The sequence below is a fragment of the Solidesulfovibrio carbinoliphilus subsp. oakridgensis genome, from assembly GCF_000177215.2.
Classification (GTDB): domain Bacteria; phylum Desulfobacterota; class Desulfovibrionia; order Desulfovibrionales; family Desulfovibrionaceae; genus Solidesulfovibrio; species Solidesulfovibrio carbinoliphilus.
In genome coordinates this window covers 3,667,828-3,724,216 of record NZ_CM001368.1, presented here as the reverse complement: position 1 = coordinate 3,724,216, position 56,389 = coordinate 3,667,828, and the positions used below count along the sequence as shown (strand labels likewise).

Below are 56,389 nucleotides of genomic sequence, written 5' to 3'. Positions count from 1 at the left end.
AGCATCACGCGACGCAGCATAATTCCTCCTGGGCAACACGGTGCAGTAGAATAGGATACGAAAAGAAGGCACCTGGAACAGATGCCTTCCTATAAGCAATGGGCCAGGAAACGGCAAGCGGCGCGCCAAGACGTGGCCGGGGCCCGAAGCCCCGGCGCGAGGCGCGTCCGGAGAACCGGAGATGCGGCAGGGGTCAGGCCGCCCGGGCTGCGGCCGGATGCCCGCCGGCCAGGGCGGCCAGCATGACGCGCAGGTTTCGGGCCCGGGCCTTTTGCGACGTGAGCGCCAGCCGCACCGTGCCGACCACCACGTGGAGGATGCGCCAGGCCGTGTCGGTCGCGGCCTCGGCCCGGACCGAACCGTCCAGGCGGCCAAGCAGCAGAAGCACCTCGAACTGCTTGGCGATGCGGGCCGCAAGCCGCCCCAGCTCGCGGTCGCTTTGGGTTTCGGCCTGGCCCGCTCCCTTTTCCCCGTGCGGCAGGATGTCGAGATAGCCCGCCGGCCGTTCCTCCAGGAAACGGCGGTAGGCCTCGGCCAGCCGCAGAATCATGGACAGGCCGGATTCGCCCGGGATGACCGGGCAACTCACCTCGATATGGGCGAAAAGCTCCTGCTGGACCTGCCCGAGGACGGCCACGAAAAGCCGGTCCCGGTCCGGGAAGTGCCGGAAGACCGTTTCGGCCGGCACCCCCAGCCGCTTGACCAGGTCGTGGGGCATGACCCCGCCGCGCCCGTCCACGGCAAACCGTTCCACCGCCGCCTCGACCAGCCTGTTCCACAAGACATCCATGTTATCGCTCCATGTACGATGGTCCCTCGCGCTTTTGGCCTTTTCCACCCATATACGGATTAGCGTGTTTCCATAGCGCCGGCAATGCGAAAAAGCCCCAGGCCGAAACTTTCCTGTAGTGGGTAAGAAAGCAACAACAAGAGGAGGTCGCCGTCGGCACACAACAATGGACGGAACTAGGATTTGGATTCGTCGGAACGGGGATGGGCCTGGTCGTAGACCTGCATGAGCCGGGCCAGGTCCAGGTGGGTGTAGCGCTGGGTGGTGGAGAGCCGGGCGTGGCCGAGGAGTTCCTGGACGCTGCGCATGTCCGCCCCGGATTCGAGCAGGTGGGTGGCGAAGCTGTGGCGCAGCATGTGGGGGTGGGCGTGCCGGGCGAGGCCGGCCCCCCGGGCCAGGGCGTCGATGATCCGGGCCGCCTGCCGCCGGTCCAGCCGGCCGCCGCGCGCGCCAAGGAAAAAGGCCGGCTCCCGGGGCGCGGGCGCGAATTCGGCCCGCCGCCGGGCGTATTCGCCAAGGCGCACCCGGGCCGCGTCGCTTAAGGGGGCCAGCCGTTCCTTGCCGCCCTTGCCCATGACCCGGACGATGCCCTGGGACAGGTCCAGGTCGTCCACGTCGAGGGTCATGGCCTCGCTGACCCGAAGGCCGGAACCGTAGAGGAGTTCGGCCAGGGCCAGGTCGCGGCAGGCCTCGCGCGAGCCGTCCGCAGCCGGGCTCTCGGGCCCGGGCGTGACCAGGGCCACGGCTTCGTCGACATTGAGGGCCTTGGGCTGGCGCTTGTCCGTCTTGGGATTTTTGAGCCCGGCCAGGGGATCGCCGGTCACGCGCTTTTTGCGGCGCAGAAAGGTGAAAAGCCCGCGCAGGGCCGACAGCTTGCGGCCCATGGACGACTTGGCCACCCGCCGGCGGTGGAGTTCGGCCAGAAATCCCCGGGCCGCCTCCAGGGTGACGGCCCCGGGCGCGGCCAGGGTCAGGCCCCGGCCGGCGAGCGACTCCTCGAACTGGGCCAGGTCCTCGGCATAGGCGGCCAGGGTGGCCGGGGAATAGCCCTTCTCCACCCGCAGGTGGTCGAGGTAGGCGGCCGCCGGTTCCGGGAGCGGCTTTCGGGCCTCAGCCTTGCCGCTGGTCGAGGACATAGCAGCTCCGGGGGTTTTCCTTGGCCTTTTTTTTCAGCGTCATGGCCGTTTGCGAGGCTTCGCCGTAGTGCTTGAGCCGTCCTTCCCGGTTGAAGATGACGGCGATGGAGATGGCCATGAGCGGGAAGGCGCGGCGGTTGCCTTCGCGGTCCGTGGACTGGATGTAGCCGCGCTCCCGGTCCTCGGCGTCGTAGAAATGGGGGACAATGGCGTCAAAGCTCGCGACCACGCCCTTGCACGCCTCCTCCACCCGGTCCGGAGCCAGGATGAAGACGAAATCGTCGCCCCCGACATGCCCGACAAAGGCCTTGGCCCCGCCGACCGCCCGCACGGTGTTGACGATGATGCGCGCCGTCATCATGAGCACCTCGTCGCCCCGGGAAAAGCCGTACCGGTCGTTGAACGACTTGAAGTAGTCGAGGTCGGCGTAGGCCAGGGCGAAGTCTTCCCGGCGGTCGATAAGCTCCTGGATGCGGCCGATGATCGAGGTGTTGCCCGGGAGTTTCGTCAGCGGGTTGGCGTCAAGCGACCGCGAGGCCCGGGCCAACGTCAGGCTGACCCGGGCCCGCAGCATGGCCGGAGACAGCGGCCGGGTGAGCAGCTCGTCCACCTCGGCCGTGCACCAGTCCACGCCGGCGGCCACGGCCGCCTCGTCCATGACCAGGGCCACCGGCAGCTGGCGGTAGACGTTTTCGCTCTTGACCATGGCCACGAGATCGAGGCCCGGGATGTCCGCCAGCTTCTGGTCCACCACCAGCAGGTCCGGGGGATCGTTAAAGAGGTGTTCGATGGCCCCGCGCCCGGCGGAAAGGCCCGTCACCTCGGCCTCCTCCGGGGGAAAGGCCTCGTCGAAAAGGAGGCGGAGCCCGGGGTCGGGGCTGAGGATCATGATCTTCTGGGGCCTGGGGAAAAGGCAGAGTGTTCGGGCGGCCATGGGATCAGGTGAAGCGCAGGTCCGCGATTTCCACGAACTGCCCGCACAGGTGGTCCAGGAGCTTCTCGAAATCCGCCGGCCGCATCTTGAGGATCTTGAGGGCCTCGGGCTGGAGATAGGGGACGCCGACGTCGCCGGAAAAGCCGTATTCGAAGACCCGGACCAGAAAGTCGCCGAGGTGGACCACGGCGGCCATCTCGGGATAGAGCCGGGCCAGCTGGGGCTTGTGGTGGTAGGACAGGCCTTCCTTGATGTTGGCCGGCAGCTTCCAGTGGTCGGCCAGCCAGGCGTTGATCCGGTCGTGGCCGAAGCCGAGCACCTCGCGCTCGGCCTCGAGGTAGGTCAGATCCCGCTCGGCCACCACCCGTTCGATCTCGACCTTGAGGTCCGGCAGCTGGACCGTGGCCACCACCTTGCCGAGATCGTGCAGGAGCCCGGCCACGGAATATTCCTCGGCGTCCTTGAAGCCGAGCATCCTCGCCGCCCCGCCGCAGGCCATGGCGCACCCCAGGCTGTGCTCCCACAGGCCCACCATGTTCTCGGTCATGACCTCGAAGACCGAGGTGGAGACGATGATCGAGCGCAGGACGTTGAAGCCGAGCAGGACCAGGGCGTGCTGGATGGAGCTTATGCGGCCGGGAAAGCCGTAGACCGGCGAATTGACCATCTTGAGGACCTTGGCCGACAGGACCTGGTCCATGCTGATGAGCCGGGCCACTTCCTCGGTGGAGGAATCGGACCGCTCGACCAGCTTCGTGACCTGTTCGAGGACCTTGGGCAGGGTCGGCAGGTCGCGCACGGCCAGAATGCGGTTCTTGCGCTCGGTGCGCAGGTCCTCGGCCATCTTCAAGCGTCCTTTCCGGCAGCGGCGGAGCCGGCCACGTCCTGGGGCTTGGCCGCCTCGGCCGTCGCCGCCGCGCGGGCGGCCTGGGCCGCCTCGGCCATGGCCGCGCTGGAGGCCGCCTTCATGCGGAAATAATGGTCCAGGAGCCGGCGGATCTGGCCCATCCACTTGTCGTCCGGGAACCGGCGGAAAAGGTACTCCAGCCGCTCCAGGCGCTTGTCAAAGGACGAGGACCCGGCCGGCCCGTCCAGGGCCACCGGTTCGCCCTCGACCACCAGATGGCTGACCCCCATGGCCTCGAACCGGGCCAGGAGGTTTTCGGAAAGTTCGGAGCCGGCCGCGGCCACGGCAATGCCGTCGGACCGGGCCACGGGCTTGGCCAGGACCATGCCGGGCCGGGCCAGGTTGAGCGGAATCTTCTGCATGGGTCGGGTTATCCTTCGACGTCCCTGGTGTAGTACATGCCGGGCCATTTCCGCACAAGACCCTTCATTTCCAAGAGGACCAGGGCCTGGCTGACCGGGCCGGACGGGGCCCCGAGGGCCGTGGCCAGGGCGTCGATGTGCCGCTTGCTCCCGTCGCCGAGGAGCCCGGCAATGGCCGCTTCCAGGTCGGACAGGCCGTCCGGGAGCGGGGCCGGGGCCGGACGCCTCCCCGGAGCGGGCGGCGCGGCCGGCCGGACTTTGGGCCCGGCCGGCCGGGCCCTCTCCCCCGTCCGGGCCACGGGGACGGCCCGGACCACGGCCTTGGCCGGCCGGACCGGCGGCGCGGGCCGGGGCGCGTCCACGCAGGCGCCCAGTTCCCGGGCCAGGGCGGCCACGATGTCGTCGGCCGTCTGCACGAGCCTCGCTCCCTGGGAGAGAAGGGCGTGGCAGCCGGCGTAGGTGGGAAGGTTGACGGGCCCCGGCAGGGCGAAGACCTCGCGGCCCTGCTCCAGGGCCAGCCGGGCGGTGATCAGGCTGCCGGACCGGGACGCGGCCTCGACCACCATAACGCCAAGGGACAGGCCGGCGATGACGCGGTTTCGGATGGGAAAATTCTGGGCCTGGGGCGGGGTGCCCGGGGCAAACTCGCTGACAATGGCCCCGTCCTCGGCCAGGGCCCGCCAGACGTCCATGTTGGCGTCCGGGTAGACCAGATCGAGCCCTGTGCCGCACACGGCCACCGACCGGCCCGGACCGGTCAGGCCGCCCAGATGGGCCTGCCGGTCGATGCCGAAGGCCAGGCCGGAAACCACGGTGATGCCCGAGGCGGCCAGGCCCGAGGCGATGTCGAAGGCGGCGGCGAACCCGTAGCGGGAGCACTGCCTGGCCCCGACCATGGCCACCGAGGGGCCGCCGAGAAGCCTGGCGTCCCCGACCACGTAGAGGACGGCCGGCGGGTCCGGCAGCTCCCGCAGGCGGGCGGGATAGGCGGCGTGGAAATAGGGGATGGGCAGGAGCCCCTTGGCGGCGGCGGCCTCCATCTCCCGCCGGGCGGCCGGGATGGACAGGCCCCGGGCCAGGGTCCCGGCCACGGCATCGTCGCAAAGCCCCTGGGCGCCGAAGGCCCGGACATCGGCCAGGGCTTCGGCGGCCGAGGGATAGCGGTCGAAAATCCGTTTCCAGGTGCGGGGCCCGAGGCCGGGGGTGTTTCGCAGGCGCAGGCAGGCTTCCAGTTCGGCCAGAAAACCGTCGTCCGCCGTCCAGGCGTCGCGGGCGGCGGGGGCCCCGAGGGACGCCGGAGGCGACGGGGCGTCCGGGCTCATTTGGGCAGGGCTTGCAGTTTCTGGCGGACGATGCCGGCCAGTTCCGCGCTGGGATAGTCTTTCAGATAACGCTCCAGGCTGGCCCGGGCCGCGGCCGCGTCGCCGGCCTTTTCCTGGGCCATGGCCATCTTGTAGAGGGCGTCGGCCGCCTTGTGGTGGCCGGGCCAGCCCTTGGCCACCTTGTCGAAATCGCTGATGGCGGTCTGGTAGTCGCCGCCGGCAAAGGCGCCCTCGCCCACCCAGTAGAGGGCGTTCGGCGTCAAGGGACTCCGGGGATGGGCGGCCAGGAACTGGTCAAAGGCGGCCTTGGCCCCGGCGGTGTTGCCGTTTATCGCCATCTGGAGGGCCCGGTTGTACTCGGCCTTCTCCGCGGGCGAGGCGTTTTCGGCGCTGCCGGCCACGGGCGGGGCCGGCTTGGCGGCCGGCTCTCCGGCGGCCGGCGCGGCCCCCGACGCGGACGGTGTCGCGGACGGTGTCGCGGGCGGTGTCGCGCCTGGCGCCCCGGGGGCGGGAGTGGGCGCCGGCGCCGGGGCGGGAGCGGCCGGCGTGGCCGGGGCGGCCGGCCCGGCCTTGGGCGGTGTGCCGGCACCCGTTGCGGCCGGCGGGGCCGGCTTTGGCCCGGCCTCGGTCCGGTCGGCGGCGATGGCCGCCTCGGGCGTGGCCGGGGGGGCCGGTTCGGCCGGTCCCACCCGGCCAAGGCCGTGCCGGCCCCGGGCTTCGGGCCCGGGAGCCGAGGCGGCGGCGGGCCCGGGCCGCTCGCCCGGGAGCGGCCCGGAGTCGGCGGCGGAAAGCTGGGGCGGCGGGCCGGCCGGGGCCTCCCCGGCTTCGCCGCCGGGAGTTCCGGACAGCGGCGGTTTGACGCCCCCCGCCCCGCCGGCGGCGGCCGGGTTGGCGAACCCGACGCCAAGCGCGCTGCCCTGGGCCGCGGCCTGGGCCGGGGTTTTGACGCCCTGGGCTTTGAGCGCCGCCAACAGCTCGCCGAGGCGTTTTTGCACCTCGGCCAGTCTGGCGTCGTTCTGGGTCTGGCGACGATCTATGGCTTTGAGATCCTCCTGGGCTTTTTCCAGGGAGGATTCCACGGCCTTCAGGCGAAAGTCGGCGCTCTTGCCGCCGACGGACAACGTATTGCCCGGCCCGCATGCGGCAAGCAGGCAGGTAAGGACAAGGGCCGTCCCCGTGGTCAGGGCCTTTCTGGCTCTCATGCGCATGATGCAGGGATGGAGGTTGTAAACCCTTTCAAGTTCCACCAGGAGTTACGTGACGGGAAGGTGAAGCGCAAGCCGATTCTTCCGCACCCGGCCCAGGGGCCGCCTTTGTTGCATCCCACGCGGATTTAGGGCAAAAGCCGTTTGCAAAGCGGGCCGCGCGCACGCGCCGCATCCGCCATCGCGCCAAAGAAGGCCCCAAGGAGAACACTCCCCATGCCCGAGGCTATCCGCGTCGCCGTATTCTGGGCGGCCATGGTCCTTATTGCCGCGCACCTGGGATTGGCCCTGGCCGCCGCCGCAATCCCGTGCATCACGTCGCTGGTGGGCCTGCGGCAGGCCAAGCGCCTGAAGATCTTCATCGACAAGTTCGGCCAGCAGGCCTCGACCTTCGCCCTGCTCGGCGGCCTGTGGGTCTTCGTGGTGCTGTGCGCCGCCCTGGTCGCACTCCACTTCCTCCTGCCGGCCACGGCTCCCTCTTTCCTCGGCCTGCCCCTGCCGCTGGCCGCCTGGGCCGGGCCGCTCCTGGCCGGCGGAGCCGCCTTCCTGGCCTACCGGGGCCTGTGGCAGCGGCTCAAGGCCAAAAAGGCCCGGCATGCCGTGGTCGGCCTGTCGGCCAGCCTTCTCCTGTGGCTGGCCTTCTACGCCGCCCTGGCCGCCGCCCGGCCGCTCCAGGTCGGCCTGCCGCCGGACACCGGCCCGGCCTTCCTGCTGCCGCCGGCGGATTCGCTTTTCTGGCGGCTTCTGGCCGAGGGCCTTCTCCTCTCCCTGGGGCTGGCCGGCGTTTTCACCGGCGCCTGGCTGGTCTGGCGCCGGGACAAGGACGATTTCGGCCGGGATTATTATAATTTCACCATGCGCCTTGCGGCCAGGATCGGCTTTGCGGCCCTGCTCGCCTCGGTGGCGGCCATGGCCTGGCTGGGCCTCGGGCTCCTGCCGGTCGTGGGCGAGCTGTCCTCCCGGCTGACGGTGGCCGTCGGCCTCTACGGCACGGGCATGCTCCTGGCCCTGGTCTGCCTCGGCGTGGTCATGCCCAAGGAGAACGCCCTGCGCCACAAGGTACTGCTGGCCGCCGCCTTCCTGGCCACGCTGGTGGCCCTGACCGGCCTTTGCGCCGGCCTGGCCGCGATCTTCGCCCCGGGTTTCCTGCCCCCGCCCCTGGCCTAGCAGGGCGTCCGAGGGTAAGATATTTAAATAATTATTTCTTAGCGAACGCCACACCAGGGCCGCGTCCATGAAAAAAGTAACTCCTTTTTAAAGGTCGCGATACTGGACGCAACGAGGCCGCTGCGGTCCCGGCCGCTCGGGCCGCGACGCGCCTGCGCAAAAAAAGACCGGGGACGGCCATGACGCCGTCCCCGGTCTTTTTCGCTTGCCCGGCCGCACGTCCGCGACGGCGCGCCGCTCCTGCTACGTCGATACCCCGGCCGACGCGCGACCGGGCTCCCCGGCCTTGGCCCGGCGGCCGCCAAACCGGCCCTTGAGCCAGTTTTGCAGGCCATCCAGGTAGATGTAGTAGACCGGGGTGAAAAAGAGCGTCAAAAGCTGGGACACCACCAACCCGCCGACCACGCACAGGCCAAGCGGCCGCCGGGCCGCGGCCCCGGCCCCAAGGCCCAGCGCGATGGGCAGCGTGCCCATGAGCGCGGCCATGGTGGTCATCATGATCGGCCGAAAACGCGTGAGCGCCCCCTCGTAGATGGCCTGACGGGCCGGGATGCCCTGGCCGCGCTGGGCCTCCAGGGCGAAGTCGATCATCATGATGGCGTTTTTCTTGACGATGCCTATCAGCATGATGATGCCGACAAAGCCGTAGATGTTGAGATCCATGCCGAAAAGCATGAGCGTGGCCAGCGCCCCCACGCCGGCCGAAGGCAGGCCGGACAGGATGGTCAGGGGATGGATGAAGCTCTCGTAGAGGATGCCGAGCACGATGTAGATGACGAGCACGGCCATGGCCAGAAGGAGCGACAGGCCGGTAAGCGAGCTCTGGAAGGCTTGCGCCTCGCCCTGGAAGCTCGTGAAGACCGAGGCCGGCAGTTCGTTTCTGGCCAGCTTTTCGATGGCCGCGACCACATTGCCAAGGGATGCCCCCGGGCGCAGGTTGAACGAGAGGGTGACCGAGGGCGACTGGCCCGAGTGGTTGATGGACAAGGGCCCGACGGCCACGGCCCGCTTGACCAGGGTGTCAAGCGGCACGAGCTGGCCCCCGGCCGAGCGGACGTAGAGCATGGACAGGGCGTCGGGGTTGGCCTGGTAGGCCGGGGCCAGCTCCATGATGACCTGGTAGGTGTCGTCCGGGGCGTAGATGGTCGAGATCTGGCGGTTGCCGTAGGACGTGGCCAGGGCGTCCTCGATCTGGAAGGCCGAGATGCCGAGGGCCGAGGCCTTGTCCCGGTCGATGTCGATGCGAAGCTCGGGATTTTTGATCTGCAGATCCGAGGACACGTCCTGGATGTCCGGAATGTCGTGCATCTTCTGTTCGAAGACGGCCGCAGACCGGAAGAGCTCCTCGGTGTTGGGGGCTTGCAAGGTGTACTGGTACTGGCCCTTGGTGGCCCGGCCGCCGATGCGGATCGGCGGCGGGTTTTGCAGGTAGGAGCGCAGGCCCGGCACCTGGGCGAACTCGGCCCGCAGCCGCTGCATGACCTGGTCGGCCGTGGCCTTGCGCTCGTCCAGGGGTTTGAGGGACAGCATGAGCCGGCCGTTGTTGTTGGTGTTGTTGGGGCCGCCGGAGCCGACCACGGACATGTATTCGGCCACGTCCGGGTCCTTGGAGACCAGCGCGTTCAGGCGCTGCTGCCGCTCGGACATCACATCGAAGGACACGCCCTCCTCGGCCTCGGTGGTGACCATGAGCTGGCCCGTGTCCTCGCTCGGCAAAAAGCCCTTGGGGATGGCCCCGAAGAGCCAGACCGTGACGCCAAGGAGGAAGAGGGAAAAGAGCATGGTGACCACGTGGTGCTTGAGAACCAGCTGCAAGGTCGCGTCGTAGAGGTCGCGCAGGCCGTCGAAGGCCCGTTCGATGGCGTTGTAGACCCCGCCGTGGCGCACGGGGACGTGGGGCCTCAGCACCAGGTTGCACAGCATCGGGGTGAGCGAAATGGAGACAACGCCCGAGATGAGGATGGAGACCATGATGGTCACCGCGAACTCGTGGAAAAGCCGCCCCACCACGCCGCCCATGAAAAAGACCGGCAAGAAGACGGCCGCCAGCGAGATGGTCATGGAGACGATGGTGAAGCTGATCTCCCGGGAACCGTCCATGGCCGCCTGCAGGGTGCTTTTCCCCATCTCCAGGTGGCGCACGATGTTTTCGAGCATGACGATGGCGTCGTCCACCACGAACCCGACCGAAAGCGTCAGCGCCATGAGCGAGATGTTGTCCAGGCTGAAGCCCAGCACGTACATGGCCGCGAACGTGCCGACCACGGACATGGGCAAGGCCAGGCTCGGAATGACCGTGGCCGGGATGTTGCGCAGAAAGAGGAAAATGACCATGACCACCAGGCACACGGTCAGGACCAGGGTGAACTTCACGTCGGCCACGGATTCGCGGATGGAGACCGATCGGTCGTAGAGGACCTGGAGCGACACCGAGGCCGGGAGCTGGGCCTGGAAGGTGGGCAGCAGCGACTTGACCGCGTCGACCACGGCCACGGTGTTGGTGCCGGGCTGGCGCTGGATGGCCAGGACCAGGCCCGGGGTGCCGGAAAACCAGTTGAAGCGGCGGGTCTCCTCCACGCTGTCGGTCACCTTGGCGATCTCGGACAGGCGCACGGGCGAGCCGTTGCGCCAAGCCACGATCAAGGGCCGGTAGCCGTCGGCCGAGAGCAGCTTGCCGCTCGAACGGACGGTGTATTCCTTGGACGGGCCGGACACCGTGCCGACCGGCAGGTTGACGTTGCCGTTTTTCACGGCCGTGGAGGCCTCGTCCACGCCGATGCCCTTGGCGGCCATGGCCTCGGGATCGAGCTGGATGCGCACCGCGTACTTTTTCGAGCCGTAGACCGTGACCTGGGCCACGCCGGCCACCATGGAGATCCGCTGGGCCATCATGTTCTCGGCGTATTCGTCGACGTCCGACAGGCGCATGACGTCGGAGGAGATGGCCAGGTAGAGGATCGGCGAATCGGCCGGGTTGACCTTGCGGAAATACGGCGGCGACGGCAGGTCGTCGGGCAGGTCCTTGCCGGCCGTGGTCAGGGCCGACTGGACGTCCAGGGCCGCGGCGTCGATGTTGCGGTCCAGGGCGAATTGCAACGTGACGCGGGTCGAGCCGATGGTGTTGACCGAGGTCATGGAGTCGAGGCCGGCGATGGTCGAGAACTGCTTTTCGAGCGGGTTGGCCACCGACGCGGCCATGGTCTCGGGGCTGGCCCCGGGCAGGGAGACCCGGACCTCGATGGTCGGAAAATCGACGTTCGGCAGGTCCGAGACCGGCAGCTTCACGTAGGCCATGATGCCGAAGATGAGGATGGCGGCCATGACGAGGGTGGTCATGACCGGCCGTTGGATGAATATGGCGGCCGGGTTCATTGCCCCGCCTCCGTGCCGTTTTTCGGCCCGGCGTCGGCCGTGGCGGCCGCGGTCTTGATCTCGGCCTTGGTCCCGGGGGCAAGCCGTACCTGGCCGTCGACCACCACCATGTCGCCGGGGACGAGCCCCTTTTCGACCACGGTCTGGGCCTCCACGATGGGCCCGGTGGCGATCTGGCGGACCTCGGCCAGGCCGCCCTTGCCGATCAGGAACACATAGGGGCCCTTCAAGCCGTCCATGACGGCCCGGGTGGGGATGACCACCGCGTCGGTCAGCGTCGCAAGGGTCAGGTCCACCCGCACGAACTGGCCGGGCCAGAGACGGTGGTCGGTGTTTTCGTAGATGGCTTTGAGCCGGATGGCCCCGGTCTTGGCGTCCACGGTGTTGTCCACCGAGGCGAGCTTGGCCGTCAGCGGCTGCCGGCCCTGTTCCCCGTCCGGGGCGGAGGTGACCGTCAAGCCTCCTTCCTTCTGGCGGGCCATGATGGCCGGCAGGTAGCGCTCGGGCACGGAGAAGGAAATGAATATGGGACTTATCTGGTTGATGACGCACATGGTGCGGTCGTCGTTGGCCTTGAGCACATTGCCGGCGGTCAGCTGGACCGTGCCGATGCGGCCGGAGATGGGGGCCCGGATGTCGGCGTACTCCAGGTCGAGGCGGGCCCGTTCCAGGGTGGCCTGGTCGAGGCGGATGGTGCCTTCGAGGGTCTTGGCCTGGGAATAGGTCTGGTCGTACTGCTCCTGGGCCACCACGTCCTTGGATTTGAGGGTGACGTACCGTTTGAGGTCTTCCTCGGCCTTGACGAGGAGGGCCTTGTCGCGGTCGAGCTTGGCCTGGGCCTCGCGGACGGCCAGCTCGAAGGGCCTGGGATCGATGCGGAAAAGGAGATCGCCCTTGGCCACGTCGGCCCCGTCGCGGACCAGCTGGGCGGTGATGGCCCCGCCGACCTGCGGCTTGACCGCCACCGTGGCCATGGGCTCCACGTTGCCGACGGCCTTGACCATGAGCGGCAGGGTGGCGGCCTTGGCCGGGACGGCCTCGACCGGCACGGGCCTCACTTCGCGGGCGGCGCTTTTCTCGCCGTTGCCGCCGCAGGAACACAAAAAAAGGACGGAAAACGCCAAGACCACGGCGCGCGAAAAAAACTTGCGGCTCACGAGGCGTCTCCAGGAATGGGTTCCAGCATTGGGGGAGTGAATTCCCAGGCGCCCGGACCGCCAAGGGCGGCCAGGGAAAAACGCGTGACGTGCAGGGCCACGGCCTCGACGCCCCCCTGGCCCGGATCGCAGTCCGGGTAGAGGCGGGTGAGCACCGGCCGGTCCAGGGAAAAGTGGCGGCACTGGCCGACGATGCTCTGGGCGCACCGGGCCACGATCAGGGGCTCGGCGGCCGGGCCGAGCAGTTCGGCCACGATGCCGCGCAGCACGGCGTTGGCCGGGGCCAGGCACCGCTCGACCACGGCGGCCAGGCTTGGCGAAGGCTCGGCCATCTCCCGGGCCATGAGGCGAAAGAGCCAGGCATGCCGGCCCTTGTCGGCCAGACGCAGGAGCAGGGCCCGGACGTAGGCGTAGAGCCGGACCTCTGCCGGGGCCCCGTCGGCGAGTCCCATGTCCGGGGGATACTTGCGGTTGGCCGCGGCGTGGGCGTGTTCGAGGACGGCCAGGTAGAGGCGGTCCTTGCTGCCGAAATGGTAGTGGATGGCGGCCAGATTGGCCTGGGCCAGCTTGGTTATCTCACGGACGGTGGCGGCCTGAAATCCCTTGCAGGAGAAAATTTCGCCCGCGGCCTCGATCAGCCGCATCCGGGTCTCGTCCTCGCGACCGTTGGTGGTCATCCGTCCGCCTTAAAAAAACCTTTGTTCGCCCTGGATTTAAGGCGGAAGCCGGGACCGGTCAATACTTTCGCGGCAAGACGTGGGGAGGTTACGGCTTTGACATGGGCCGCCCCACGGTTTTTCCGGGAGGCGGGCCGGGCGGGGCCCCCGGGGCGGGACGCCGGCCGTTGACCTCAGGGGGAAAAGGGCCTAGCCCTTGAAACCATTGGACCAAATCCGAAGGAGGACCAGTCTATGGCCGAAGGCACCATCAACGTCGTGGCCAAGTTCGTGGCCAAACCCGGCAACGAGGCGGCGCTCAAGACCGCCCTTACCGCCCTTGTCGCCCCGACCCAAAAAGACCCCGGCTACATCGCCTACGACCTGTACGAATCCACCGCCCGTCCCGGGGAATTCGTCCTGGTCGAGGCCTGGGCCAGCCGGCAGCTCCTGGCCGAACACCTGGACACCCCGCACTTAAACGGCTTCAAGGCCAAGGCTCCGGAGCTTTTGGCCGAACCCATGTCCGTGAAACTTTTCTCGGAACTGCCCGGTTTCTAACCCAAGCTCCGGCCCAGGCAGCGGCGGCCCGGCCCGGCGGCAGACGGGGGCCGGGCCGCCCCCCTTTTTCAGATGCCGCAGGGCAGGCGCACGAAAAACGTCGTGCCCGCGTCCGCGTCGCTCGAGAACCCGACCTCCCCGCCCAGATAGTTTTCCGCGAAAAGCTTCATGCCGTAGGTGCCAAGCCCCCGGCCGGCCCCCTTGGTGGAAAAGGCCCGGCGAAAGATCTGGGGCCTGGCCTCCTCGGGCACCACGCCGGGGTTGCGGACCCAGAAGCGGACAAAGCCGTCTTCCAGGTGGCAGCCGGCGGTGACTTCGCCGCCGGGCGGCGTGGCCTCCAGGGCGTTTTTCTGCATATTGACCAGGATGCGGGTGACCAGCTTGCGGTCGGAGGCGAAAAAGGCGTCCGCGCTGTCCGGGACCACGGCCAGGGTCTTGCCCCGGGCGGCCGGGTCGCGGCGCATGAGCGCCGTGATGTCGGTCAGAAGCGACAGCGTGCCCATCTTGTTGGTGGCGACTTCGTAGTCGCCGCGTTCGGCCAGGCTGAAGTCGCGCTGGGACAGGATGATGTCCGTGATCCGCTCGGCGGCGAAGAGGAGGAGATCGAGTTCCGCGTTCCTGGCCCCCTCCTCCTCCTCGCGCATCAGTTCGCAGATGCCCTGCATGCCGGACACCATGTTGAGGATGTCGTGGTAGAAGATGCGCTCCATGAGGGCCAGGCGTTTTTCGGGCCGGGCATCGGTCAGGATGGTGGCGTGAAAAATCTCGCCATCATGGGGCAGGCCCCAGATCCAGATGTTGAAATCCAGTGTCTCCAACCGCTTGCCCGCCTGCCGGGCCAGGGAGCACTCGCCGCCCACAACCGCCCGCCCGCGGAGGGATTCCCCCATCGACCGGGCCAGGCCGCACGAATGGCACAGTTCGCTCGTGCCGCAGCCCCCGATCTCCAGGTCCGCGCCGAGGCAGGCCAGGGCCTCGCCCAGGCGCTGGCCGACGAGCGTCTCGGTCGGGCAGTCCCGGCCGGCCAGATCCCGGAATTTGACATTGGAATAGACGATCTGACGGGTGCCGTTGAAAACGGCCACGCCCATGGGCAGGCGGTCGAGCACCCCGGCGGCGGGACTTTCCGCGAAAAGCCGGGCCTGCCGAAGCACCGTTTCCCTGGGAGACCGCTCGGCCGAAAACAACGGAACAAGCCGCGCGTTCATGCGTACTACCTCCAGGCATATCGGATGCCCGCAAGGCATACCCCAGCCGGATACGGACCGTAAAGGCCCGCCTAAACGGCCGTGGCCGTGTCCAGGAAGCCGGCCGTGGCCGCTTCCGGAAAGCCGGCCGTGGCCGCCCCCGGAAAGTCGGCCGTGGCCGCCCCCGGAAAGCCGGGCACGGCCGGCGCGCAAAGCCTGGCCCCGGACACCTCCGGCAATCCGGCCAGCTCGGCCAGCAGCCGGGCGATCCGGCCGTCGTCGGCCACGGCCACCACCAAGCGTCCCGTCCCCCGGCCGAGGGGCACACAGGAAAGCCCGAGGAGCGGATAGGCCCGCCTGGCCAGGCAGGCCGCCACATGGCGCACCGCGGCCATGGGATCGCGGGTGGCCACTTCCAGCACGGCGCGGCCGGACTCGATGCATGTCGCTTCATTTGGCGTGGGCATGGCGTTCCTCCAGAATCATTTCATGGTTGGCGGCGCCGGGCGGCACCATGGGATAGACGTGGGCGTCGGGATCGACCGGCAGGCGCACCAGGGCCGGTCCCGGCGCGGCCAGGGCGGCGGCGAGGGCCCCCCGGGCGTCGCGGCAGGCCCCGAGGTCCACGCAGGCCAGGCCGAAGGCGGCGGCGAGCCCCGGGAAGTCCGGGCGGGCGGCAAAGGTCGAGGCCGTGTACCGGCCGCCGACGAAAAAGGCCTGCTGCTGGCGGACGAGGCCGAGCACCCCGTTGTCCATGAGCAGGATCTTGACCGGCAGGCCGCACTCCACGGCCGTGGCCAGCTCCTGGACGTTCATGAGGAGCCCGCCGTCGCCGGTGACGCAGGCGACCGGCGTGCCGGGGTCGGCCAGGGCCGCGCCGATGGCCGCCGGCAGGCCGAACCCCATGGTGCCAAGCCCGCCCGACGTCAGAAACCGCCCCGGCCGCCGGCACGGCCAGACCTGGGCGGCCCGCATCTGGTTCTGGCCCACGTCCGTGGCCACGATGGCGTCCGGCCCGAGGAGCTCGGCCGCAACGGCCAGGAAGCCGTAGGGGCTTTTGGGATCGGCCGTCTCCGGCAGGACGAAGGGATGCTCCCGCTCCAGGGCCGCCCGCCGCACGCTCCAGGCCGGGCGCGGCCGGGCCGGGACCAGGGGCGAAAGCGCCTCAAGCACCCGTCCGGCGTCCCCGGCCAGGGCCACGTGGGCGGACCGGTTCTTGTGGTGTTCGGCCGGGTCGATGTCGATATGGACCACGGCCGCGTCCGGGCAGAACCGCTTGGCGTCGCCCGTGGCCCGGTCGTCGAACCGGGCGCCCACGGCCACCAGCAGATCGCAGTCCAAAAGGAGATGGTTGGCCGCCGGCCGGCCGTGCATGCCGATCATGCCGGCGTTACGCGGATGGTCCGGCGGCAGGAGGCCAAGGGCCATCAGCGTAGTCACCACCGGCGCGTCCAGGGCCTCGGCCAGGGCGGCGACCGCCGGCCCGGCCCCGCACCGGGCCGCGCCGCCACCGCAGTAGAGGACCGGCCGCTCGGCCCGGGCCAGAAGGGCGGCCGCCCGGGCCAGTTCGGCCGGATGGGGCGCGGATTGGACCTCCGGCCGGGCCGGCTCCGGCCAGCCGTCAAAAGCCGTCTCCTCGGTCTGCACGTCGCGCGGCACGTCGATGACCACCGGCCCCGGCCGGCCCGAAGCCGCGATGGCAAAGGCCTCGGCCATGACGCGCGGCAGGTCGGAGGCCCGGCGCACCAGCACGTTGTGCTTGGCGATGGGGATGGTGAGGCCGTAGACGTCCACCTCCTGGAAGGCGTCCGTGCCGATCAGCCCGCGCGGCACCTGGCCGGTGATGCAGACCAGGGGCACGGAATCGGCCTTGGCGTCGGCGATGGCGGTCAAAAGATTCATGGCCCCGGGGCCGGAGGTGGCCAGGCAGACTTGCGGCCGGCCCGACACCCGGGCCATGCCCTGGCTGATGAACCCGGCCCCCTGCTCGTGGCGGGCCAGGACGATCCGCACCGGGGTCTCGGCGATGGCGTCGAACAAGGGCAGGTTGGCCCCGCCCGGAATGCCGGTCACGGTGGCGATGCCGTGCCGGAGAAGACTGGCGGCAATGATGCGCGCTCCGGTCATCCGAATCGTTGTGCTCATCTGGGCCTCCGGAGAAGCCCCGGGCGTGCGGCGGGAACGCAAAAAGCCCCCGCCGGCGCGCCGGCGGGGGCTTGAACAGACTACAAAAAGATTCCCCGCTAAGGCGCCGCTATGGCGACGCCTACTACGACCACGCACGGCAGCAAGGAAAGGGCTAGCTGGCGATCGGTCGTGGCAGTCATGGCAGGGGTTCCTCCAAATCGATACTTGCCCTCTACCCCGCCGCCCGGCGGGCCGTCAAGAGGGTGGGAAGGAAAAGATGCCTCCGGCGGCCGGGGGGATCATCCCCCCCGGACCCCCTGGAAGGGGGGCTGGAGGTGGGGAAGCGGGAGTGCGGGTGGTCGCGGTCGGAAGTTTGATGGTATGTTGCGCAAGGGTTCCACCAGCTTCGCCGTGCCTTCCGCGCGTCCCAATCCCCCGTTGGGGAGGGTCCGGGAGGGGATCATCCCCTCCCGGCCGCCGGAGGCATCTTCCCCCTCTTCCTCTCAGATATTCGGCCGCGCGCGGACGGTGCGGATGGCTTCGCGGAGCATGAGGCGCACGGTTTCGTCGGTGACGGGTTCGTCGATGACGAGGCTGACGGCCTGGACGTAGCGGGCCGGCAGCATGTTGAGCGTCAGGGCGTAGATGTCCTCGATGTCGGTGCGCGTGAACCGGAAATCCGGGAACTCGGCCAGGACCTCGGGAATCAGGTTGATGACCCGGCTCTCGTTTCTGTTGCGGATCGAGTGAAAATCCAGGCCGAGTGCGGCGTAGTCCATGCGCCCTCCGGGATCATTTATGGTCTTGTGCCGGATATGTTAGCCGGGCGTGCGGATATTGCAAACCATTTTGCCGGGCACATGGGACTGGTGCCAGCGCCAGGCCGTTTCCACGATGGCATCGAGGTCCATGTACCGGGGTTTCCAGCCGAGTTCGCGGATAATCGCCCCGGAATCGGCGTATAGGCCCGGGGAATCGCCGGCCCGGCGGGGGCCTTCGACCACGGGCACGGGCTGGCCCGAGACCTTTTCCACGGCCCGGATGACTTCGCGCACGGAATTGCCCGTGCCGGTGCCGAGGTTGTAGGTGGCGCTCGGCCCGCCGTCCAGGAGCTTCTGGACGGCCAGGATGTGGGCCTCGGCCAGGTCGGTGACGTGGATGTAGTCGCGCACGGCCGTGCCGTCCGGGGTGGGATAGTCGGTGCCGAAGATCTCCACCTGGGGCCGGCGGCCGAGTCCGGCGGCGATGACCAGGGGGATGAGATGGGTCTCGGGGTCGTGGTCCTCGCCGATGAGGCCTTCGGGATCGGCTCCGGCGGCGTTGAAGTAGCGAAGGGCCGTGTAGCCGATGCCGTAGGCGGCCTCGAAGTCCTTGAGCATCTGCTCGATCATGAGCTTGGTCGTGCCGTAGGGGCTCATGGGCCGGGTCGGGTGGTCCTCGGTCAGGGGGACGCGCTCGGGCGCGCCGTAGGTGGCGCAGGTGCTCGAAAAGACGATGTGCTTGCAGCCGCTTTTGCGCATGGCCGAGAGAAGCGAGAGGGAGCCGGCCACGTTGTTGCGGTAGTACTTCTCCGGATCGGTGACGGACTCGCCGACGTAGGCGAAGGCCGCGAAGTGGAGCACGGCCGCGGGCTTGTATTCCGCGAAGACCTCGTCGAGGGAGCCCCGGCTCAGGATGTCGCCGCGCACGAGCGGACCCCATTTGACGGCCCAGTCGTGGCCGTAGACCATGTTGTCGTAGGTGACGGGGGTGAACCCGGCCGCCTTCAGGGCCTTACAGGTATGGGAGCCGATGTAGCCCGCGCCGCCGGTCACGAGGATGTTCGTTGCCATGTGTCGTCTTCCTTGGGGTTACGTGTCAGAGAGGACCATGGCCATGGGCAGGGCCTTTGCCCCATCGCGGCCGGTCCGGCCCTGCGGCCCCTGGCCGAGGGTCATGGTCATTTCCCGGTAGAACGTGGTCACGGAAATACCGATGCGAAGGGGCATGCCGGCGGTGAGCCGGTCCACGCCGAAAAGTTTCGCCGGCAAGGCCATCTCCACCGCGATGTGCGGCAGGGGCTTGTCCAGGACCTGGAGAACGCCCTTTTCCTCCAGACGGACAAGGCTGCCGTCGGCGGCGACTTCGTAGAGTTCGGGCGCCAGTTCGAACCGGCCCGGATACTTGGCATGGGGGCGCGGCACGAGGCAGGCGGCGAAGTGGCGGACCCCGGCCCCGGCGTCCACGTCCAGGTTGATGCGGTAGGTTTCCGAGACCGGGAAGGGGCCGTCGTGGTCGAGGAGATAGAGATCGGCGTAGTTCTGGGCCAGATTGAAGAGATTGAGGCTGTCCGGACTCCAGGAAACGTGGACGTCGCCAAAGGGCACGTGGGGGGCCGGGACCGTAAACCAGGGCAGGCGGGTCGCGGCCTTGTCCGGCCAGTCGGCCAGGGAGTCGTCGGTCGCGTTGACCGGACCGCGCGCCGGGCGGACGGGGACGACGGCCGGCAGCGGCGGCGCGGCCTTGGCGCTTGCGACGTGGATGGCCGGCACGGCGGCGTTGGCCCGCGTCAGGGCGGCGACAAGGCCTTCGTAGGGCTCGTTTCGGATGTCCACCAGCCCCATGTTGAAGTTCTCGCCGTCCCCGCGGCCGCCGGAGGGTTCGTCGTAGTACTGGAACCAGTGGGTGCCGACGACGTTGGGGAAGGCGGCGAAGTTGCGCACGGCCGCCGCCGCGCCGGCCGCCCGCTCGGCCTGGGTCTTGACGTGCATCAGGTGGCCGTTATTGATGTTGCCCGACCGGTTCTCGTCGGCGGCGAAGAAGAATTCCGAGATGAGGACCGGGGCGTCGGTCAGTTTGGCCAGGCCCTCGAAATAGTACGGGGCCACCCAGCCGTCCGGGGTGTCCACGTTGTAGTTGGTGGAAAGGACGTCCAAATGGCCGCGCGAGGCCAGGACCGCGTCCTGGTTGTAGTAGAGCGGCAGCCGGTCGCCCATGACGAGGCGGTCCGGGTCCACGGCCTTGAGGGCCTTGTGGACCAGTTCGTAGTAGCGGCCGGCGCAGGCGGCGGTGAATTTCTGGATGAGGTGGATGCCCTGGCCGCCGGGACGGAGTTTGAGGACCGCCCTGCCCTTTTTCAGGTCCTCGAAGGAATGGACGTCCGGGCCGGGCACGAAGTCGGCCAGGAGCCGGTCCCACCGGCCCCGGTAGTGGTCGAAGATCATGCGCCACAGGAATTGCTTGGAATAGACGGCCCATTCGTTGCCGAGGTACCAGCGGAAAAGCGGCGCGTTCCACCAGCCGACCTCGTTGTCCGTGAAATAGCCGATCACGGCCGGGTTGTTCCGGTGGGGTTCGGTCAGCTCCCGGGCCTTGGCCACGGTCTTTGCCAGGGCGTCCGGGGCAAAGGGATCGAACCAGTGGAGCCGGCTGTTGCGGCCAAGGTCGATCTCCGGGACCAGCGGCAGGGACATGCGGGTGGTCGGATCGGACCAGCCGCCCCGGGTGTTGAAGCCCCAGGACCGCAGCCGCGCCTCGGTATCGGCGGCCCAGGCGTCGCGGTCGGCGTAGCAGGCGGAAAACGAATAGGCGTCGGCCTGGACGGGCTCGGTGCCGCAGTTGACGGTGTCCGCGCCGATGGAGAAAAAGCGCGGCCCGCCGGGCAGGGTCAGCCAGGAGACGCCGCCGTCCCGGGCCACGCCGAAGCCGCCGGCCAGGGCGCAGGCGGCAAAGGCGAAGCACAAAAACAACAATAAAAACAGGAGGATAGTTCGTTTCATAGCCTGGATGCTGGCGGTTGGCGGCCCTAGCCCAGCGCGTCGGAAAGCAGCTTCGAAAGGACGGCGTCGCTGTCGAAATAGCGGGCGGCAAAGGCCTTGGCCGCCTGGGAATGGCGGTCCCAGTCCGCGCGCACGGCCTCGATGCCGGCCAGGGCCCCGGCCTCGTCGCTGAAGGCGAGCACACCCTCCCCCACGTCCATGAACCGGGAGTAGCCGGTGTCCTGGACCACGGCCGGCCGGCCCGAGGCCAGGTAGCAGGCCGTGCGGCAGGAGAACCAGCCGCTTTGGGTGGCCACGTAGGCGTTTTTGGCGGTGGAGAATTCGGCCAGGCTGTCCCAGATGTAGTCCCGGTAGACCCAGGGCGTCTGGGACATGGAAAAGCCGTCCCGGAGCTTCCAGCCCTTTTCCTCCAGCAGTTCCCGGGGCGGCTGGCCGCCGCCGAGGGCCAGTTCCAGGGTGGCCGCGGTCTTTTGCGGCAGGTCGAGCATCTTCTCGAATTCGAGGTTCTTGCCGCCGTACTGGACCCCGTCGACGAGCGGCCCCTTCTGGGCCGGCTGCCAGGACAGGACCGTGGTGAAGGCGTCGCGGCCGGGCCGGGCCGGAGCTCCGGCCCAGCTGTCGAGGACGATGGGCTGGCGGGTGGGAATCCAGTCCACGATGCCCTTGGGCACGGTGCAGAAGTCCTGGCCCACGTTCTCGCCAAAGGAGAAGAAGACGTCGTGGCGGCGCATGTTCTCGATATTTTTCTTTTCGTCGTCGGTGGCCGTGCCGGCCAGATAGTCGGGAAAACTCGACTGGGTGTAGAGCGGGTCCGAGTCGATCAGCACCTTGACCGGAATTTTGGCGTAGCTCTCGCGGAGCTGGCAGGTCGTCGAAATATTGAAAAAGACGTCGGCCCTTTTGACCACGGCGTCGAGCTCCTCGGCCGCCATGCCCCAGTGGCGCTCGTCCGGCCCGATGACGCAAAAGCGCTTTTCCAGGCCCGGAGCCAGTTCCTTCAGAAAATCGCCCAGATACTTCGTATGGTAGGTCAGATCGTCCACAAAGGTGACGTTGAAGGGATCGTAGGCCCAGCCGCCCGTGTCTTCCAGGTAGTAGACGTCATGGCCGAGCCGGTGGAAGCCGTGGAGGTACTGGATGTAGTCCCAGGCCACGCCGCCGAGCGGATAGGTGGCGGCCAGCCCCGAAACGATGATGGTGCGCTTTTTCATGCTTTGACTCCTCCCCGGCATTCGCTCTTCTTCAGATGCTCCGCCCACCCGGCACGACCCCATTGGGGAGGGTCCGGGAGGGGATCATCCCCTCCCGGCCGCCGGAGGCATCTTCACTTCTTCGCCTTTTCTTCCTGCAGCGGGAAAAACAACTTCTCCCGCTCCCGTATCCCGGGCGCGCCGATGAAGCGGTAGTATTCCTCGAAATCGATCATGGTGTCCGGCCCGGCGAAACCGGCGCTGGTGCCTGTGGCTTTAAGGCAGCCGGCCCAGCCGCGCAAGGCCCGGACGGCGGTGAAGACCGAGGCGCAGGGGTAGGCGACCACGGCATAGCCGAGTTCCTGGAGCTCGGCGGCCGGCAGAAAGGGCGATTGGCCGCCCTCGATCATGTTGGCCATGGTGGGGACGGGAACCTCGGCGTTGACCCGGCGCATATCGCGGGCGCAGGTGACGGCCTCGACAAAGACCATGTCCGCCCCGGCTTCGGCGTAGAGCCTGGCCCGACGGATGGCCTCGTCGATGCCGTAGACGGCGGCCGCGTCGGTGCGGGCCATGATGGTGAAATCGGGGTCTTCCCTGGCCCAGAGGGCGGCTTTGAGCTTCGGCAGGTAGTCCTCGACCGGCACGACCGATTTGCCGGCCATGTGGCCGCAGCGTTTGGGAAAGGTCTGGTCTTCGAGGAACAGGGCCGCCGCGCCGAGACGCTCCACCTGTCGCACGGTGCGGATGACGTTATTCACGTCGCCAAAGCCGGTGTCGATGTCGACCATGACCGGCAGGTCGACCCGGTCGACGATGTGGCCGTAGTGGGTGAGCATTTCGGTGGCCGTCATAAGGCCGATGTCCGGCAGGCCGAGCGTGCTGCCCGACGACCCGTAGCCGGCCACGGCCAGGGCGGAAAACCCGGCCTCGGCAATGACCAGGGCGGACAGGGCGTCGTGGGCCACGGGCAGCAGGAGGATTTCCGGGGCGTTGACGAGTTGGCGAAAGCGCGTCGTCTTACGTAGAGGGCGCATGAAAGCTCCTTGGCGGGATGGAAAAAACGCGGGGGGCGGCGTCGCCGATGCGCCCGGTCTAATGTCGCGTTCTCGAAATTCGTACATACGAATTTCGAGAATAACATATTTAAATAATTAGTTTTTTCTAAAAAATATTAACATATTTTTTAGCGAACGCCACACTAGCCGGTATGAGCCAAGGATGGCAACCAGCCGAGCCGGGCGCGAAGCAAGGAATGTTTTTCCGAAAGGGCTTCACCCGGAGCGGGTTTCCAAAGGGCCAAGCCCTTTGGCCGCCGGAGGCTTCCCCAACGTCCTCGTCTCAGGCCACCAGGGGCTTGGGAGGCAGCTTCTCAGGCCGGCCCTTGCCCATCTGGATGGCGTGGAGCCGGGCGAATTCGCCGTTTTTGGCCATGAGCTCGTCGTAGGAGCCCATTTCGTGGATGCGCTGGTTTTTGATGACCAGGATCATGTCGGCCCGGCGCATCATCGAAAGGCGGTGGGCGATGACGAAGGTGGTGCGGTTTTGCATGAGCCGGTCGAGGCCTTCCATGATGAGCGCCTCGGTCTCGGCGTCCAGGGCCGAGGTCGGCTCGTCGAGGATGAGAAGCGGCGCGTCCTTGAGGAGTGCCCGGGCGATGGCCAGCCGCTGGCGCTGGCCGCCGGACAGGTTGGCGCCTTTCTCGCCGAGGATGGTGTCGTAGCCCTTGGGCAGTTCCTTGATGAAGTCGTGGGCGTTGGCGAGCATGGCCACCCGCTCCACCTCTTCCCGGCTGGCCTGCTTCTTCCCGTAGGCGATGTTGTCGTGCACGGTCATGGGGAAAAGCTGGGTCTCCTGGAGGACGATGGCGATGTGGCGGCGCAGGCTTTTGAGCGACACGTCGCGCAGGTCCTGGCCGTCGATGACGATGGCTCCCTTGCGGGGATCGTAAAAGCGCAAAAGCAGGCTGATGAGCGAGGTCTTGCCGGCCCCGGTCTGGCCGACGATGGCCACGGTCGAGTTGCCCCGGCAGGTGAAGGTGACGTCGTTTAAGACCATCTTTTCCGGCGTGTAGCCGAAGCTCACGTCCTCGAAGCGGACCTCGCCCGCGGATATGGCCAGATCCGGGGCGCCTTCCCGCTCGGGCACGGCCTCGTCCACGGCCAGGACGTCCATGACGCGCCGGGCCCGGGCCAGCGAGGCCCGGATGCCGGCCACCGTGTCGCTGAGGCTATTTAAGGGCGTATAGAGCGAGGCCAGATAGGCGATGAAAACCAGCAGTTCGCCGGTAGAGAGCAGGCCCTCCAGCACGTGGCGCACGCCGATGTACAGGACGAGCGCCGTGCCGGCGGCGGTGATGCCGGACACCAGCCAGCCGTAGACGGTCTGCAAGGCGTAGAGCGAAAGCTTGCGGTCAAAGGAGTGCTTGGACTCGGCCACGAACTTGCGGCGCTCCTCCTCCTCGCGGCCAAAGGCCTGGACCAGGGTGATGGAGGAGAATATCCGCTCCACCGTGGTGTAGACCTGGGACTCCTTCATGTGGGTCTCGGTGGTCAGGTCGCCGATCTTCCGGGAGACGCGGGAAATGGCCAGGAACAGAAACGGGATGACGCACAGGGCGTAGAGCGTCAGCTCCACGTCCATCTGCAGGCAGACGGCCAGCATGCCGATCAAAAGGGCCGAACTGGTCAGGGTGGTGAAGACGCCGTTCATGAGCAGCGTCTGCACGGCATAGGTGTCGCCCATGATGCGGTAGATGAGGTCGCCGGTGGGCCATTTCTGGTGGAACAGGAGCGACTGGCGCTGCAGGTGGTCAAAGAGGTCGCACCGCAGGTCCTGGACCATATCCTGGCCCATGCGGATGGTCAGGTAGTTGTTGCACAGCTGCACGAACCCGACCAGGAAGTGCACGCCGACCAGCATGCCGACCACGCAGGCCAGCTTCACGCCGAGGGTCATGGCCCCGAGATCGGGCGTCCAGCCGAAGACCACAAGCGGCTTTTGGCCGATGATCTGGTCCACGGCGAGCTTGAGCGGCCAGGGTTTCAAAAGCTCCATGGCGCTGGCCAGGCCGACCAGGAAAAGGCCCAGGAAGAAGAGAAATTTGTAGGGCTTGAGATAGCCCAGCAGCGTGCGGAACATGCTCATGGCGATTGTCCTTGCAACCGGGAGGGGGGGATACACCCCTTCCCGGACTCCCCGGCGGGGACGTGGTCCCCGCACCCGCCGGAAGGCGGCATGCCCTCCGGCCCCCCGGCCGGGCGGGGGTGTTTGCGGCCCGCTCGCCGGTCGCGGCCGGCGTGGCGGGCATACGCCGGCCGCCCCCGGCCACGATAAAGACGTGGCGCGGGGGCGGCGGCTCAAAGGATGCGTTCTAGGCGGCGACGGTTTCGACGGCCGGCTCGGCGGCACCGGCTTCGGCGGCGGCGTCGGCATCCGCGTCCGCCGCCTTCTGCGGCCGGACCACCCGGGCCACCCGCTCGTCTTTCGGCTCGGTCATGGAGCAGCCGGGGCGGGTGACCATCACGTACTGGGTGATGGTGGCGACCAGGGAGGCGGCCCGGTAGAGCCCGGCCACCATCCAGCCGGCCAGGCCGAGGGCCAGGGCGCAGGCGGCCAGGGCGACGGCCGGCTGGACCAGGGCGAAACCGGCGGCCAGCCCGAGGCAGACGGCCAGGGCGGCGGTGGACAGGCCGGACGGCAGGACCGAGCCGGCCATGCGCACGAACCGCTTCTCGCCGCCGTGGTTCTCGACCGTCACCCGCAGCCGGGCGGTGGTCAGCCGGCCGCCCTTGACCGACAGGTCCCAGGGCGGGGTGGCCGAGGAGGCGGCAAAGCCGCTGTCGAGCGCATAGGAAACATCCAGGGTCCGCATGAGGCCGATGATGGACCCAAGCAGCTCGTCGCGCTCCAGGCCCTTGTTGTTCCAGAAAAACCGGTGGAAGGACAGGCGGTGGGCCAGGATGCCGCCGGTGGCGGCCAGGCGGCCGAGGATGCCGACGCGCGGCAGGTCGGCCTCGTCGCAGGCGGCGGTGTCGGCCAGGGGGAGCGGGCAGGCGTTGCGGCCGGCGGCGCTTCGAAGGCCCCACACGGTCTTGTAGCGGGTCCAGCCGCGAAGCACGGGCTGGGCGAGCGTCAGGCCGGCGATGGTCAGGCGCGAGGCCATGGTGTCGTGGCACTCGGGCAGACGGGCCTTGCTCACCCGGTAGGCCACGAAGGCCAGCGTCATGGCGGCCATGACCAGCCCGGCGCCGCCGGCCACGTAGCTCAGGGGCGCAGCCAGCATGGCGGCCACGGCCAGGACCATCCACTCCATGGACAAAGGCAGGTAGGCGGCCAGGCTGCCCTTGGGCTCGTAGAGCGTCTGGAACAGGCCCATGCCGAAGGCCCCGTGGTAGACGATGGGACGGGCGGCCAGAAGGGCGCCCGAGATGTCGCCGTAGATGCGGCCGGCCCAGCGGGAATTGCCGAGCATGTTGAAGCGGGTCTTGTGCTTGGGAAGCAAGAGCGCCTCGGCCCGGCCGTAGCCCTTTTGCTGTTTGAGGTAGGCCGAAACGGTGTTGCGGCGGTGGTGCCACACGGTCATGGCCGCGGAAAAGCCGATGATATGCCCCTGGTCCTGGAGCCGCCAGCAGACGTCCACGTCGTCGCCGGCCGCCCGGTAGGTGGCGTCGAAGCCGCCGATGCCGGCCAGGTATTCCTTGCGGTAGGCCATGTTGCAGCCCGGGATGTGCTCGGCGATCTCGTCGGTCAAAAGGACGTGGGTCGGGGCGCCCGGAGAGACGGCCACGCAGGCGGCGGTCCGGTTGTCCTCCAGCGGGGCCAGGTTCGGGCCGCCGACGGCGATGAAGCGCTCGTCGGTGAAGGCCCAGGCCATGTAGTGGAGCCAGTGCGGGTCCACGTAGCAGTCGGAGTCGGTGTAGGCCACGATCTCGCCCCGGGCCGCGTTCATGCCGACGTTTCGGGCGGCACTGAGTCCCAGGTTCGGCTGGTGGATGACGTGGATGTAGGGCGCGGCCGCGGCGTGGCGGTCGGAAATCTCGCCCGTGGCGTCGGTGGAGCCGTCGTCCACCACGATGACCTCGAAGTGCGGGTAGGCCACCTTGGCAAAGGACTTCAGGCAGCCGTCCATGGTGGATTCGGCGTTGTAGGCGCAGACCACGACGGAAATAAAGGGGGCATTGGCCGGCAGCATGGGCAGCTTCTGGCGGTAGACGTCGGCCACGGCCTTGTAGGCCGGCTTGGGCTTTCGGACGTCGGAGACGATGCCGAACTTCCAGTCCTCGATCAGGTGGCCGCCGGTGTACCACTCGTCGGTCCAGGCGAAGACCATGGTGCCGGAGACGCCGAGCTCGAAGGCGGAGGCCAGCTGCCAGGACAGCGTCTCGGCCACGTGCTCCTCGGAATTGCGCAGGGAGTCCATGCCGAATTCGGACAGGACCAGGGGCAGCTCGCCGGCCACGTTCTGCAGCCGCTTGACGTAGGACCGGAAGGCCTTGGGGTCGTGCAGGTAGACGTTTATCGACAGGAAATCGAGAAACGGCAGGCGCAGGTATTCGGTGGACGGATAGTTGGCGTAGGTGACCATGCCTTCCGGGTCTTCCTCGCGCACGATGGCCGCGAGCTTGGCCAGGAACTTCTCGACCTTGCCGGCGCCGTGCCAGCGCACGATGTGGCTCGGGATCTCGTTGCCGATCAGCCAGGCGAGGATGGCCGGATGGCCGGCCAGGGAGGCGACGGCCTCGCGCACGGTCTTTTGGATGTCTTCCTTGACTTCCCACTGGTCGAGGAAGCACAGGTGCTGGGGCCAGGGGATGCCGACCATGACGCGGATGCCATGCCTGGCGGCGATGTCCAGGAAGCGGCGCGGGGGCACGTAATACACGCGGATGGCGTTGACCCCGGCCCGGCGCATGAGCTCGAAGTCATGGTCCACGGTCGCGTCCTCGGGCAGGGGCTCGCCCCGGGAATTCTCCGGAAACGGCCCGTAGGTGACGCCCTTGATGAAGAACTTGTCCTCGCCGGCAAACAGGTAACGGCCCTTGGCCCGGACCCGCGGAAGGCTCTCGACGCCGGCAAGCCCATCTTCGATCTGGAACATAGCTCCCCTTCTCCTGGTATGGCGATCCCTCGCCTTTTTTCGGCCGCCCGCCCGGCGGTGCGGCGACGTACTTTTCACGTGGCTTGAGCCATTTGGCCAACAGACTCTTTTCATTGATGCATTTGCATTCATGCCCAAGAATCGCGGCCGGCTCGCAGGGGCCGAAAAGCAATTGCCGTGCCAGGATGAAAAAGGTAGCAATGGCGGGGGAGTTAGGTGGAAAGCTTCGTCAGGAGACGTCGGCGGTTACGAAAATTGCCCATGGGATTACGTTATCGTAACCAGCGGGCCTGAAATTGAAAGAGGTGAGTGATCCCGATGTGATAAACGAAGGAGAACGGCGGGCGCAGGCCGCGCGTCCCGGCCCGGCGCGCCGCAAAGCGCAGCCGGGAGGCGCGCGGGACCGCTTGCGCCGGCCGGCGGCCCCGCGGTCAGGAGCGCTGGCCGAGCGCGGCCGCCGTCCGGTCGAGCAGGTCGAGGACCTCTCCGGCGAGCGGCGCCGTCCGGGCCATGTCTCCGGCCCGGGCCGCCTTCTCCAGGTCGTAGGCCGCCTGGCGCAGGGGTTCGGCCAGCATGGTTCCGGCCACGCCCTTGAGCGAATGGGCCAGCCGGGTCAGCCGGGGCATGTCCCCGGTCTCCCGGGCCTGGGTGATGCCGGCCCGGCGCCCCGGCGCTTCCTCGAGAAAGACCCGGAAGATTTCGTCCAGAAGCTCCTGGTCGTCGTCGAAGCGCAGCCGCAGCCTGTCCAGGTCGATCAATACTCCGGTTCCGTCCGTAGGTTCGGGCATGGCAGGCTTCCTTTCCCGGACCGGCCTCAGGCCCGGACCCCGGGCGCATCCGGGGTCACTTCGGCCAGGGCCGGCTGCAAAAAAAGAGTCAGGGCGCAGCCGCCGGCCGGCTGGCCCACGGCCTCCACCGCGCCGCCGAAATCCTCCACCACCTTCTTGACCATGGCCAGCCCCAGGCCGTTCTCGCACTGCCCGCCCTTGTAAAAGGGGCTGAACATGTTCTCCAGATTCTCCCGGCTAAGCCCCCGGCCGCTGTCCGTCACCCGCAGCCGGACCCGCTCCCCGTCCCGGTCGGCGTCAAGGGTGACGAGCCCCCCGCCCGGCAGGGCGGCCACGGCGTTTCTGACCAGATTGACCAGACACTGCTTGAGGAGGGCCGGGTCGAAGGTCACGACCGGCAGATCCGAGGCCAGGGCCACGGCCAGGCCGACGCTTTTGCCCTCGGCCTGGGACCGGGAGGCCTCCACGGCGTCGCCGATGGCCCGGCCCACGTCGGCCACGCCCACGATCCCGCCCACGGGCCGGGCGAATTCCAGGAACTGCTTGAGGAGCGCCTCCATGCGGGTCAGCTCCTCCACCACGATGCCGGCCTTTTCCCGGGCCTTTTGCGGCAGGTCCTCCATGCGCGAAAGCTGGCGGGCGAAACCGCTGGCCGCAAAGAGCGGATTTCGGATCTCATGGGCCAGATACGAGGACAGCCGGCCCACGGTCTCGATCCGCTCGGCCTGCCGGGCGCTTATTTCCCCGACCGTCCGGTCGGTGATGTCCCGGCGAAAGACCACCACGTGCCCGACCTGCCCGGCCGCGTCCTTGATGGGGTAGGAATAGGTGCGGTAATAGCGCAGCCGGCCGTCGGCGCCGAAGACGGTGTGCAGGCGCTCGGCCTTCCTGCCCGTGGTCAGGGACAGGCGGAACGGGCAGCCCGGATCGCCGGGGTCGCAAAAGGACGGGTCGTCCGGGCCGCTGCGCAGGTCCAGGCACGACCGGCCGACCAGCTCCTCCTTGGTCTTGCCAAGGCGCCGCAGGATGTTGCGGTTGAGATCCACCACCTTGCCTGCGGCCGAAATGAGCGCGATGTCCTCCTGGACCTCGTCCACGATGGCTTCGAGCAGAAGCTTCTGGTGGTCCAGGCGCATGCGGCAGTGGGTGCCGACCGACACGGCATGGGACAGGGCGCACAGGATAAAGGAGGCCGTGTTGTCGATCAAAGACGCCCCGGCCGGCATGGCCGCGGTCAGGGCCTTGGAGCACAGGCCGCCTTGCAGGGACACCACCAGGTTGATGTCGGGATGGCGGGCGAAAAGCTCGGCATAGGAGGAATAGAGCGGCACGCCGCGAAGAAGCGGTTCCCCGGGCCTGACGTCGGCGGGGTCGAGCCCGGCCACTCCGGCCAGGCGCATGGGCGGCAGGAATTCCCGGAATTCCTCGCCGGCCACGATTTCGAGGATGGTGTCGAAGCCCGGTCCGCCGCCGACCACGCCGACGAGATATTCCCGCTCTTCGGCGTCGAGCAGGCACGAGGCTTCCCTGGGGGCTTGCGGACCTTCGACCATGCGGGTTCCTCTTTGCAATCAGTCGCTTTCCCGAACCGGCAACATGGCATAAACCTCCTTGACGGTCCATCCCGAAAGCCGGGCCGCCGCCCGCCTCGCCGCTTCCCGGGGCTTGCCCCCGGCCGCCGCCTCCTCGGCCGCCACGGCCCGGGCCGCCGCCTCCGAGGACCGCGCGGCCTGCCCGGGCCCGAGAACCACGGTCACCTCGCCAAGGAGCTCCAGGTCGCGGCCGGCGAAATCCGACAGCCGTCCGGTAATGAACTCCTCGAAGGTCTTGGTCAGCTCCCGGCAGATGACGCACTCCCGGTCGCCCAGGGCGTCAAGGGCCGCGGCCAGGGTCTGGCCGAGCCTCGTCTTGCGTTCGAAAAAAACCAGCGTGGCCCCGGTCGCGCCGAAGCGGGCGAAAAGCTCCCGGCCGTCCGCCGCCCCGCGCGGGGGAAAGCCCAGGAACGAAAACGGATAGGGGGCGATGCCGGCGGCCGAGAGCGCGGCCAGGACCGCCGAGGGTCCGGGCACGGGCGTGACGGCGTGCCCGGCCTCCCGGGCCGCCCGCACCAGCCGGTAGCCCGGATCGGCCAGAAGCGGCGTGCCGGCGTCGGACACCAGGGCCACGTCCGTGCCGGCGGCCAGCCAGCCGAGGACCTGGGGCAGCCGGGCCTCCTCGTTGTGCTCGTGAAAGCTGACCAGCCGGTTGGCCGTGATGCCGAGCGTTTTGAGCAGCGTGCCCGTGCGCCGGGTGTCCTCGGCCAGAACCGTCCCGGCCCCGGCCAGGACCGCGGCCGCGCGCGGCGACAGGTCCAGGGCGTTGCCAAGGGGCGTGGCCACGATCGAAAGCGTTGCCCTGCGGGTGTCCTCCACAAGATCCTCCTTGCCGCCCTGTCGATACAGCCACCACCCGGCCCCGGCAAGGCCTTGCCATTGACAAGGACCGGCAATGGACTACCTTGGCGACGTTTCCTCCGAAGCCTCCACCAAGGCGCGGGGATGTAAGGCATTTCCGAGACCGGAAGTATGGATCGCCGGCCGCCGGCGCCCGGCGAGCGGACAACCACACGAAACGCAAGGACAGATCATGCCACAACAGGTCGTCATCATCGGAGCCGTGGCCCTTGGCCCCAAAGCCGCCTGCCGCTTCAAACGGCTTTCCCCGGACAGCAGGGTCGTCATGCTCGACCGGGGCTCGCGCATCTCCTACGGAGGCTGCGGCATCCCCTACTACGTTTCCGGCGAGGTGAGCGAGGTTTCGGCCCTGCAGTCCACGGCCTTCCACATGGTGCGTTCGCCCGAATTCTTTCGCGACGTCAAGGACGTGGAAGCCCGGCCCGAGACCGAGGCCGTGGCCATCGACCGCGAGAAAAAGACCGTGACCACCCGGCACCTGCCGACCGGCCGCGAGGAGACCTTTCCCTACGACAAGCTGGTCATCGCCACGGGCAGCACGCCGCGCCGGCTGCCCATCCCCGGGCTCGACCTGCCGGGCGTCTATGCCGTCAACAGCCTGGAGGCGGCCGAGGCGATCAAGGCGGCCGTGGCCGGCGGTTCGGTCGGCTCGGTGGCCATTGTCGGCTCCGGGTTCATCGGCCTCGAGATGGCGGTCGCCTTTGCCGACATGTGGGGCCTTGACGTCACGGTCATCGAGCTTTTCGACCAGATCCTGCCCGGCGTGACCAGCCCGACCCTGGCCGGCATGGCCCGGAAGCACATGGAGGAAAAAGGCGTGGCCTTTCGCCTCGGCGAGCAGGTGGCCCGCATCGAGGGCGACGACAAGGCCGAGCGGGTGGTCACGGACAAGGGCGTCATCGAAGCGGATCTCGTCATCGTGTCCGTCGGCGTTGTGCCCAACTCCGAGCTGGCCAAGGCGGCCGGCCTCGCGGTCTCGCCGCGCGGCGGTATCGTGGTCGACGAAACCATGCGGACCTCCGACCCGGACATCTTCGCCGGCGGCGACTGCGTGGAAGTCAAAAACCTGGTCACAAGCCAGCCCATGTTCCTGCCGCTCGGCTCCATGGCCAACCGCCAGGGCCGGGTCATCGGCGACAACCTGGCCGGCGGCCAGTCGCGTTTTCCGGGCGTGGTCGGCTCCTGGTGCGTCAAGCTCTTCGACCTCGGCGCGGCCGGCACGGGTCTCACCCTGGCCGGAGCCAAGCGGGCCGGCTTCGACGCCGTGTCCACCCACATCACGGCCGTGGACCGGGCCCACTTCTACCCGGAGCACGGGCTCATGTCCCTGGAGCTGGTGGCCGAGCGCGGCACCGGCCGGGTCCTGGGCCTCCAGGCCCTCGGCGTCAACGGCGACGCGGTCATCGGCAAGGTCAACACCGTGGCCGCCATGCTGCCGAACATTCCGACCGTTGCCGACGTCTCCAACGTGGAAGTGGCCTATTCCCCGCCTTTTGCCGCGGCCATGGACATCCTGAACACCGTCGGCAACGTGGCCGACAACATCCTGACCGGCCAGAACAAGGGCATCGACGTCACGGAATTCGCCAGGCTGTGGAACCAGGACGACCTCGGCGACGCCTACATCATCGACTGCCGCGAGGAGACGCAAGGCGGGCCGCTGGTGGCCAAGCACCCCGGCCGCTGGCACAACATCCCCCAGGGCCAGCTCAGAAGCCGCCTTTCCGAGGTGCCCAAGGACAAGCGCATCGTCCTCATGTGCAACACCGGGGCCCGCTCCTACGAGGCGCTCACCACCCTCGCCCACATGGGTTTCGAGCAGGTGGTCAGCGTCGAGGGCGGCATGGCCGCCGTGGCCGCCGCCGGCATCGACGTCTAGTCCCTTCCCGCCTTTCCCCGGGGACCGGCCGGCCGGTCCCCGGCCCCTTTTCCTCCCTCCCCCGCTCCAGGGGTCTCCTTTTCCCCAAAATGTCCATTTCCTGCCGCCGCCGGCCCGGCGCGTTGCCGACGCTCCTTCGGCGGCAACCGGCCCCGGGAAAAGAATCGTCCGTCGCGCCCCGCCACGGCCGGTCCGGCGGCCTCTTCGCCTTTCGCCCGCCAAACGGCCAGCCCTGCCGCCTCCACAACCCTGCCTTTACTTGCCTGCCCGAATGCAGTATGGCCACCGCTTCGCAGCAACACAGACGGCAAGTGGTTGCAATAGCAACAAAAGAGACGCCAACGGCCCGCTGTCCGAGGAGACGGCCGTGTCTTTTCGCCGGCAGGCCGCCCGCCGGTCCAAAGGCCCGCATCGTCCGCGCCATGCCCGTGACGCGCGCCGGATCGGCCGCGCGACCGCACACCGCAAGCGCCGGATGCGGCCGGGGGTTCGCCTCCCCGGTCCGTCCGGCCCGGCGCCGCCGTCGTCCGTCGCGCCCCCCCGGAGCCGGCTCGTCGCCGCGGACTCCGGATGCACAGTATTGTCCATGAACCTGCAACGCGAGGAAGGAGTTATGAAACGTTTCACAGTGCCGGTCCTCTTGGCCGTGTTCCTGACGGCCGCGGCCGGCCTGGCCCGGGCGACCACGGAAGTGAAAGTCACCGGCGATTCCCGGGTCTACGGCGTCTATTTCACGGGCCACAACTTCACCGGCTGGAACGACCCGGCCTGGACGTCCAACACCCCGACCTGGAACAGCGCCGGGACCAAGACGGAAGATTCCTTTGAAATCTGGGAACGCATCCGGGTCCGCACCGACTTCGTCGCCAACGAGAACCTCAAATTCCGCCTCGCCACCAAGGTGGACAACACCTGGGGCAACGGCACCTACACCGCCGCCAACCCGGACGTGGCCATCCAGGTCTACCAGGCCTACCTGCAGTTCAAATATCCGGGCACCGAGATCGAGGTGAACGCCGGCTTGCAACCGACCGCCTTCCCCCAGAGCGCCCTTTTCAACGACAGCATCGTCTTCACCGACTGGGCCGCGGCCCTGATCGTCAAGGCCCCCCTCGTGCCCGGCACCGTGGACCTGACGGCCGGCTTCGCCCGCCTGATCGACACCAACCGGACCTACGACACCACCACCACCCAGGTCGGCGACGAACTGGACATGTATTTCCTGACCCTGCCCATCACCACCGAGGGTTTCAAGGTCACGCCGTGGGCGGTGCTCGGCATTGCCGGCAACAAGGCCGGCTACTACACCGCCTACGCCTCCTCCTTCGCCGAGGCCTCCTACGCCGAGGACCTGCTGTCCGCCGGCACCCAGGTCGGCGCCACCGGCTGGAAGAACAACCAGAATCCCTACTACTGGGTGGGCGGCGCGTTCGAAGTCTCCGTCCTCGACCCGGTCAAGTTCTACGCCGACGTCATCAATGGCGGCGGGGCCCTGGAAGACCGCAAGAAGAGCAAGCGGCAAGGCTGGTTCATCGACCTCGGCGCCGAGTACACGGGCTTCGATCTGCTCACCCCCCAGGTCTTCGGCTGGTGGTCCACCGGCGAGGACGCCTCCACGGCCAACGGCTCCGAGCGCATGCCCCACACCCGGCCCAACTGGGGCCCCGGCGGCTCGTTTCTCTTCGACGACAGCCAGGTCTTCGCCCGCAACTCCAACATGGGCATGGACCCGGTCGGGGCCATGGGATTTGGCGCCTCGCTCAACAACATCACCCTCGTCGAAAAACTGTCCCAGCGCCTGACCTTCACCTACATCCAGGGCAACAACTCGCCCCGGGCCATCCGGTCCCTCAACTATGCCCTCGGGTCCAACCCCTACTTCGTCATGGGCCGCGACCTGACCACCAACGAGCACGCCCTCGGCGTCAACTTCGACAGCCAGTACATGATCTACGAAAACCTGGCCGCCCGCATCGAAACCGGCTGGGCCCACGGCCAGTTCCAGAAGAGCGTCTGGGGCCACCGGCTGGCCGACCGGGCCGAGGCCGCCGACACCTGGAAAGTGGCCGTCGGCTTCACCTACAAGTATTAAAGATCGGGGCTCCGCCCCGAACCCCGCCAGGGCTCTGCCCTGGACCCGCCGGGGGGGATCATCCCCCCCGGACCCCCTCGACGGGGTTCGTCGTCCGGGCGGCCGATCTTTCGGGATCGGCCGCTTTTTTTGGGCCCGGCGGTCCACCCGGGGGCCCGGACGGGCCGTGGATGAACGTCTTGTCACGGTGGGGACGCGGCCACATGTTGCCTCGGGTGGGCAGTGTGGACTAGAGGGGGACGGTCCAAGGGCGGGCGGTCCGGCCGGGTGCCGGGGCGGCCCGCCCTCGGCGAAAAAAAAGCCCGCGTCCGGCGGTCCCGTTCACCCCCTACAAGGAGCCGTGTCCATGCCCGCGACCAAGCGGCGCTTCCTGTCCGATCTCTGGACCCTGACCAAACCGTATTGGCAAAGCGAGGAGCGCCTCAAATCCGGCCTGCTCCTGGCCGTCATCATCGGCATGAGCCTTGGCATCGTCTACCTGAACGTGCTCTTTAACGAGTGGAACAACCTCTTTTACAACTCGCTCCAGGAAAAAGACACCGACGCCTTCTTCCGGCTCTTCGGCCGGTTCGCCATCCTGGCCACCATGTTCATCATCGTGGCCGTCTACCAGATCTACCTGCGCCAGATGCTGCAGATCCGCTGGCGGCGCTGGCTGACCGCCCGCTACGCCAAAAGGTGGCTGGATAACCAGGCCTACTACCGCATCCGCTTCGAAGAGGGCCTGACCGACAACCCGGACCAGCGCATCAGCGAAGACATCAACGGCTTCGTCCAGCAGACCCTGTCCCTGACCCTTGGTTTTCTCGAATCCGTGGTGTCGCTGGTTTCTTTTTCCGTCATCCTCTGGAACCTCTCCGGCGACATCCACATCCTCGACATCCAGGTCCCGGGCTCCATGCTCTGGGCCGCCGTGCTCTACGCCGGCTTTGGCTCCTTTCTCACCCACTACATCGGCCACCCCCTCATTCGCCTGAACTTCTTCCAGCAGCGCTACGAGGCCGATTTCCGCTACACCCTCGTGCGCGTGCGCGAAAACGCCGAGGCCATCGCCCTTTACGGCGGCGAGGGGCAGGAAGCCCGGGGCCTGGGCTCCCGGTTCGCCAACGTGGTCACCAACTGGTGGGCCATCATGCGCCGCCAGAAACGCCTGACCTGGTTTTCGGCCGGCTACTCCCAGGCGGCGGTCATCTTTCCCTTTCTGGTCGCCGCGCCCCGCTACTTCTCCGGGGCCATCCAGCTCGGCGGCCTCATGCAGACCGTCTCGGCCTTCAGCCACGTCCAGTCGTCCCTGTCCTGGTTCATCGACGCCTACACGCGGCTGGCCGAGTGGCGGGCCACGGTCGACCGTCTGACCGGTTTTTCGAGCGCCTTAAGCGACCTGGAGGCTCACCGCCACGACGGCCTGACCCGGCGCGAGGTTCCGGCCGGCCAGGATCTGGCCCTGGCCGGCGTGCGCCTCGGCCTGCCCGACGGCCGCGTCCTGCTCACGGACGCCTCCCTCACCCTGCCGCCCGGAGCCAGGGTCATGCTGGCCGGCCCGGCCGGCAGCGGCAAATCGACCCTCTTTCGGGCCATCGGCGGCCTGTGGCCCTTTGCCGCCGGCGACCTGGCCCTGCCGGCCGGGGAACGGGTCCTCTTCCTGCCCCAGCGGCCCTACCTGCCCATCGCCACCCTGGCCGCCGCCCTGGCCTATCCCGACGCGCCCGAAGCCTACGGCGAAAAGCGGCTGGCCGAGGCCCTGGCCGACTGCGGCCTGGGGCATCTGGCGCCCCAGCTCGGCGAGGAGCGCCACTGGTCCCAGGAACTCTCCGCCGGCGAACAGCAGCGCCTCGGCTTCGCCCGGGCGATCCTGCTTGCCCCGCGCTGGCTTTTCTGCGACGAGGCCACCTCGGCCCTGGACGAGGCCTCGGAAAAGGCCCTCTATGCCCTGCTCGTCTCCCGGCTGCCGGACACGGGCATCCTGAGCATCGCCCACCGGCCGGCCCTGGCCGCCTTCCACCAGCGGGTGGTCCGCTTCGCCCCGGCCGGCCCGGACGCGGCCGCCCCCTACCGCCTGGACGAGGCCCCGGTCCCGGCCGCAGCCCCGGAGCCCCAGCCGGCATGAACGCCCTCCACAACATCGACCTTTTCGCCCAGGCCGCCCTCTCGATCGTCTTCGAGGCCCTGCCCTTCCTGCTCCTCGGGTCCCTGGCCTCGGGGCTGGTGGAGGCCTATGTGCCGCGCGAGCGGGTGGAACGGCTGGTGCCCAAGGGGCGGCTGGCGGCCACCTTCTTCGGCCTGGCCCTTGGCGCGGCCACGCCCTGCTGCGAATGCGGCGTGGTCTATCTCGCCCGCCGGCTCATGGGCAAAGGCGTGCCCCCGGGCGCGGCCCTGGCCTTCATGCTGGCCGCGCCGGTCATCAACCCGGTCTCCATCCTGGCCACCCTGGTCGCCTTCCGGGGCGACCCCACCATGGCCGTATGGCGCTGTCTCGTGGTCTCGGTGGCGGCGCTCGCCGTCGGCTGGTTCGCCGGCGGGCAAAAGGCCGAAAGCCTCCTAAAACCCCTGGCCGGCCGCGAACCGGCCTGCGGCTGCGGCCACGACCACGTCCCCGGACAGGCTCACGGCCACGCGGACGGCCATGCCCTGGCCGCGTCTCCGGCGGACGGCCCGGCGCCGCTCTTCGGCTCCCTGGCCGACGCCCTGCCGGTGGCCGCCCTGGGGCCCGATCGCCGGCAGCAGGCCGCCTCGGCCCTGACCCACGCCATGGCCGATTTTCTCGACATGGCCAAGGTGCTGGTCTTCGGCTCCATGGTGGCCGCGGCGTTTAAGGCCTATGTCCCGGCCTCGGTCATCATGGCCATGGAAAACGACCTAGCCCTGGCCATTCCGGGCATGATGGCGCTTGCCGTCGGCCTGTCGCTCTGCTCCCAGGCCGACGCCTTCGTGGCCGCCAGCTTCTCCACCTTTCCCCAGGCGGCCAAACTGGCCTTCCTGGCCCTTGGCCCCATGCTCGACCTCAAACTCGTGCTCATGTGGCGGCAGGTCTTCACGCCCCGGCTGGTGCGCGTCCTGGCCTGGGTGCCGGCCGCCATCGTCTTTGTCGTCTGCGTCGCCCTGGGCCTGGCCACCGGAGGCGCGTCATGACCCGCCGTTTCCACGCCCTTGCCGCCCGCCTCGACGGCCTGGCCATGCTGGCCCTGGCCGGCTTTCTCCTCTGGCTGGCTGCGGCCGGCAACTACTGGATGTTTTTAAACCCTAAATTCGCGCCCCTGACTCTCGGCGCCGCCACCGTCCTGGCCATCCTCGGCGCCTTTGCCGCCATCCGGCCCGTGTCCCGGCCAAGCCTCGGCCGGGCCGCCTGCTACCTCTGTCTCCTGGCCATGATCGTCCTGACCCAGGGCGGCGTCCAGGCCCTCTCCGGCACGATCGACAGCGATCCCTTTAGCGTCGCCCCGACCCTGCCCGCCCCCGAACCCGCCGGCCCCGTCCCCTCCCGCCTGGTCGCGCTTGGCCGGGAGTACATCCCCATCAATACCGGCGAACTCTACGACATCGCGGCCAAAGGCCACGCCGAGGCCTTCGACAAACCCTACGCCATGCGCGGCACCGTCCACCGCGACGCCGCCCTCGACGCCAAGGGCGAATTCGTGCTCTACCGTCTGGCCGTCTGGTGCTGCTACGCCGACGGCACGGCCGTGGGCTTTCGCGTCCGGCTGCCCCAGGGCGCCACGCCCCCGGAAGACAAGAGCTGGGTCGTGGCCTACGGCCGCCTGGCCGACGCGCCCCAGGACGAACGCAACGAATACACCCTGCCCGGCCAGGCCTTCTCCTCCATCGCCCAGGCCGCCCTCTTCGCCACCGACCACCTGGAAAGCGCCCCGGTCCCGCCCGAGCAGGTCTACATGTACCAGTGGAAGACCAGCGAACCGTACGCTTTTTGAGAAGAGGGAAGAGGCCTCCGGCGGCCGGGGGGGATCATCCCCCCCGGACCCCCCGAAAGGGGCGTATTCAAATAGGGAAAGCGGGTGGGAATGCGGTTGCGCACGGGCGTGGGTCGGTGTGGCCGACTTCGCCGTGCCTCCCATCCCCCGGTGGGGAGGGTCCGGGAGGGGGTCACCCCCTCCCGGCCGCCGGAGGCATCTTCCTCTTCCCGCAACCCTCCTCCCCACTCCCGCCTCCCGGCTCCAGGGGCACGCTCCCCGGCTCCGTCAGCTCCTTGATGATGGCGCACTGGTCCACGGGCGTGACCCCGGTGCACAGCTCCCGCAGGGCCAGCAACTGGCCTTGCAGGGCCTGAAGCCGGGCGATGCGGTCGGCGATGTGGCCGATGTGCGCCCCAAGGACCGTGACCACCTCGCCGCAGTCGTGGCCGGTGCCGTCCAGGACGGCCAGAAGCAGCCGGATCTCGTCCAGGTTCATCTCCAGAGCCCGGCAGTTGCGAATAAAAGTCAGCCGGGCCAGATGCACGGCGTCGTAGAGCCGGTAGTTGCCTTCGGTGCGGGCCGGCTCGGCGAGCAGTCCCTCCCGCTCGTAAAAACGGACGGTGTCCGGCCGGCAGCCGGTCCGCCTGGCCAATTCGCCGATGCGCATATTTTTTCCCTCCGAGAAAAAAGGGCTTGACCCTGTAGTCGCTCCAGGGTGTCTCATAGGGCCGTCCCAGGCAAGGAGGATCTGCCATGTCCGCCCACGACCATTCCCATGGCTCCGGCCATGTCCCGCTCGAACCGCTTGATGCCGGCCGTCCGGCTCCCTGCTGCTGCGGCGACGGCGCCTGCCCGACTGGGGCGGCCGCCCCCCGGGACGACGGTCCCGCGCCCGAGGCCGCCCGCAGCGACACCTTTCGCATCGAGGCCATGGACTGCCCGGTGGAGGAGCGGATGATCCGCAAGGTCCTGGCCGACATGCCGGGCGTGGCCGGGCTGCGGTTCAACCTGCTGGCCCGGGAGCTGACCGTGCACCACGACCTGCCGGACACGGCCGCCATCATCGCGGCCGTGGCGGCGCTCGGCATGGAGGCCGTGCCGGTCACGGCCAGGGGGGCGGCCGCCCGGATGGCCGCGCAACCGGCCGGCGCCTGGATCACGCCGGTCCAGGGCGCCGCCCTGACCATGGCCGTGCTGGCCGAGGTGGCCGAATGGCTCGGCTGGGGCCGGCCCTGGCTGCCGGCTGTCTGCGCCCTGGCCGCCATCCTGGCCTGCGGCCTGCCGATTTATAAAAAGGGCTTTATCGCGCTCAAAAACCGCAACCTGAACATCAACGCGCTGATGAGCATCGCGGCCACAGGGGCCCTGCTCCTCGGCCAGTTTCCCGAAGCGGCCATGGTCATGGTCCTTTTCGCCATTGCCGAAGAAATCGAGTCCTATTCCCTGGCCCGGGCCAACGGTGCGGTCACGGCCCTGCTCGCCCTGGCCCCGGAGCAGGCCACCGTGCGCCGCCCGGACGGCGGGTTTGCGACCGTGCCGGCGGCCGAGGTGCCGGTCGGAGCCTTCGTGCGGCTGCGGCCCGGCGAACGGGTGCCGCTTGACGGCGTGGTGGCCGAGGGCCGCTCCGCGCTCGACCAGTCGCCCATCACCGGCGAGAGCCTGCCGGTGGAAAAGAGTCCCGGAGACGCGCTTTACGCCGGCACCATCAACCAGGAAGGCGAGCTGCTCCTGGTCACCACCGCCCGGGCCGACGACTCGACGCTCGCCCGCATCACCCGGGCCGTGGTGGCCTCGCCGGGCAAGGAGGCCCGGACCCAGCGGTTCGTGGACAGGTTCGCCGCCGTCTACACGCCGTCGGTCTTCGGCTTCGCCCTGCTCGTGGCCGTGGTGCCGCCGCTTTTGTTCGGCGGCGCGTTTGCCGACTGGATCTACAAGGGGCTGGTCCTCCTGGTCATCGCCTGCCCCTGCGCCCTGGTCATTTCCACGCCCGTGTCCGTGGTCAGCGGTCTGGCCGCCGCCGCAAGGCGCGGCATCCTGATCAAGGGCGGGCTTTTCCTGGAACAGGGCCACGCCATCGGCACGGTGGTCCTCGACAAGACCGGCACGCTGACCACCGGCCGGCCGGTGCAGACGGATTGCGTCAATCTCGCCGGCCAGGCCTCGGACAACCGGGCCGTGGCCGCGAGCCTGGCCGGCCGCTCGGACCATCCCGTGTCCCGGGCCGTGGCCGCCGCCGCCACCGACGACGCCGTGGTCCCCCGTCATGTGGCCGATTTCACGGCCCTGCCCGGCCTCGGCGTCCGGGGGACCATCGACGGCAAGACCTACCACCTGGGCAACCACCGGTTGATCGAAGAGCTCGGCCTGTGCTCCCCGGCCCTGGAAGAGCGGCTGGCCGCCCTCGAAAACACGGGCAAAACCACCGTCCTTTTGGCCGACGCCACCGGCGTGCTGGCCCTTTTCGCGGCCGCCGACGCCCTTCGCGGCCACAGCCGGGAGGCCGTGGCCGCGCTCCATGCCCTGGGCGTCGAAACGGTCCTCCTTTCCGGCGACAACGCCCACACCGTGGCGGCCATTGCCCGGGAAGTCGGCATCGACGCGGCCCGGGGCGACCAGATGCCGGCCGACAAGGCGACCGCCGTGGACGAGCTGACCGGGAAAGAGGCCGGCCCGACGGACAGGCGGCGGCTCGTGGCCATGGTCGGCGACGGCATAAACGACGCCCCGGCGCTCGCCCGGGCCGACATCGGCTTCGCCATGGGTGCGGCCGGCACCGACGCGGCCATCGAGACGGCGGACGTGGCCATCATGGACGACGACCTGCGAAAGCTGGCCGCTTTCATCCAGCTCTCCCGGGTCACGGTGACGACGCTCAAGCAGAACATCGCCCTGGCCCTCGGCCTCAAGGGACTGGTCCTCGTGCTGACCTTTTTCGGCTACGGCTCCATGCTCCTGGCCGTGTTCGCCGACATGGGCACAAGCCTGCTTGTCATCGCCAATGGACTGCGTTTGTTAAGGAAGTAGGAAAAGAAAAGAATGCCTCCGGCGGCCGGGAGGGGATTTTCCACCCCCTCCCGGACCCTCCCCAACGGGGTGGATGTTCCTTCGCACGTCACCAGAAATTCGTTTGACGCCTGTGGCCGGTCTCCGTATGCCGGGATAGGACTCGAAAATCCTTACCCGAACAGAGGGAGACGTTTTATGTGCAAGGATCTGGCAGGAAAAATCGCCCTCGTCACCGGCGGCTCGCGCGGCATTGGCGCGGCCACGGCCCGGGCCCTGGCCGAACACGGCGCGGATGTGGCCATAAGCTACGTGGCCTCGGCCGATAAGGCCCAGGCGATGGTCAAGGAATTGGAGGCGTTTGGGGTGCGCGCGGCGGCCTTTGCCGCCGACCAGGCCGATCGCGCCGGCGCGGCCGGCCTCGTCGCCGCCGTGGTCGAACGGTTCGGCCGGCTGGACATCCTGGTCGTCAACGCGGGCGTGGGCACCTTGAGCCCCCTGGACGACGAGGCGCCGGACCTGGCCGCCCTGGACCGGGAATACGCGGTCAACATGACCGGCGTGGCGGCCCTCGTCCGGGCCGCGGCCAGGGTGATCACCGACGGCGGGCGCATCGTGCTGGTCGGTTCGACCGCGGCCGTCCGGCTCGGCTTCCCGGGGTTTGCCGACTACGCCGCCACCAAGGGCGCGGTGGCCGCCTTCGCCCGGGGCGCGGCCCACGACTTGGCCAAGCGGAACATCACGGTCAACGTGGTGCAGCCCGGTCCCATCGAAACCGACATGAATCCCGACTCCGGCGACTTCGCCGCCATCGTGAAGGCCATGACCGCCTTCAAGCGCTACGGGCGCCCCGAGGAGGTGGCGGCCGGCATCGTCTTTTTGGCCGGCCCGGCGGCGTCGTACATCACCGGGGCCACGCTCAACATTGACGGCGGCTACTGCGCGTAAGTGCATCGCCCCAGGCCCGTCTCCTCTTTGACCGCCCCGGGCGGGACGGTGGAAAGCCGCCACATGGCCGGGGCCGGAATCGGGACGCCAGCGGCCGCTCGTTATGCCGCAGGCCCGCCATGGACCAAGGCCTATAGTTTCCCACGCAAGCAGCCGATAGGAAACGTGATGACTGACGCGAAAATAGGCATGAATAAATGAAATTCGATGAGGGATGCGGGTGATCGGCATGGACATCGGAAGCGCGACCGCTTCGTTCGCGGCCCGGACGGCCTGGAAGCAAGCGTCGTCCGCGACCACCCCGCCCCAGACCGGCGCGGCGGACAACCACGGCTACCAGCGGAGCATGGGGACCACGGCCTCGAAGACGTCGCATCTGCTGGCCAACAACTTCGTCACAACCGACTCCACCCCATCGAAATACATAACAGCGACTCTTTCAAGTCTCGAAACCGCTAACAGCTTCGGGGACAGAATGGGGGCTCTGCTCGACGGGCTTTCCGCCCAGTACTCCCTCCTGCAATCCACGACGCAGGTTTCCAGCGGGGATGGAACGTACGTCGCCGCAACCCTTATGCAGCACCGGGTGGAAGACGGAGTGAAGCGCACGACCGAGGACGAATTCGCGGACGAGTCGGCCAGGAACCTGGACGACCTCAAGGAAGACATCGAACAGCGGGCGGAAGAAGCGACCACGCCGCAGGACGAAACGACCGAAGGCGGCCAGACCGACACGACCGGGAAGACCGATGCCTCCGCAGCGGCCGACGCCGGAACAAGCGCCGGCGCCCAAGACGCGGCATCTTCCGAATTCCCCACGACGCCGGCCACCGAAACCGCCGGGGAAAACGCCGCGCAGCCTTCCCCGACATCCTCCGAAACGCCTGCCGATGCGGCCACGGCGGCAGCACCGGCCGCCGTAATGAACGTCCCTGGCGCGGCCTACGCCGTACAGCAGGCCGCCCAGACGCCGTCCGCGCCCGCTTCCGTGGATATGATGGCCTGACGCCGCCCAGACGCCCCTTCCCTACAACGTAAAAAATAAAAACGGGCCGCAAGGAAAAACTCCCTGCGGCCCGTCATCGTTTCGGGAAACGGCTGTCTAAAACGGCACGTCGTCCATGCCCGAGGCTTCGGAGGGGAAGGCCGGGCCCTGGTCCTCATCCGGATAGGGCTGCTGCCGGGAGCCGCCCGACTGGCCCTGGCCGCCGTAGTTCCCGCGCGGCGCGCCGCCCTGACCACCGCCGCCACCTCCCTGCTGGGGGGCGCGGCGGGGCTGGAAGCCGCCCTCCTCGCCCATGGGGGCCTCGGACGCCTGGCCACGGGAATCAAGCCCCTGGACGGTATGGCCCGGGCCGGTCACCACCACCTCGGTGGTGTAGCGCTTCTGCCCTTGCTGGTCTTCCCAGCTGCGGGTGCGAAGCGTCCCCTCGATGTAGACCAGACGGCCCTTTGTCAGGTAATTGTTGCAGAATTCCGCCGAGCGGCCGAACACCTTGACCCGGTGCCACTCGGTCTTTTCCTGCTTGTTGCCTTCGCGATCCTTGTAGGACTCGTCCGTGGCCACGCTGAACTCGGCCACCGGGCTCCCGGAGGCCAGATAGGTGAGCTTGGGGTCCTGGCCGAGCCGGCCGACCAGAATGACTTTATTGATGCTTCCGGCCATGCCGGCCTCCTTCGCGCGCCGCGCGGGATGGTAAAAAAAGTTATTTGCCGGGCGCGAACTTTTCGAGCTCGGCCAGGGCGTCTTCCAGATCGTAGGTGAGCCGGTCGGCGGTCTTGGGGTCGCGGTCGCCAAGGGCCGCCTCCAGGGCGGCTTTGAGAGCCATGGCCCGCTCCACTCCGGGCAGAAGGGCCGCCCGGTCCGAGCCCGGCAGGTCGCCGAGGCGCACCCGGTCGTCCAGGGCGTCGGTCAGCTGGAGGAGCCCCTTGGGCCCCCCGGCCGGGGTCGCGGCCGGGGGCCAGGCCAGGGCGTAGAGTTTGGCGTAGCGATCCTCGGCCGCAGTCTCGTCGTAGGTGGCGACCGTCACTCGGACTTGCAGGAACTTGCCCATGGCTACTCCCCTTCTTCCCAGTCCGTGCGCACCCGGTTGACCACGTCCTGGATCAGATCGGTCTGGGATTCGGGACAGACGCCAACGAGCGGCGCGCCCTGGTCCACGTTCTGGTCGTACTGGAAATAGACCGCGTAGATGATGCCTTCCGGGCCTTCATACACAAGCGGCTTCTCCCGCTTCATCCGGGAGACGATGAAAAGCTCCATGCCGGGCTTGACCGTGACCGAGCGGGGGCCCGAGGCCTTGATCTTCTTGTCCACGCTCGGGATGAAGTAGTACTTGGCCCGCTCGGGGGCGCTGAACAGATGCAGCACCTTTTTTAAGATCGAGGCGATGACCTCGTCTTTGGACAGGAAGTGGCGGATGACCAGAAGCGGCGTGCCGGCTTCGACAAAAGTGCCTTCCAGCTCCCGGCGCACCTCGCCGACAACCCCCTTGGCGTCGGCGAAAAGGGGCTTGTCGTTGCGTTCGCGGGTCAGCTTGGCGAGAAGCGTGCCCGGCTTTTCGTCGTAGGTGCCGGACACCCCGGCCACCCGGGTGCCGGGCTCGACGCCGGCGAAGCGGACCGTGCCGGTGTGCGGGGCCGTGACCACGATCTCCTCGTAGGGCGCGGCCTTGATGTCTTCGAGCAGGGCTTTGACGTCGATCACGATCTTCCCCCCTCGGCCGCCTTGGCGCGGCTTTGGAGTTTCATGGGTTGTTACATCGCTGCGGCAGGTTGCGCAACCAGCCGGAGGGAAGAGGAAGATGCCTCCGGCGGCCGGGAGGGGGTCACCCCCTCCCGGACCCACCCGAATGGGGCGACAGGCCCCCGCGCAACTCGCGAAGCCGGCCAAAAGTTTTTGGGAAGGGGTCCGGGGGAACCCTTTTTTCAAAAAGGGTTCCCCCGGCCGCCGGAGGCATCTCCCTCTTCTGCTCCCCTACCGGTAGTACAGATTCCGGCCGCCGATCGTCAAAAGAACCTGCTTTAAGTTCTTGCGGATCTCGCGGCGGTCCCAGATGCCCTGGATGTGGCCCCGGGCCAGGGCGTTGTGGGCCCGGTGGTAGTCGGGCGGGATGTCGATGCCGGTGGTTTCCTTGATGACGCCCGGCCCGGCGAAGCCGATGTTGGCCGAGCGGACCGAGAACTGGTAGGGTGAACAGCCAAGGAAACTGGCCACCGGGCCGGCGTAGGAATTGGTGTCGTAAAGGACCACGTAGAGGCCGCCGGCCTCAATGTAGCGGCGCACGGCCAGGGTGACCCGGGGCATCTGGATGAGCCCGTTTAGGCTCTCCTGGATGCGGATGCCGGCCGTGCCGTGGACATAGGCCAGAAACGGGAAATGGCGGCGGCGGGCCCGGGCCAGGGCCCGGATGAACTTCTCACCCTCGGCCGCGCCGACCGAGCCGCCGCGAAAGGCGGAATAAAGGACGGTGGAGACGATCTTGATCCCGTCGATCTTGGCGTCAAGGGACACGCAGCCGGACTTGCGGCCGGTCTTCTCCTTGGCCGCGTCGAGCTTGTCCTCGAAGCCGGGGTAGTCGAGGGGGTTTCCGGCCTCGATTTCGGCGTCGTATTCCACCACCGAGGCCGGGTCGAAGACGTTGCCGAGTACCCACTGGTATTCCATGGGAAAGTGGTGGCCGCAGTGGACGCACACGCCGGCGAAGTCGCCGTAGAGGTCCGGGGCCCACAGGTCCGGGCAGCCGTAGGTCTTGGATTCCGGGCAGGTGACGGCCTTGTCCTCGGCGGCCTTGGGGCTGACGTAGCGCCAGCCGAAGTCCTCCAGGCAGGCTCCCTGCTCGGGCTGGGACAGTTCGACCAGCATGCGGCTTTTTTCCGGGTCGCAGACGACCGGCGCGTTCTTGTCGCGGCCCTTTCGCAGCGGCGCGGTCAGCCGGTTGCCCACGAGCCGGACTTCGGCTTCCAGGTCGCCCACGGTCTTGGCCAGCCGTTTGGCGTGCTTGCCGAGAAAGTCGTAGCGGATAAACGAGTAGCCGGACCACAGCAGGCTCTGGGCCCGGGAGGCCATGCGCGCGCCCGAAGGCTGGCCGTCGCGGAAGGCCGTTTCGGACATGCGGCGGTACTTGCGGTAGCGCCGCCAGACCAGCCGGTCGGCCGCGGCGTCGTCGAGGGTCCAGCGCACGAACATGCTTTCGGCGTCATTGTCCTTGCGACGGGAGGCGACCATGGCCCGGAAGAGCTTGAACCCGGCGATGCCGAGAAAGACTTGGTCCGTGGCCCGGACGACCTCCTGGCGCAGGTCCTTGAAGAAATCGTAGTGATGGGGCCGGGCGCCAAGGGGCGGCTCTTCCACCACCTTGTCGATATAGCCCATGCGCAGGTTGTCGGCGGCGGTGATGTTGAGCCGCTTGGCGCAGGCCTCGATCAGCTCCGGCGCCACGCGCTGGCCCTGGCGGATGCCGGCCTCGATGGCGGCCGCCCCTTCCGGGGAGATGACCGAATAGTAGCCGCGCGAGAGCATGAGGCGCACGTCGGAAAGGCCGATGGCCTCGGCCCCGCCCGAGCCGCCCTCGGAGATGACGGACACGACCGGCACGCGAAGGCCGCCCATTTCGTAGAGGTTGCGTGCGATCTGCTGGGCCGCGCCCGGGAAATCCTCCACCGGATAGGCGCCCGGGGTGAAGACGTAGGTGTGGATGGGAATCCGCTCGGTCTCGGCCACCTTCATGTATTGCAGGGCCTTGGCGTTGCCCCAGGGCTTGACCGAGCCGCCGTTTCTGAATTCCTGGCCGTGGCCCTTCTCCTGGCCAATGACCATGACGGGCTGGTTTATGACCTTGTCGCCCCGGCGGCGGGTGATGTAGGCCCGGGCGATCAGCATGCTCGGGTCGATGGAGTATTCGTCCTGGCCGCCGATCTCGGTGTAGTTGTCGTAGACGTTTTCGAGGATGTCCTTGAGGCTCACGCGGGCCGGGTGGCGGACGATGCGGACCATGTCCATGGGGATGAGCTCGTCGTCGAGCTTTTTCTCCAGGAAGACGAACAGATCCTCGATCTGCCGCAGCATCTGGGCTTTTTCGCCGGGCGCAACCTCGGCCCTGGCGGCGAATTCGCCGAGCCGGGCCTGCATGAGCGCGATGTTGGCGTTTTCCCGGCCGCCGAAGACGTCTTTTATGTAGCTTAGGCGATCAGTCAGTTCGACGATGCGCTTTTCGATTTCCATAATGGCGTATTCCCGAAAACGCCGGTCCGCAAGCCGGCCGGCGGCCGGCTCTGCGCCGGACGCGGCCCGGCGCGCGGACCGGGACGTTAGAATTGCAGGATCGTGGCGGTCTTGTCCCTGAGGAACCGGACGTTGGACTTGAGCTCCAGCCCCGCGCCGTCGGCGCCGGACAAGGTCAGCTCGTCCAGGTAGGCCACGCCGCGCTTTTTGGCCTCGGCCAAATCCGCGCCCCAGACGATGGCCAGGGCCAGGTTGGGGTCGTATTCCGTAGGGATTTCGTAGGGCGCGTCCAGGGGGATGTGGGTGTGCAGCTTGGCCCACGGCAGCGTGGGCGCGAGGAACTGGTCGATGCGCCCGACCCAGGGCGTGAAGCGGTTGGCCGGGTCCTCGGCGATGATGCGGTATTCGATGCCGACGCCCGCAAACGTGATGTCCGTCTGGTCATACCCCATGGGTTGGCCGAGGCCAAGGCGAATCTGCTCGGCGATGAGGTTGACCCCGTCCTGGCCCTTGACGCGCGAAATGACGGCCGACACCCCGTTTTCCACCTGGATGCGGGTGTTGACCTCCATGAGGAAGGGCTGGCCTGTCGGCGAGACGATCCACTCCCAGGTGCCGACGTTGTCGTAGCCGACCTCCCGGGCCATGGCCAGGGAATAGCCCGTGATGTCGTCCAGGAGCTTCTCGGCGTCAAAGGCGTAATCGACCTCGCCGGGCCGGAAGCCCGGGGCCACTTCCACGCGCTTTTGCCGGCCGGTCGACTGGATGGTGCAGTTTCGGGTGCCGAAATGCACGATGCCCTTGCCCGTGCGGTCGGCCACGATCTGGACTTCGAGGTGGTTGAAGTCGAAAATCCGCTGCTCGATCAGGACGCCCTCGTCGTGGAACTGGCGCTTGGCGTAGTTGCGGATGCGCCGGTAGACGGTCTTGAACTGGTCGATGTCGTAGATTTCCTCGATACCCATGCCGCCGCCGCCGGCCGAGGCCTTGACCAGGACCACGGAGTTGCTGATCCCCTGCTCGGCCTGGAAGGCGAAGAGGGTTTCGGCGATCTCCTCGGCCTCGAGCTCGTCGTAGACCGGCCGGTCGGAGCCGGGCACGGTGGGGATGGACAGGCTCCGGGCCAGGCGCTTGGTGTTGATCTTGTCGCCGAGGGACCGGATGATCCGCCAGGAGGGGCCGATGAAGATGAGGCTGCGGGACCGCTCGGCCACGCGGCGGGCGAAGCGGAAGTCCTCGGCGAAAAAGCCGTAGCCCGGGTGGATGGCGGTGGCCCCGGCGTGGTCGGCCACGGCCAGGATCTCGTTGGCGTCGTGGTAGGAACTGACGCGGTAGGCGCAATCCGGGCCGCCGATGGACCGGGCCAGGGCCAGGTGCCCGGACGCCTCGTCGGCCTTGGTGTGAATACAAACAAAATCCAGGCCGAGCGAAACGCAAGCCTGGATAATACGCATGGCGATCTCGCCCCGGTTGGCCACCAGGACTTTATGTTTGTTCGTCGGCACGATCCGTCTTCTTATGCTCAGGGTTTCCGGCCGCATCCCGCGCCTTGCGCAGGTCGATACGCCGTTTTTGTATTTCCAGGACCATCTTGTCGAGCCAGGCTTCCTGGCGCAGGGAAAGCGGCCCGAAGGCCAGGCCGGCCAGTTCGCCGCCGGAGGCGCGCACCACCAGAACCGGCAGGCCCGCGACAAGCGTCTTCTGGCCGAGGCGCAGGGTCAGGCGGCCGGCCGTGCCGGCGACAAGCGTCCCTCCGGGGTCGACCAGGGCCAGTCCCGAGGCGCTGACGTCGTGGACGACGTAGGGCTCGTCCCCGCGGTCTTCCAGAAACGCCGTCAGGCCGCGCACACGCTCGCGGTGGGCGGCGCGCCGCCCGGACTCCCCCTCCAGCTTGAACGTGAAGTCCATGCCGGCCTCCCTACTCGCCGATGAAGCGTTCGAGGACAAATTCCACACGTTGGTTTCTGGCCCGGTGCTCCGGCGTGGTGTTGGGGTAGAGGGGTTCTAAATCAGCTAATCCGGTGGCTGTCAATCGGTTGGGGGCCATGCCCAGGGACAGCATGTAGCGAAGGACCGCAACCGCCCGCAGGGACGAGACTTCCCAGTTGTCCCGGAAACGGCTCCCCGCAGCCGGCGGCAGGTCGTCGGTGAACCCCCGGATGTTGATCCGCTCCCCGGCCGTCTTGATCAAGAATTCATGGAGCGTGCGCAGCCGGACCTTGCCCTCGTCGGTCAAGTCCACGCCGTCCTTGGGAAAGAGCACCCCTGTCGGCAGGCTGATGGTGATCGTGCCCGATTCGAGGGTGGCCCCCAGGACGCCCTCCAGGCCCTTTTGCGACACAAAAGACCGGAAATTCTCGAAAACCCGGCGCTGCTCGCCGATGATGCGCTGCTTGATGCGGGCCTGTTCGACCAGGGCGGACATCTCCTGGCCGGAGACGGGCGCGGCCTGCTTGCTCTTTCCTTTGCTGCCCAGGGCGTTCTGGACCGAGTCGAACGAATCCGAGAACTTTTTGACGTCAAGGGTGGACATGGAAAAAAGCAGGATGAAAAAGGTCATCAGCAGCATGGACATGTCGGCGAGCGTGGTCAGCCACTCGCTCGGCGCCTCGGCCTCGTCGAGGTCGTCGAGGCCGGACTCTTCATCGCCGCTCATAGCGACGCTCCTTGGGCGCGATGAACGAGGACAGCTTCTCGTAGACGAGCCGCGGGTTGTTGTTTTCGAGGATGCACTTGGCGCCCTCGAAAATGATCTCCAGCTGCAGGGTCTCGTTTAAGGTCCTGGAGCGCAGCTTGCCGGCCACGGGCAGGAATAAAAGCGTGGAGAGCATGGAGCCGTAGAAGGTGGTGATGATGGCCACGGCCATGGACGGACCAAGCGTCTTGGGGTCGTCCAGGCGGGTCAGCATCTGGACCAGGCCGATGAGGGTGCCGATCATGCCAAAAGACGGGGCATAGCCGGCCAGGGACTTGAACACGGCCTCGCCCACGGCATGGCGGCGCTTCATGGACCCGATCTCGATGCGCACGGTTTCGCGGATGAGGGCCGGGTCGGCATTGTCGGCAATGAGCTGGCAGGCCTTTTTGAGAATGGTGTTGTCGGTGTGGATGTTTTCCAGGGCAATGAGGCCCTCGCGGCGGCTGATCTCGGCGATGCGCACCATCATGTTCACCACTTCGGCGTCCTTGACCTTGCGCGAGGAAAAGATCTGCATCATGGCCGAGAAGGCCTGGAAGACCTCTTCCAGGGGATAGGCCACGCAAATGGAGGCCAAGGTGCCGCCGACCACGATCATGACGCTCGGCACGTTGACGAATTCCATGAGCGTTCCGCCCATGAAGATGGCGCCGAGCACGAGCGCGATGCCCGAGGCCAGGCCGAGAAAGGTTCCGAGGTCCATGCATCCGTTCCGTTAAGGCGTGTCCGTCGAAACGCGGCGCTGGCGAAAAAGGACTCCCCCTTTCCGACCGGCCGGCCTCATGCTAAGCGGCGACTGATGGGAGGAACGTATATGCACTACCCCGAAGATGTAAAGCGCGCGGCCGCGGCCGCGACGGAAAGGCTCGGTCCCCTGCCGGCCGGGGCCGTGGGGCTGGTCGCGGGCACGGGCCTTGGCGGCATCGCCGGAAAATTGGAACATTGCCGCGACATGGCCACCGGAGACATCCCCGGTTTTCCGGCCGCAACGGCCCCGGGCCATGCCGGCCGCCTCGTCTATGGCACCATGGGGACCGCCTGCCCGCCGGGCGATCCGCAAGGCAGTATCGAGGAAACGATGCCGGCGGCCGGGGCCGGGCCGGACGGGTCGAGCCGGCCGGTGGCCCTCCTCTCGGGCCGGCTGCACCTTTACGAAGGCCATTCCCCGCGCGACGTGGCCTTCGGGGTCCGGCTCCTGGCCGCCCTTGGCGTCAGGCAGCTCATCCTGACCAACGCGGCCGGGGCCCTGGACCCGCATTTCACGGCCGGCGGGCTCATGCGGGTGACCGACCACCTCAACCTGACGGGTCGCAACCCGCTGGTCGGGCCAAACGACGACGCCCTCGGGCCTCGGTTTCCGGACATGAGCCGGGCCTATTCCCCGCGTCTGGGGGCCGTGGCCGACGCCTGCGCCCTGTCCCTCGGGCTTCGCCTGGAGCGCGGGGTCTACGCCGGGGTGCTCGGGCCGTCCCTCGAAACGCCGGCCGAAACCCGGATGCTGCGCCTGTTGGGGGCCGACGCGGTCGGCATGTCCACGGTGACCGAGGTGATCGCGGCCCGGCACCTGGGGATGGAGGTCCTGGCCGTCTCCTGCCTGACCAACGTCAACCTGCCGGACTGCATGGCCGAGACCACCCTGGAGGCGGTCCTGGCCACGGCCAAACGGGCCGAAGGAGACCTGGCCAGGCTGCTGGCCGCCGTCATCCCGGCCGTCTGAGCCACCGGTGGTCGGCAGCTAGAGGACCTTGACCTTGCGCACGAATCCCATGCCGGCCAGCTCCCGGACGCAGGCCACCGTGTCCACGCACATCCGGTCGCACTTGAGCGTGAAGCGGTAGGTCGAGAGCCCGTCCTTCATCTTGCTGAGACTCAGGTTCTCGATAGTAAATTTCCGGTCCGTGAAAAAAGCGACCAGTTTGCCAAGCGGATCGTCCGCCTCCTGGCAAGTGATGCTCATGACGCGGTAGGCCTCGCGGCGGATGTATTTCTGCATGTGCTTGAGCACGGTGAGCGACACGAGGCCAAGCACGGTGCAGAAAATCGGGATGATAATCATGCCGGCCCCAAGGGCCATGCCCACCCCGGCGTTGAACCACAGGGTGGCGGCCGTGGTCAGGCCCCGGATCGCACCCTTGTCCTTGATGATGACCCCGGCCCCGAGAAACCCGACCCCAGTGACGATCTGGGCCGCGATGCGCGAGGGGTCGAGGCCAAGGGCCACATTGCCCATGCCCTCGCCGGCCTTGTAGTAGAAGTATTTCGAGATGACCATCATAAGGGCCGAACCGAGGCAGACGAGGAGGTTGGTGCGAAGGCCGGCGCTTATGCCGTGGCGCTCCCGCTCGTAGCCGAGGACCGAACCGCAGACCAGGGCCAGCACCATGCGCAGCAAAAGCTGCGTCTCGTAGGGATATTCGTTCATGGACGCACTCCCGGGCGAGAGGCAAACATGGTGGTGTGACGCCGCGCCCCCCTCTCTTCCCCTTCCCTCCCTACGCCACCGAACCGCCCTTCGCCACTGCAAAAACGGCCCCATCGGGGAGGGTTCGGGAGGGGATCATCCCCTCCCGGCCGCCGGAGGCATCCCTTCCTTCCCCTCCGTCGCCCTCGCCTGCCCCGCCATGGCGATGGCCCCCCGCCGGCCGAGCTGGCGCAGGAATTCGGCCACGGCCAGCTCGGCCTCCCGGGCGTCGAGGCCGAACCGGCCGGCCAGGGCGGCGGCGATATCGCCGAGGGACCGCCGGCCGTCGATCAGCCGCCAGACGGCCGAGCCCATGGCGTCGAGCTCCACGGTCTTGCGCAGGACCTTGCCGTCCCACAGGCCGAACCGCCGGGCCAGCCCGGCCAGGGCCGGGCGCACGGCCACGGGCAGGGACAGGCGCACGCACCCGGACGGGGCCTCGTCAGCCAGGACGTCGCGGCTTTTGACCGGAGAGAGCGCCATGGCCTCCCGCCGGGTCAGGCCGGATGCCGGGGCCGGCGGCCGCTTGTTAAAGGGAAACACAGGCCGCCGCCGTCTCCGCCAGCCACTCCCGGTCCACGGGCCGGGCCGAGGCCAGGGCCGCGCCGAGAAGCTTGTTGGCGTCCCGGTCGTGACGCAGGACCGCAAGCCGCCCCTGCCGGCCCAGATGCCGGGCGGCCACGTCGAGAAAACCACTGCCCTGCCGCCGGGCCAGCCACACGGCCGGACAGCCGGCCACCGTGCCCGGACTCTGCGCCTCGGCCTCCGTGGAGCCGAAAGCCCGGGCCGCGACGGCCCCGAGATCGGCCGCGGCCAGGAGCACGTCGGCCGGGGCCAGCCGGACCACGTCCAGACGTTCCCGGCCGGCGGCAAAGGACAGGACGAACCGGCCCGGCACGAACTCGTGGGCGGCCAGGGCAAAGCCCGGGGGCGCGACAAAGGACAGGCCGAAAAGGCGAAAGGCCGGGGGCCCGGGATCGTGGTGGCGAAAGGACCGCAGGACCGAGGCCAGGAGCCGTTTCCGGCCGGTGGAAAAGCCGTCCGGCCCGGCAAACCCCTGGAACACGGCGGCCAGGCCGCAGTCGGGGCAGAAAAGGGCCGCCCCCAAGCCCGCCCGGCCGGCCTGCCCCCAGGAGAGCGGCATGAGCTCGAAATCGGCCAGGGCGGCCAGCCAGTCGTCCGGGAGTTGGCCGCCGGCCGTGGCCCGGCCCTTGGGGGTCAAAGCCCGAAGTGCCGCCTCCATGCCCTCGCGGCCGGCGCCGCGCCGCCATTTGCACTCAAAGGCCGGCCCGTCGGCGTCCTCGAAAAAGAGATACCCGAGCCCCAGCCGGGCCGGTCGCCAGTCCTCGGGCACGGACAGGGCCACCCCGTTCCAGGCCAAAGGGACAAGGGGAAAAAAATCGTTCGCCTGCATGGCCGCATCCTAGGGCAGGGCCGGACCGGCGGCAAGGGAAGGCGGCTTGCAGCGGCGACCGGCCAAAGCGCAGTCAGGCCCAGAAGGCGAAACAGCCGCCGATTTCGCCGATGGCGGCCAGCAGATACCAGAGGACGGTCCGAAGGATCATGGTGGAACGGCACCCTTGCGACAAAAATGTACACCCTGCGCCCATGGCGGCCCCGACGTCTCCGGCTCTGGCCCGCGAACAATGTCGTCCCCGGACGCCGTGGGGCGGGCCGGCGGTCCAGAAGTATAAAAGGGACCTTTTCCGGCCCCTTGGCCGGTACTTCGGGCGGCTTGCCCGGCGGCTTCGGCCAGGCCGGGCCAAGGGTCCAAGCATTCATTATGCGGCGCACGACCCACCAGCACAAGAATTAACATTCTGGTAGATAATTACAAAGTTGAAATGCAACAAAACGGTTTCTTTCGGCTATGCCCTGTGGGCAAGTTCATGGGAAATTCCGGCCGCCCAGGGCGCACTTGCGACATTTACGGTCACCCTTTTTCAAAATAGAGACAAAATTGTTACCAAACAACCCGCCGCCGGACGCCGGGTTGGAATCTTTTGATGCATAGGCATGGAATACAGCATGTTACAAGCTTGGCGCACCCCTTGCACTGCCCTCGTCGTTGCGGCGACGAAACAAACTTCCCATCGGAGGACCAGCATGTTCGCCATCTTCGACTCCTCGTGATTCCGGCCGAACCCGGCCCACACGGCAGACGCAGCCCCAAGGCCCGGGCCATGCGCCCCGGACAACCCCCTGGAATCGGAGACCACAATGAGAAAAAATATTTCCGTTCTGTTACTGGCCCTTTTTTTGACGATACTGGCCGTGCCCCTGGCCGCCTCGGCCGATGACGCCGCGCCCGTGCCCGATCCGAGCGGCGCCTCCATCGGCACCGCCGCCGACGTCGTCGGCGCCACCGCCGGCGCGCCCACCAAAGAAGACATGGAGACCCTGTCCGCGAAAGAACCGCTGGCCGCCAAACTGGCCGACGTGGTCGGGCACAACCGCATCTCCATCAACATGGTCTGGACGCTCATCTGCGGCTTCCTGGTCATGTTCATGCAGGCCGGTTTCGCCCTGGCCGAAACCGGCTTCACCCGCGCCAAGAACGCCGGCCACACCATGGCCATGAACATGATGGTCTACGGCATCGGCATGCTCGGCTACTGGATCTGCGGCTTCGCCCTCCAGATGGGCGGCGTCGGCGGCGTGGCCTCCCTCGGCGGGGCCCAGGTCCTGGCCAACGAGTTCACCATCACGATCGGCGGCAACGACTTCGGCCTCTTCGGCACCACCGGCTTTTTCCTCTCCGGCGTGTCCTACGACGCGGTCGTCTTCTCGGTGTTCCTGTTCCAGATGGTCTTCATGGACACCACCGCCACCATCCCGACCGGCACCATGGCCGAACGCTGGACCTTCAAGTCCTTCGTCGTCTACGCCTTTTTCATCTCCATGTTCGTCTATCCCCTGTACGCCAACTGGGTCTGGGGCGGCGGCTTCCTGTCCTGCCTCGGCAAGTTCTACGCCCTGGGCCACGGAGTGGTCGACTTCGCCG

At 68.0% G+C, this 56,389-nt stretch carries 48 protein-coding genes (2 of these 48 running past the window's edge); 12 read left to right on the top strand and 36 right to left on the bottom strand.

The features are described 5' to 3' along the window. From DFW101_RS16335 to ybgF, 8 genes are all read right to left on the bottom strand, one after another. Positions 1 to 20, bottom strand: partial view of a hypothetical protein gene (locus DFW101_RS16335; protein ID WP_009182623.1) — the 5' end (the start) only. Its footprint begins 484 nt before the window's first position; 20 of the gene's 504 nt are visible here — the first part of the coding sequence; the start codon lies at positions 18 to 20; its stop codon lies beyond the left edge, outside the window. Positions 21 to 193: 173 nt separating this feature from the next. Next, positions 194 to 790 (bottom strand): TetR/AcrR family transcriptional regulator, encoded by a 597-nt coding sequence (locus DFW101_RS16330; RefSeq protein WP_009182622.1) that lies wholly within the window; start codon positions 788 to 790, stop codon positions 194 to 196. Positions 791 to 966: 176 nt separating this feature from the next. Then, positions 967 to 1,926: a tyrosine recombinase XerC gene (locus DFW101_RS16325; RefSeq protein WP_009182621.1), complete on the bottom strand. Its 960-nt coding sequence runs from the start codon at positions 1,924 to 1,926 to the stop codon at positions 967 to 969. Beyond that, a complete protein-coding gene (locus DFW101_RS16320) occupies positions 1,901 to 2,815 on the bottom strand; it encodes a GGDEF domain-containing response regulator (protein WP_009182620.1) in 915 nt (304 codons plus the stop codon). Before DFW101_RS16320 ends, DFW101_RS16325 begins: the two co-directional genes overlap by 26 nt. Before the next feature lie 49 nt (positions 2,816 to 2,864). Beyond that, positions 2,865 to 3,704 carry an HDOD domain-containing protein gene (locus DFW101_RS16315; RefSeq protein ID WP_009182619.1) on the bottom strand — a complete coding sequence of 280 codons (840 nt, stop codon included), beginning with the start codon at positions 3,702 to 3,704 and terminating at the stop codon, positions 2,865 to 2,867. Positions 3,705 to 3,706: 2 nt separating this feature from the next. Beyond that, positions 3,707 to 4,129: a hypothetical protein gene (locus DFW101_RS16310; protein ID WP_009182618.1), complete on the bottom strand. Its 423-nt coding sequence runs from the start codon at positions 4,127 to 4,129 to the stop codon at positions 3,707 to 3,709. 8 nt (positions 4,130 to 4,137) lie between these two features. After that, positions 4,138 to 5,451 (bottom strand): DNA-processing protein DprA, encoded by a 1,314-nt coding sequence (dprA, locus tag DFW101_RS16305; protein ID WP_009182617.1) that lies wholly within the window; start codon positions 5,449 to 5,451, stop codon positions 4,138 to 4,140. Then, positions 5,448 to 6,698 carry a tol-pal system protein YbgF gene (gene ybgF / locus DFW101_RS16300; RefSeq protein WP_232286096.1) on the bottom strand — a complete coding sequence of 417 codons (1,251 nt, stop codon included), beginning with the start codon at positions 6,696 to 6,698 and terminating at the stop codon, positions 5,448 to 5,450. Before ybgF ends, dprA begins: the two co-directional genes overlap by 4 nt. Before the next feature lie 174 nt (positions 6,699 to 6,872). Here ybgF and DFW101_RS16295 point away from each other — a divergent pair, with 174 nt between their 5' ends. Then, a complete protein-coding gene (locus tag DFW101_RS16295) occupies positions 6,873 to 7,823 on the top strand; it encodes a hypothetical protein (RefSeq protein WP_009182615.1) in 951 nt (316 codons plus the stop codon). A 243-nt stretch (positions 7,824 to 8,066) separates the two neighbouring features. Here the strand turns inward: DFW101_RS16295 and DFW101_RS16290 are convergent, their stop codons facing one another. From DFW101_RS16290 to DFW101_RS16280, 3 genes are read right to left on the bottom strand one after another with little or no spacing between them, the layout of a single operon-like run. Beyond that, positions 8,067 to 11,195 carry an efflux RND transporter permease subunit gene (locus DFW101_RS16290; RefSeq protein ID WP_009182614.1) on the bottom strand — a complete coding sequence of 1,043 codons (3,129 nt, stop codon included), beginning with the start codon at positions 11,193 to 11,195 and terminating at the stop codon, positions 8,067 to 8,069. Further along, entirely contained in the window at positions 11,192 to 12,352 is a 1,161-nt protein-coding gene (locus DFW101_RS16285) for an efflux RND transporter periplasmic adaptor subunit (RefSeq protein WP_009182613.1), read from the bottom strand. The genes DFW101_RS16290 and DFW101_RS16285 overlap by 4 nt, the downstream gene beginning before the upstream one ends. After that, complete coding sequence (locus tag DFW101_RS16280) at positions 12,349 to 13,029, bottom strand: CerR family C-terminal domain-containing protein (protein ID WP_009182612.1); 681 nt, start codon at positions 13,027 to 13,029, stop codon at positions 12,349 to 12,351. The genes DFW101_RS16285 and DFW101_RS16280 overlap by 4 nt, the downstream gene beginning before the upstream one ends. Positions 13,030 to 13,263: 234 nt before the next feature. Here DFW101_RS16280 and DFW101_RS16275 point away from each other — a divergent pair, with 234 nt between their 5' ends. Further along, entirely contained in the window at positions 13,264 to 13,569 is a 306-nt protein-coding gene (locus DFW101_RS16275) for a putative quinol monooxygenase (RefSeq protein WP_009182611.1), read from the top strand. Between the two features lie 68 nt (positions 13,570 to 13,637). Here the strand turns inward: DFW101_RS16275 and DFW101_RS16270 are convergent, their stop codons facing one another. The 13 genes from DFW101_RS16270 to rsmI all read right to left on the bottom strand — a co-directional run bounded on the left by DFW101_RS16270 (position 13,638) and on the right by rsmI (position 31,130). Then, positions 13,638 to 14,777, bottom strand: a complete 1,140-nt coding sequence (locus DFW101_RS16270; RefSeq protein WP_009182610.1) for a sensor histidine kinase — start codon at positions 14,775 to 14,777, stop codon at positions 13,638 to 13,640. A 71-nt stretch (positions 14,778 to 14,848) separates the two neighbouring features. Then, a complete protein-coding gene (locus tag DFW101_RS16265) occupies positions 14,849 to 15,223 on the bottom strand; it encodes an ACT domain-containing protein (RefSeq protein ID WP_009182609.1) in 375 nt (124 codons plus the stop codon). Continuing rightward, positions 15,207 to 16,901, bottom strand: coding sequence for a biosynthetic-type acetolactate synthase large subunit (ilvB, locus tag DFW101_RS16260; RefSeq protein WP_009182608.1), 1,695 nt, complete (start codon positions 16,899 to 16,901; stop codon positions 15,207 to 15,209). Before ilvB ends, DFW101_RS16265 begins: the two co-directional genes overlap by 17 nt. A gap of 485 nt (positions 16,902 to 17,386) precedes the next feature. After that, positions 17,387 to 17,662, bottom strand: coding sequence for a late competence development ComFB family protein (locus DFW101_RS16255; protein ID WP_009182607.1), 276 nt, complete (start codon positions 17,660 to 17,662; stop codon positions 17,387 to 17,389). A 39-nt stretch (positions 17,663 to 17,701) separates the two neighbouring features. Next, positions 17,702 to 18,715 (bottom strand): UDP-glucose 4-epimerase GalE, encoded by a 1,014-nt coding sequence (gene galE, locus DFW101_RS16250; RefSeq protein WP_009182606.1) that lies wholly within the window; start codon positions 18,713 to 18,715, stop codon positions 17,702 to 17,704. Between the two features lie 18 nt (positions 18,716 to 18,733). Beyond that, complete coding sequence (locus tag DFW101_RS16245) at positions 18,734 to 20,641, bottom strand: hypothetical protein (RefSeq protein ID WP_009182605.1); 1,908 nt, start codon at positions 20,639 to 20,641, stop codon at positions 18,734 to 18,736. Between the two features lie 26 nt (positions 20,642 to 20,667). Continuing rightward, the gene (locus DFW101_RS16240; RefSeq protein ID WP_009182604.1) at positions 20,668 to 21,852 is read right to left on the bottom strand and encodes a hypothetical protein; all 1,185 of its coding nucleotides are present in this window, start codon (positions 21,850 to 21,852) and stop codon (positions 20,668 to 20,670) included. Between the two features lie 113 nt (positions 21,853 to 21,965). After that, entirely contained in the window at positions 21,966 to 22,868 is a 903-nt protein-coding gene (locus DFW101_RS16235) for an isocitrate lyase/PEP mutase family protein (protein ID WP_009182603.1), read from the bottom strand. 304 nt (positions 22,869 to 23,172) lie between these two features. Next, positions 23,173 to 24,978 (bottom strand): ABC transporter ATP-binding protein, encoded by a 1,806-nt coding sequence (locus tag DFW101_RS16230; protein WP_009182602.1) that lies wholly within the window; start codon positions 24,976 to 24,978, stop codon positions 23,173 to 23,175. Between the two features lie 226 nt (positions 24,979 to 25,204). Beyond that, positions 25,205 to 27,931 carry a glycosyltransferase family 2 protein gene (locus DFW101_RS16225; RefSeq protein WP_009182601.1) on the bottom strand — a complete coding sequence of 909 codons (2,727 nt, stop codon included), beginning with the start codon at positions 27,929 to 27,931 and terminating at the stop codon, positions 25,205 to 25,207. A gap of 431 nt (positions 27,932 to 28,362) precedes the next feature. Then, a complete protein-coding gene (locus DFW101_RS16220; protein ID WP_009182600.1) occupies positions 28,363 to 28,719 on the bottom strand; it encodes an Hpt domain-containing protein in 357 nt (118 codons plus the stop codon). 26 nt (positions 28,720 to 28,745) lie between these two features. Continuing rightward, positions 28,746 to 30,272, bottom strand: coding sequence for a sensor histidine kinase (locus DFW101_RS16215; RefSeq protein ID WP_009182599.1), 1,527 nt, complete (start codon positions 30,270 to 30,272; stop codon positions 28,746 to 28,748). Between the two features lie 18 nt (positions 30,273 to 30,290). After that, positions 30,291 to 31,130 carry a 16S rRNA (cytidine(1402)-2'-O)-methyltransferase gene (gene rsmI / locus DFW101_RS16210; protein WP_009182598.1) on the bottom strand — a complete coding sequence of 280 codons (840 nt, stop codon included), beginning with the start codon at positions 31,128 to 31,130 and terminating at the stop codon, positions 30,291 to 30,293. A 214-nt stretch (positions 31,131 to 31,344) separates the two neighbouring features. Here rsmI and DFW101_RS16205 point away from each other — a divergent pair, with 214 nt between their 5' ends. From DFW101_RS16205 to DFW101_RS16185, 5 genes are all read left to right on the top strand, one after another. Next, complete coding sequence (locus DFW101_RS16205) at positions 31,345 to 33,051, top strand: FAD-dependent oxidoreductase (RefSeq protein WP_009182597.1); 1,707 nt, start codon at positions 31,345 to 31,347, stop codon at positions 33,049 to 33,051. Between the two features lie 613 nt (positions 33,052 to 33,664). Further along, a complete protein-coding gene (locus tag DFW101_RS16200) occupies positions 33,665 to 35,143 on the top strand; it encodes an outer membrane homotrimeric porin (protein WP_009182596.1) in 1,479 nt (492 codons plus the stop codon). 346 nt (positions 35,144 to 35,489) lie between these two features. Next, positions 35,490 to 37,250 carry an ABC transporter ATP-binding protein/permease gene (locus tag DFW101_RS16195; protein WP_009182595.1) on the top strand — a complete coding sequence of 587 codons (1,761 nt, stop codon included), beginning with the start codon at positions 35,490 to 35,492 and terminating at the stop codon, positions 37,248 to 37,250. Next, positions 37,247 to 38,272, top strand: a complete 1,026-nt coding sequence (locus DFW101_RS16190) for a permease (protein WP_009182594.1) — start codon at positions 37,247 to 37,249, stop codon at positions 38,270 to 38,272. The genes DFW101_RS16195 and DFW101_RS16190 overlap by 4 nt, the downstream gene beginning before the upstream one ends. Then, positions 38,269 to 39,069 carry a TIGR03943 family putative permease subunit gene (locus DFW101_RS16185; protein ID WP_009182593.1) on the top strand — a complete coding sequence of 267 codons (801 nt, stop codon included), beginning with the start codon at positions 38,269 to 38,271 and terminating at the stop codon, positions 39,067 to 39,069. The genes DFW101_RS16190 and DFW101_RS16185 overlap by 4 nt, the downstream gene beginning before the upstream one ends. Before the next feature lie 172 nt (positions 39,070 to 39,241). Here the strand turns inward: DFW101_RS16185 and DFW101_RS16180 are convergent, their stop codons facing one another. Next, complete coding sequence (locus DFW101_RS16180) at positions 39,242 to 39,718, bottom strand: Cd(II)/Pb(II)-responsive transcriptional regulator (protein WP_009182592.1); 477 nt, start codon at positions 39,716 to 39,718, stop codon at positions 39,242 to 39,244. Between the two features lie 86 nt (positions 39,719 to 39,804). On the opposite strand from DFW101_RS16180, the gene DFW101_RS16175 reads away from it, so the two are divergent. From DFW101_RS16175 to DFW101_RS16165, 3 genes are all read left to right on the top strand, one after another. Beyond that, positions 39,805 to 42,075 (top strand): heavy metal translocating P-type ATPase, encoded by a 2,271-nt coding sequence (locus DFW101_RS16175; protein ID WP_009182591.1) that lies wholly within the window; start codon positions 39,805 to 39,807, stop codon positions 42,073 to 42,075. A 177-nt stretch (positions 42,076 to 42,252) separates the two neighbouring features. Next, positions 42,253 to 43,002 (top strand): SDR family NAD(P)-dependent oxidoreductase, encoded by a 750-nt coding sequence (locus tag DFW101_RS16170; RefSeq protein ID WP_009182590.1) that lies wholly within the window; start codon positions 42,253 to 42,255, stop codon positions 43,000 to 43,002. A 229-nt stretch (positions 43,003 to 43,231) separates the two neighbouring features. Continuing rightward, the gene (locus tag DFW101_RS16165; protein WP_232286091.1) at positions 43,232 to 44,008 is read left to right on the top strand and encodes a hypothetical protein; all 777 of its coding nucleotides are present in this window, start codon (positions 43,232 to 43,234) and stop codon (positions 44,006 to 44,008) included. A 96-nt stretch (positions 44,009 to 44,104) separates the two neighbouring features. Here the strand turns inward: DFW101_RS16165 and DFW101_RS16160 are convergent, their stop codons facing one another. From DFW101_RS16160 to DFW101_RS16125, 8 genes are all read right to left on the bottom strand, one after another. Beyond that, positions 44,105 to 44,668 carry a single-stranded DNA-binding protein gene (locus tag DFW101_RS16160; RefSeq protein WP_009182588.1) on the bottom strand — a complete coding sequence of 188 codons (564 nt, stop codon included), beginning with the start codon at positions 44,666 to 44,668 and terminating at the stop codon, positions 44,105 to 44,107. 40 nt (positions 44,669 to 44,708) lie between these two features. Continuing rightward, positions 44,709 to 45,056, bottom strand: coding sequence for a hypothetical protein (locus DFW101_RS16155; protein ID WP_009182587.1), 348 nt, complete (start codon positions 45,054 to 45,056; stop codon positions 44,709 to 44,711). Positions 45,057 to 45,058: 2 nt separating this feature from the next. Then, positions 45,059 to 45,709, bottom strand: a complete 651-nt coding sequence (locus tag DFW101_RS16150) for a hypothetical protein (RefSeq protein WP_009182586.1) — start codon at positions 45,707 to 45,709, stop codon at positions 45,059 to 45,061. 270 nt (positions 45,710 to 45,979) lie between these two features. Continuing rightward, on the bottom strand, positions 45,980 to 48,226 hold the full coding sequence (locus DFW101_RS16145; protein ID WP_009182585.1) for an acetyl-CoA carboxylase carboxyl transferase subunit alpha/beta: 2,247 nt from the start codon (positions 48,224 to 48,226) through the stop codon (positions 45,980 to 45,982). An 86-nt stretch (positions 48,227 to 48,312) separates the two neighbouring features. Further along, positions 48,313 to 49,731 carry a biotin carboxylase N-terminal domain-containing protein gene (locus tag DFW101_RS16140; RefSeq protein ID WP_043643006.1) on the bottom strand — a complete coding sequence of 473 codons (1,419 nt, stop codon included), beginning with the start codon at positions 49,729 to 49,731 and terminating at the stop codon, positions 48,313 to 48,315. Continuing rightward, the gene (locus DFW101_RS16135) at positions 49,712 to 50,134 is read right to left on the bottom strand and encodes a PilZ domain-containing protein (RefSeq protein WP_009182583.1); all 423 of its coding nucleotides are present in this window, start codon (positions 50,132 to 50,134) and stop codon (positions 49,712 to 49,714) included. Before DFW101_RS16135 ends, DFW101_RS16140 begins: the two co-directional genes overlap by 20 nt. Before the next feature lie 10 nt (positions 50,135 to 50,144). Beyond that, a complete protein-coding gene (locus tag DFW101_RS16130; protein WP_009182582.1) occupies positions 50,145 to 50,882 on the bottom strand; it encodes an OmpA/MotB family protein in 738 nt (245 codons plus the stop codon). Further along, a complete protein-coding gene (locus DFW101_RS16125) occupies positions 50,869 to 51,627 on the bottom strand; it encodes a motility protein A (RefSeq protein ID WP_009182581.1) in 759 nt (252 codons plus the stop codon). The genes DFW101_RS16130 and DFW101_RS16125 overlap by 14 nt, the downstream gene beginning before the upstream one ends. Before the next feature lie 111 nt (positions 51,628 to 51,738). Here DFW101_RS16125 and DFW101_RS16120 point away from each other — a divergent pair, with 111 nt between their 5' ends. Next, complete coding sequence (locus DFW101_RS16120; protein WP_009182580.1) at positions 51,739 to 52,641, top strand: purine-nucleoside phosphorylase; 903 nt, start codon at positions 51,739 to 51,741, stop codon at positions 52,639 to 52,641. Positions 52,642 to 52,659: 18 nt separating this feature from the next. Here the strand turns inward: DFW101_RS16120 and DFW101_RS16115 are convergent, their stop codons facing one another. From DFW101_RS16115 to DFW101_RS16105, 3 genes are all read right to left on the bottom strand, one after another. Beyond that, entirely contained in the window at positions 52,660 to 53,346 is a 687-nt protein-coding gene (locus tag DFW101_RS16115; protein ID WP_009182579.1) for an MgtC/SapB family protein, read from the bottom strand. Positions 53,347 to 53,481: 135 nt separating this feature from the next. After that, positions 53,482 to 53,868 (bottom strand): PqqD family protein, encoded by a 387-nt coding sequence (locus tag DFW101_RS16110; protein ID WP_009182578.1) that lies wholly within the window; start codon positions 53,866 to 53,868, stop codon positions 53,482 to 53,484. Positions 53,869 to 53,914: 46 nt separating this feature from the next. Then, a complete protein-coding gene (locus DFW101_RS16105; RefSeq protein WP_009182577.1) occupies positions 53,915 to 54,799 on the bottom strand; it encodes a hypothetical protein in 885 nt (294 codons plus the stop codon). 806 nt (positions 54,800 to 55,605) lie between these two features. Between DFW101_RS16105 and DFW101_RS16100 the strand changes: the two genes are divergently transcribed. Next, a protein-coding gene (locus DFW101_RS16100; protein ID WP_009182576.1) for an ammonium transporter crosses the window boundary here: on the top strand, positions 55,606 to 56,389 show its 5' portion. Its footprint extends 797 nt past the window's final position; only the first 784 of its 1,581 coding nucleotides appear in the window; the start codon lies at positions 55,606 to 55,608; its stop codon lies off the right edge, out of view.

Excerpts from the sequence above, each read along its gene's own strand:
- DFW101_RS16205 (WP_009182597.1), top strand. The coding sequence starts at position 31,345 with ATGCCACAACAGGTCGTCATCATCGGAGCCGTGGCCCTTGGCCCCAAA.
- DFW101_RS16180 (WP_009182592.1), bottom strand. The coding sequence starts at position 39,718 with ATGCGCATCGGCGAATTGGCCAGGCGGACCGGCTGCCGGCCGGACACC.
- dprA (WP_009182617.1), bottom strand. The coding sequence starts at position 5,451 with ATGAGCCCGGACGCCCCGTCGCCTCCGGCGTCCCTCGGGGCCCCCGCC.
- DFW101_RS16280 (WP_009182612.1), bottom strand. The coding sequence starts at position 13,029 with ATGACCACCAACGGTCGCGAGGACGAGACCCGGATGCGGCTGATCGAG.
- DFW101_RS16225 (WP_009182601.1), bottom strand. The coding sequence starts at position 27,931 with ATGTTCCAGATCGAAGATGGGCTTGCCGGCGTCGAGAGCCTTCCGCGG.
- DFW101_RS16125 (WP_009182581.1), bottom strand. The coding sequence starts at position 51,627 with ATGGACCTCGGAACCTTTCTCGGCCTGGCCTCGGGCATCGCGCTCGTG.
- DFW101_RS16130 (WP_009182582.1), bottom strand. The coding sequence starts at position 50,882 with ATGAGCGGCGATGAAGAGTCCGGCCTCGACGACCTCGACGAGGCCGAG.
- DFW101_RS16255 (WP_009182607.1), bottom strand. The coding sequence starts at position 17,662 with ATGGACTACGCCGCACTCGGCCTGGATTTTCACTCGATCCGCAACAGA.
- DFW101_RS16160 (WP_009182588.1), bottom strand. The coding sequence starts at position 44,668 with ATGGCCGGAAGCATCAATAAAGTCATTCTGGTCGGCCGGCTCGGCCAG.
- DFW101_RS16310 (WP_009182618.1), bottom strand. The coding sequence starts at position 4,129 with ATGCAGAAGATTCCGCTCAACCTGGCCCGGCCCGGCATGGTCCTGGCC.
- galE (WP_009182606.1), bottom strand. The coding sequence starts at position 18,715 with ATGGCAACGAACATCCTCGTGACCGGCGGCGCGGGCTACATCGGCTCC.
- DFW101_RS16195 (WP_009182595.1), top strand. The coding sequence starts at position 35,490 with ATGCCCGCGACCAAGCGGCGCTTCCTGTCCGATCTCTGGACCCTGACC.
- DFW101_RS16135 (WP_009182583.1), bottom strand. The coding sequence starts at position 50,134 with ATGGACTTCACGTTCAAGCTGGAGGGGGAGTCCGGGCGGCGCGCCGCC.
- DFW101_RS16220 (WP_009182600.1), bottom strand. The coding sequence starts at position 28,719 with ATGCCCGAACCTACGGACGGAACCGGAGTATTGATCGACCTGGACAGG.
- DFW101_RS16315 (WP_009182619.1), bottom strand. The coding sequence starts at position 3,704 with ATGGCCGAGGACCTGCGCACCGAGCGCAAGAACCGCATTCTGGCCGTG.
- DFW101_RS16240 (WP_009182604.1), bottom strand. The coding sequence starts at position 21,852 with ATGAAAAAGCGCACCATCATCGTTTCGGGGCTGGCCGCCACCTATCCG.
- DFW101_RS16245 (WP_009182605.1), bottom strand. The coding sequence starts at position 20,641 with ATGAAACGAACTATCCTCCTGTTTTTATTGTTGTTTTTGTGCTTCGCC.
- DFW101_RS16145 (WP_009182585.1), bottom strand. The coding sequence starts at position 48,226 with ATGGAAATCGAAAAGCGCATCGTCGAACTGACTGATCGCCTAAGCTAC.
- DFW101_RS16165 (WP_232286091.1), top strand. The coding sequence starts at position 43,232 with ATGGACATCGGAAGCGCGACCGCTTCGTTCGCGGCCCGGACGGCCTGG.
- ilvB (WP_009182608.1), bottom strand. The coding sequence starts at position 16,901 with ATGAGCACAACGATTCGGATGACCGGAGCGCGCATCATTGCCGCCAGT.
- DFW101_RS16190 (WP_009182594.1), top strand. The coding sequence starts at position 37,247 with ATGAACGCCCTCCACAACATCGACCTTTTCGCCCAGGCCGCCCTCTCG.
- DFW101_RS16185 (WP_009182593.1), top strand. The coding sequence starts at position 38,269 with ATGACCCGCCGTTTCCACGCCCTTGCCGCCCGCCTCGACGGCCTGGCC.
- DFW101_RS16215 (WP_009182599.1), bottom strand. The coding sequence starts at position 30,272 with ATGGTCGAAGGTCCGCAAGCCCCCAGGGAAGCCTCGTGCCTGCTCGAC.
- DFW101_RS16230 (WP_009182602.1), bottom strand. The coding sequence starts at position 24,978 with ATGAGCATGTTCCGCACGCTGCTGGGCTATCTCAAGCCCTACAAATTT.
- DFW101_RS16275 (WP_009182611.1), top strand. The coding sequence starts at position 13,264 with ATGGCCGAAGGCACCATCAACGTCGTGGCCAAGTTCGTGGCCAAACCC.
- DFW101_RS16110 (WP_009182578.1), bottom strand. The coding sequence starts at position 53,868 with ATGGCGCTCTCTCCGGTCAAAAGCCGCGACGTCCTGGCTGACGAGGCC.
- DFW101_RS16270 (WP_009182610.1), bottom strand. The coding sequence starts at position 14,777 with ATGAACGCGCGGCTTGTTCCGTTGTTTTCGGCCGAGCGGTCTCCCAGG.
- DFW101_RS16265 (WP_009182609.1), bottom strand. The coding sequence starts at position 15,223 with ATGCCCACGCCAAATGAAGCGACATGCATCGAGTCCGGCCGCGCCGTG.
- DFW101_RS16155 (WP_009182587.1), bottom strand. The coding sequence starts at position 45,056 with ATGGGCAAGTTCCTGCAAGTCCGAGTGACGGTCGCCACCTACGACGAG.
- DFW101_RS16105 (WP_009182577.1), bottom strand. The coding sequence starts at position 54,799 with ATGCAGGCGAACGATTTTTTTCCCCTTGTCCCTTTGGCCTGGAACGGG.
- DFW101_RS16115 (WP_009182579.1), bottom strand. The coding sequence starts at position 53,346 with ATGAACGAATATCCCTACGAGACGCAGCTTTTGCTGCGCATGGTGCTG.
- DFW101_RS16320 (WP_009182620.1), bottom strand. The coding sequence starts at position 2,815 with ATGATCCTCAGCCCCGACCCCGGGCTCCGCCTCCTTTTCGACGAGGCC.
- DFW101_RS16295 (WP_009182615.1), top strand. The coding sequence starts at position 6,873 with ATGCCCGAGGCTATCCGCGTCGCCGTATTCTGGGCGGCCATGGTCCTT.
- DFW101_RS16170 (WP_009182590.1), top strand. The coding sequence starts at position 42,253 with ATGTGCAAGGATCTGGCAGGAAAAATCGCCCTCGTCACCGGCGGCTCG.
- DFW101_RS16200 (WP_009182596.1), top strand. The coding sequence starts at position 33,665 with ATGAAACGTTTCACAGTGCCGGTCCTCTTGGCCGTGTTCCTGACGGCC.
- DFW101_RS16120 (WP_009182580.1), top strand. The coding sequence starts at position 51,739 with ATGCACTACCCCGAAGATGTAAAGCGCGCGGCCGCGGCCGCGACGGAA.
- DFW101_RS16175 (WP_009182591.1), top strand. The coding sequence starts at position 39,805 with ATGTCCGCCCACGACCATTCCCATGGCTCCGGCCATGTCCCGCTCGAA.
- DFW101_RS16290 (WP_009182614.1), bottom strand. The coding sequence starts at position 11,195 with ATGAACCCGGCCGCCATATTCATCCAACGGCCGGTCATGACCACCCTC.
- DFW101_RS16330 (WP_009182622.1), bottom strand. The coding sequence starts at position 790 with ATGGATGTCTTGTGGAACAGGCTGGTCGAGGCGGCGGTGGAACGGTTT.
- DFW101_RS16235 (WP_009182603.1), bottom strand. The coding sequence starts at position 22,868 with ATGCGCCCTCTACGTAAGACGACGCGCTTTCGCCAACTCGTCAACGCC.
- DFW101_RS16325 (WP_009182621.1), bottom strand. The coding sequence starts at position 1,926 with ATGTCCTCGACCAGCGGCAAGGCTGAGGCCCGAAAGCCGCTCCCGGAA.